The sequence below is a fragment of the Planobispora rosea genome (assembly GCF_014648175.1).
Taxonomy (GTDB): Bacteria; Actinomycetota; Actinomycetes; order Streptosporangiales; family Streptosporangiaceae; genus Planobispora; species Planobispora rosea.
Genome location: NZ_BMQP01000020.1, coordinates 56,211 through 112,774, shown reverse-complemented (window position 1 = coordinate 112,774; position 56,564 = coordinate 56,211). Strand labels below are relative to the sequence as shown.

Below are 56,564 nucleotides of genomic sequence, written 5' to 3'. Positions count from 1 at the left end.
CAGAGGGTCACGCAGGAAGCCGTGGAAAACGATCAGCAGCAGAGTGACGGCCGGGGGCGCGAGAGTCAGGACTCCCGGGAGGGAGTGCCAGATCATGTAGTCCGGCAGGAACGGCAGGAAGATCGGCAGGTCGGGGACCATGGTGCCCAGCGCCAGCGCCCAGGGGTCGAGCACGCGGCGGGCGCGCTCCGAGGAGATGAGCGGGAGCACCGCCGCGATGTGACTGGGCGTGAACGGCACCTCTGCTCCCTCCCCCGGCGGATATGCCCTCGGTGCAGCTTAGGGCCGGTGGCCGGGCATCCGGTAAGCCGGGGCGATGTGACGTATCGTGGTTACTCCGCTACCGGCCGCTCCTCGCGGCGGACTCTGGAGGGTGCCGTGACCGAGCGGACCGCTGATCACGACGTCCTGCGGCGGGCGCCCGGTGAGCGATGGCTGCGGGACGCGCGCAGGGCGCGCACGTTGTCGCTGGTCACTTTGGCCTGGCTGGGTGCCGAGAGCGCGCTCGGCATCGCCGCCGGGTTGCGGGCGCACTCGGTGGCGCTGCTCGGCTGGGGCGTGTGGTCGCTGGTGGAGGCGCTGGCCAGCCTCATCGTGGTCTGGCGGTTCACCGGGTCGCGGACCTTCTCGGTGGACGCGGAGGAGCGGGCACGCAAGGCGGTGGCGGTCAGTTTCTGGTTGCTCGCCCCCTACCTGGTGATCCACGTGGCGCACGACCTGGACGCGGGGCACCGGGCCTCGCCCAGCCTGCTCGGCATGGCGGTGACCGCGGTGAGCCTGCTGGGCATGCCCGCCCTGGGCCTGGCCAAGCGACGGCTGGGCGCGCGGCTGCGCTCGGCGGCCACCGCGGGCGAAGGGACCCAGAACCTGATGTGCGCGCTGCTGTCCGCGGGTGTGCTGGCCGGGCTGGGTCTCAACGGCGCCGGCTGGTGGTGGGCGGATCCGGCGATGGCCGTGCTCCTGGCCGCGACGGCCGTGCGGGAGGGCTGGAAGACCTGGCGCGGGCACTCCTGCTGCCACTGATCAGGTATCTTCCGGCGCCCTCTTCACCCCCTCTCCGGGGACCCAATCGTTCGTTACCGTTACGTAGTGTCATATCTGCACTAAAAGGGCTGTTTTGCCACAGTAAGCGTTCCCAGTACAGTTCCGTGAATATTGCGGCGTACCTCCAGATAAGGTGACCCGCTAGCTTCAGACATCGACACCGAAGAGGGCATCGTGGGCGGACGGCACCGGACGGATGAACTCGACGACGGCTACGGCTCCTATGGCGCGCCGTCCCGGCGGCGTCGGAGCGGGCGGAGCAAGGTCCTGGTCCCGCTCGCGGGATCCGTCGCCCTCGCCGTGCTGCTCGGCGTGGCGGCATTCGTCATCATCAACCGGGACCAGGAGGGATGCTCCGGCGACGAGGTCGCCCTCCGGGTCACCGCCTCGCCCGACATCCAGCCCGCCGTGGCCCGGATCGCCGACCGGTTCAACAAGGCCGGGCACGACGTCGACGGCAAGTGCGCGACCGTCAAGGTGACCAAGGCCGCCTCGGCGACGGTCGCCGCGGGGCTGAGCGGGAGCGGCGGCAAGGTCGGCGCGATGGACCTGTGGATCCCCGACTCGTCGCTGTGGGTGACCGGCGCCCGGGCGAAGAACCCGGACGTTCCCGCGCCGGGCGCGTCCGTCGCCCAGTCCCCCGTCGTCATGGTGGCCTCGGGCTCGATGGTCCCGAACCTGAAGAAGGCGTTCGGCGACGCCAGCTGGAGCGGCATGATCAGCGCCACGAACGCGGCCAACGTGGACGGCCCCGGCCGCAAGGTGCGCGTGCTCGCGCTGGACCCCTCGCTCAACGCCGCCGGGCTCGGCGCGCTGCTGGCCGCCTCCGGGGTGGCCACGGCCGCGGGCATCGGCCAGGAGCAGCTGGTGGGCGCGATGAAGACGCTGTCCGGCTCGACCGTCAAGGACCAGGAGGCGCTGCTGGCCAGCCTGGGCGTCAAGGGCCGCCGCACCCCGCTGGGCATCTCCTCCGAGCAGGGCGTCTGGGCGTTCAACACGGGAAAGAAGCCCGAGGTCCCGGCCGTGCCGCTCTATCCGGCCGAGGGCACCTTCAACCTCGACTACCCGGTGGTCGTCACCGCCAAGGACGCGGAGGTGCGCAAGGCCGCCGCGGAGTTCACCGAGGAACTCGGCACCGACGCCGCCCGTAAGGACCTGCAGGACCTGGGCTTCCGCACCCCGGACGGCAAGGGCGGCGCGACCATCTCCGAGGCGGACGGCTTCCAGGCCGAGGCCCCGCAGGCCCTGGACATGCCCGACGCCAAGACCGTCGCGCGGATGTCGCAGTCGTGGTCGCGGATGAACCTCGGCACCCGCCTGGTCACCCTGCTGGACGTCTCCGGCACCATGGCGCTCCCGGTGAACGCCGCCGGTATGACCCGGATGCAGGCGATCGGCAGGATCGCCATCGAGGGCATGAAGCTCTTCCCGGCCAGCAGCGAGATGGGACTGTGGGAGTTCTCCACCCACCTCGACGGCCAGGGGGTGGACTACCGCGAGGTGGTCTCCGTGGGCCCGCTGACCGAGACCGTGGACGGCATGCTCCGCCGGGACCTGCTCAACCAGAAGCTGGCGACGGTGCAGGCCAAGGCGACCGGGGACACCGGCCTCAACGACTCCCTCGCCGCCGCCTACAAGATGATGAAGGACGGCTACCAGAGCGACAAGATCAACACGATCCTCATCATGACGGACGGCGCCGGCAACGACGATCCCGACGGCGGGATGAGCAACCAGGAGATCGTCCAGTTCCTCAAGAAGGAGTTCGACCCGGAGAAGCCGGTCAGCATCATCCTCATCGCCTTCGGCCCGGAGGCGGCCAAGGGCAAGCGCCAGATGGACGCCCTGGCCAAGGCGACCAACGGCGACGCCTACATCGCCAAGGACATCCTGGAGATCCGAAAGTTCTTCCTGGACGGCATGGCGCGGCGCCTCTGCTCCCCCCACTGCTGATCTTCCGTTCCGCTGTACGGCTGGTGCCCCACGGGTACCAGCCGTTTCAGTTTTCCCAGCTCATGCCGGGTGGGCATACCAGGACAACTCCCCGCGAACAGGTGACGTCCTATCCGTGTGGGGTCTCGGGCGTGGCCCGTGAACGAACCCGTCCCGCGGGAGGAAAAGTCCGTGCCCGTATGGCCGACCGTCGGCCGAGCCGACGACCAGCGACTCGCGCAGGCGCTCCGGCGTGCCGACACCCAGGCGCCCGCGAGCCTCTTCGACGCCTACGCCGAGCGCCTCAACGACTACGCCTGCTCGCTGCTGTCCGACCGGGACGGCGCGGCGGAGGCCGTACACGACGCCCTGGTGACCGCGCAGGGTTGCGCGCACCGTTTGGGCGACCCCAGCCATCTCCGTGCCTGGTTGTACGCGCTCGTCCGGTTCCAGTGCGCCGTCAGGGCGTCCGGAAGGCCCCCGGGCGGGCAGGGCACGACGCCCCTGCCGGTCGCGGACGGCCACGACGACCCCCGGGAGCGGGAGATGGCCGCGCTGGTGCAGGAGGCGCTGGCGGAGCTGGGCGGGCAGGAACGCGAGATCCTGGAGCTGGCGCTCCGGCACGGTCTGAGCACCGGGGAGATCGGCGCGCTGCTCGGGCTGACCTCCCGGCAGGTCACGGCCCGGCTCGACCGGGCCCGCACCCATCTGGAGAACACCGCCGCCGCGGTCGTGCTCGCCAGGGTCGGCCGGGCGCACTGCCCGGACCTGTCGGCGATGGTCGACTCCTGGGAGGGGCCGCTCCCGCCGGTGTTGCGCCGGAGACTCTCGGGACACATCGCCCGGTGCGAGGTCTGCACCGAGCAGCGGGACCGGCACGTCTCAGCCGGGCGGCTGCTCGACCTGGTGCCGGTGGTCTTCCCGCCCCTCTCCCTGCGCCGCCGGGTCATCGAGACCTGCGTGAACCCCGAGCTGGACGGGACCCGTACCGCCATCGTCGAGGCGAGCGACCGCTTCGGCCGCGACGGCTTCCCCGCCGTGCCCGAGCTCCGCACCGCGCCGTCCGCGACCTCGCGCGCGTCCGCACGGCGCAGACGGCAGGGGAAGCGGAGCGCCCCGGTGGCGGTGGCGGCCGCGTGCGTGCTGGCCGCCACCGCGGGAGTGATCCTGGTCACCGGGCAGGACCTCGGCTCGGGGCCGGCCAGGCGGGCCGAGGCCGCGCCCGGATCGGAACCGGGGGTGGTCACCTTCGAGCCGGAGCCCGGCACCCCGGCGCCGGATACCGTCTCGCCCGCCGAGAGCCCGGAACCGGATCCCACCCCGCCGCCGGAGCCCACCGAGAGCGGGACACCGGCCTCCGTCTCCGATCCGGCCCGCACACCGGTGACGGCGGGGGGCCGCCGTCCGTCCACCCAGCGGCCCCGGAGCACCCGCACGCCCGCCCCCCGGCTCCCGGCCGGGCGGCTGACCGTCTCCTGCCCCCCGGACATCGACCAGGGCGCGGGCCAGATCCGGCTCACGGCACGTGACGCCGCGGTCACCTGGTCGGCGACCGCTTCCGGCGCGTTGCTCATCCACCCCCAGCGGGGACGTCTCAGGGCCGGGGCCGGCGGAGTGATTTGGGTCACTGTCGCGGATCCCTCCGAGGCGGGCTCAGGAACGGTCTCGTTCCGTTCCCCCGCAGGTGGATCCACCTGCTCATTCGCCTGGGAAGCCCCGGAACCGCCGGAATCCGAGCCGCCGACGGACCCTCCGCCGACCCCCACGGAGAGCCCCTCCGCCGACACCGAATCCGATACGGTGACGCCTTGACCTCTTGACCGCATCTTGGAAGATGTACCGACATCTCTTTGCTATCAGGTAAACCATGGACAGATGCCAAACGTCGGCGTTGACGTCCATGCGGGGCGGTTGGTCACATGAAGCGACGATCAGCCACCCCTTTGTCGTTCAGGAGCCAGGAGATGTCGATCAACAGGCGGGTGTTCGCATGGACACTCGCTCTCGCATGCGCCACGGGCGCGGTACTTGCCCTTATAGAGAGCGATACCCCGTTACGCCTGGTTTTGACTCCCCTGTTCCTTCTGGTGGCTCCCGGGGCCGCCGTCATGGGACTGTTGCGTGATCGTGATCCTCTGGCAGGACTATCGGTAGGAGTGATGGCAAGCCTCGTGGTAAATGTCCTACTTGCTACTGCGATGCTTTCCTTTGACGCATGGTCTCCGCGCGCCGGCGTGGCAACAGTTGCAGTCCTCAGTGGCTTCGTCTACGTACTACGCGTTCTGTACCGGGGGAGCGGAACCATGCAGGCCGAACAAGGGACTGGGTCAAGGTGAACATCAGCGTCGTTCGCCCGGGGGACCTCGGGGAAGTCGAGATCGCCCGCTGGCGGGAGCTTCAGGGGGCGGATCCGGCCCTCGACAACCCCTTCCTGTCAGTGGAGTTCGCGCTGGCCATGGGGCGGCTGCGCGGCTACGTCCGCGTCGCCGTCATCGAGGACGGCGGGAAGATCGTGGCGTTCTTCCCCTATGAGCGGCACAACTTCGGGATCGGCAAGCCCCTGGGCGGGTTCCTCACCACCTGCCACGGGCTGATCTCCGTCCCCGGCCTGAAGGTGAACATCCGGACCCTGCTGCGCGCCTGCAGGCTGACGGTCTTCGACTTCGATCACATGGTCGCGGGCCAGCCGACGTTCGCGCCCTACCAGACCGATGTACGTCCCGCCCCCGTGATGGACCTCAGCGCCGGGTTCGCCGCCTACGCCGAGCAGGTCCGCGCCAACTCCCCCAAGAACTACAAGACCGTCCGCTACAAGGAGCGCAAGCTCGACCGGGAGCAGGGCGGACTCCGCTTCGAGTGGGACTCCGCCGACCCCGGGGCGCTGCGCCAGCTCATGCAGTGGAAATCCGACCAGTACCGCCGTACCGGCCGGGTGGACCGCTTCGCCCAGCCGTGGATCGTCCAGCTGCTCGACGAGATGCACGCCCAGCGGTCGTCCGGCTTCGCCGGTGTCCTGACCATGGTCTACGCCGGGGACAAGCCCGTCGCCGGGCACTTCGGCCTGCGCACGGCCGACACCCTGGTCGGCTGGTTCCCCGCCTACGACGTCGAGTTCGCCCGCTACTCCCCCGGCATCGTGCACCACCTGCTCATGGCCGAATACGCCGCCGGCGCGGGCCTGCGCCAGGTCGACATGGGCAAGGGCGGACGCGAGTACAAGAGCTGGCTAAAGAGCGGCGATCTTTTCGTCGCCGAGGGGCGCGTTTCTCGCCCGTCGCCCACCGCCGCCGTTCACTGGATGGGTCGGACACCTGTCAACAAAGCACGCACCATCGTGACCGACCGCCCTGAACTGTACCGACTAGCCGACCGTGTGCTGAAAGGTTTCGGCCGGATGCGCACTTCCGTCCAGAGCCAATCGTCAAGCACCGTCGTCAAGGAACCATGGGGGGCCGGCTGACCGGCCGCCCCCCGTCGTCCCGCACCTCGCTCACCTCACAGCACCCAGCACCCACCTCACAGCACCCAGCCGCCGCCAGGACCCTTCCATGCATCCCTCACCGCATTCAGCAACCTCCCCGATCTCCGCGATCGTGTCTGGCTCCGGCTCCGTCTGGCAGTCACTCCTGACGACCGACCGCCCGGAAGGACATTCGTAACCATGAGTCCCGACAGCACCAACCCCACGGCCAAGCCTCCGCTGATGTCGATGCCACCGATCGAGCGCTTCACCCCGCTCACCCCTCATGTGGCCATATCGCCCACGGTCAGCGTGGTGGTTCCCGCCATGAACGAGGCGGAGAACCTGCCGCACGTCTTCGCCACCTTGCCGCAGTGGATCGATGAGATCATCCTCGTGGACGGCAACTCGGTGGACGACACCGTCGCCGTGGCCAAACGATTGCGCCCCAACGTCCGCGTGGTCACCCAGACGGGCAAGGGCAAGGGCGACGCCCTCGCCGCAGGCTTCGCGGCCTGCACCGGCGACATCATCGTGATGATCGACGCCGACGGTTCCACCGACGGCCGGGAGATCATCCAGTTCGTCGGCGCGCTGGTCACGGGTGCCGACTTCGTCAAGGGGTCGCGCTACGCGAGCGGGGGCGGCAGCGACGACCTCACGTTCACCCGGACGTTCGGCAACAAGGTGCTGACCCGCCTGGTGAACTGGGTCTACGGCACCCAGTACAGCGACCTGTGCTACGGGTACAACGCCTTCTGGGCCCGCCACCTCGACGCGTTGAACATCGACTGCGCGGGCTTCGAGGTCGAGACGCTGATGAACATCAGGGCCGCCAAGGCGGGGTTGAAGATCCAGGAGGTGCCCAGCCACGAGCGCTGCCGGATCCACGGGGAGAGCAATCTCCACGCGGTCCGCGACGGCCTCCGGGTGCTCAGGACGATCATCAAGGAGTGGCGCACCAAGCCCGCCACCGTGCTCCCCGAGCCGCAGGCCGCCACCCCGGCGGCCGACCAGGGCGCCGCCTAGCCATGAAGATCAGTGTCGTCATCTGCGTCTACACCGAGGAGCGCTGGGAGGACATCCGGGCGGCCGTCGCGTCGGTGGAGAGGCAGACCCGGAGACCGCACGAGATCATTCTGGTGGTCGACTACAACCCGGATCTGCACCTCATGCTCAAGCGGGAGTACCCCGGCGCGATCGTGGTGGAGAACACCCACGAGAAGGGGCTGTCCGGTGGGAAGAACACCGGTGCGGCGACCGCCTCGGGCGACATCGTGGCCTATCTGGACGACGACGCGGTGGCCGAACCCGGCTGGCTGGAGGCTTTGGAGGAGGGCTTCCAGGACCCGTCCGTCGTGGGGGTGGGCGGGCTGACCCTGCCGCTGTGGGAGACGGGCCGCCGCCCGCGCTGGTTCCCGCAGGAGTTCGACTGGACCGTGGGCTGCACCTACCGGGGCATGCCCACGGCCCGGGCGCCGATCCGCAACGTCATGGGCGGCAACGCCGCCTTCCGCAGGGAGATCGTGGGCGAGGTCGGCGGGTTCCACACCGGCATCGGCCGAAGTGTCCAGGGGCGCAAGCCGCGCCCCCTGGGCTGCGAGGAGACCGAGTTCTGCATCCGGATCTCCCAGCGCAGGCCGGGTTCGGTGATGTTGTTCGAGCCGGAGGCGGTGATCGGCCACAAGGTCTCGGCCGCGCGCTCCCGGTTCTCCTACTTCCGCTCCAGGTGCTACGCCGAGGGTCTGTCCAAGGCGCTGGTCACCCAGAGCGTCGGCACCGGCGACGGGCTGGCGAGCGAGCGGGCGCACGCCCTGAAGGCGCTCCCCCTCGGCGCGCTGCGGGGGATCGGGGAGGCGCTGCGCGGCGACCCGTCCGGCCTCGGCCGGGCCGCCGCGATCGTGGTCGGCCTCGCCTGGACCACCTGGGGTTATGTTGTCGGGTCCCTCCGCCTGAAACTGAGACGATCATGATCCGCGTGCCCATCCTGATGTACCACTCGATCTCCGACCGGCCCACCGCCGAGACGGAGCCGCTGGCGGTACGGCCCTCGGCCTTCGCCGACCAGCTCTCCTACCTGAAGGAGAACGGCTTCACGCCGCTGACGGTGGCCGACCTCGTCGCCTCGTTGCACCGCAACAACGGGCGCTCCGTCCCGGAGCGCCCGGTCGTGGTGACCTTCGACGACGGTTACGAGGACTTCCACTCCCAGGCCCTGCCCGTGCTCGAACGGCACGACTTCCCCGCCACGGTCTTCCTGACCAGCGGGTGGGTCAGCGACGCGGGCAAGGACGCGGCGGGCCGGCCGCTCGACAGGACGTTGTCGTGGAACCAGGCCCGCGAGGCCGTCTCCTGCGGAATCGAGATCGGCGGGCACAGCCACAGCCACCCGCAGCTCGACCAGCTCCCCGACGACCAGCTCCGCCAGGAGCTGCGCCGCAACAAGGGACTGCTGGAGGACAAGCTCGGCGTCCCGGTCGCGACCATGGCCTACCCGTACGGCTACTCCAGCGCGCGGGTCCGGCGCGAGGTCCGGCGGGCGGGCTACTGGGCCGCCTGCGCGGTGAACAACGCCGTCGCCGCCGACCGGCACGACGTGCTGGCGATGCCGCGGCTGACCGTCACCAACGGCACGTCGATGACGAAGTTCCGGCGGGCGGTCGAGGGCAGCCGGATTCCGCTGATCTACATGAAAGAGCGCCTGCTGACCGGGGGATACGCCGTCGTCAGGCGTACCAGGTACGGCCTGCGCAAGGTCCGTGGACTCACGTGAGTGACACGTCCGCGGACGTAGGGGGAGGCAGGGACATGAGCGAACTCGACGAGCGGACGATCGGGGACACCGCCTTCACGGGCGCCGTCCCGGGTCCGGCCGCGGGTTCGGACTCAGACACGGGTCCGGGCACGGGTTCGGGCACGGGCTCGGGCGTGCGGCCGGAGCCGGGCACACGGCCGGAGCCGGGCACACGGCCGGAGCCGGGGCCGGACGCCGCCCCGGCGCCGGTGGGCCGGGTCCGGGGACTGTGGCGCAAGCTCCTGCTGGACCTGCGCAACCCGCTGTTCCGCAACGGTTACGCGCTCATGGCCAACACCGCCATCACCGCCGTGCTCGGCATGGGCTACTGGTGGCTCGCCGCGCAGCTGTACGACCCGGCCGACTTCGGCCGGGGCCAGGCCCTGATCACCGCGATGCGGCTGTTCGCCTCGCTGACCGCGCTCGGCTTCGTCGGAGCCCTGGCCAAGTTCATCCCCCTGGCGGGACGCCGTACCCCCGAGCTCATCGTCCGGGCCTACGCGATCGCCGGGGCGACCGGCGTGACGGCGGCGGTGGGGTTCCTGGTCACGCTGCCGTGGTGGGGACCGACCTACGCCTCCCTGGGAGGTTTCGGCCCGGGTCTGTTCTTCCTGGCGTCGGTGCTGGTCTGGTCGGTGTTCACCCTCCAGGACGTGACTCTGGCCGGGCTGCGCAAGGCCACCTGGGTCCCGGTGAACAGCATCGGCTACGGCCTGGTCAAGATGGCGATGCTGATCGGGCTGGCGTACACGCTGCCCGACGACGGCATCTTCGTCTCCTGGATCATCCCCGCGGCCATGGCGCTGATCCCGATCAACATCTTCCTCTTCGGGAAGGTCATCCCCCGGCACGTCCGGAAGACCGACTCCGGCGCGCCGCCGCCCCGGCTCCCCGAGATCGGCCGCTTCCTGGCCGGGGACTATCCGGGCACGCTGTCGATCCTGGCGATCGTCTATCTGATCCCGGTGCTGATCGCCGCCCAGGTGGACGAGGTGACGTTCGGGTACTTCTCGATGGCCCACACCCTGGGCTGCCTGATCGAGCTGCTGGCGATGAACATGGCGACCTCCCTCACCGTCGAGGGCTCCTTCGACCGGGACGCGATCGCGGCGAACTCCCGCCGTGCCCTCCGCAGAGCATTCATGATCATCGTTCCGATCGTGGTCATGACGATCCTCGCCGGCCCGTTCATCCTGCGCGTCTTCGGCTCGGACTTCGCCGAGCGGGGTACGCTTCTGCTCCAGCTGATGGCTCTGGCGGTGCTGCCCCGGGTGCTCATCGAGATCTATCTGAGCGGCCTGCGGGCCCGTGGGCAGGCGCGTAGGCTGGCACTCGTCCAGGTGGGCCTGGCGGTTCTCGTGCTGGCCAGCACATTGCTGCTCTTCCCCCATCTGGGGGTGAACGCGGTAGGGTACGCCCTTCTGCTGAGCGAGCTTCTCCTCGCCGCTCTGATCTTCAACGATCTTCGCAAAATGCTCAAATATGGAAAAACTTCGCAGTCAACGATCGCACGGGGGTCCCTGTAGCCCCATGATGTCAGACGTGAGGCGACAGGCAGGTAGGACGTGACAATGGAGGCGGCGGAGACTGCCGAGGCCGAGGAGACCCCCTCCACCCCCCATCCCGTGCCCCCCGGTGAGGCTCAGGCCCTAGCGGACGGAGAGGACTCCCGCATGACCTCCTCCGAGGCGCCGGGCGAACAGGATGGGACCCCGGGGCCGCGCGACGGCGACGCCGACGCGGAACGGGCCCCCGAACGCGACGGCGCGGAGAGCGCCGGCACGGAGCAGATCCCCGACCATGACGGCGCGGAGAGCGCCGACGCGGAACGGGCCCCCGGGCACGACGGCGCGGAACGGGCCCCCGAACGCGACGGTGAGGACGATGCTCCGCCCGTCCCTGCCAGGGTGGACCGTCCCGCGGTGCCCGCCCCGGGTCCGACTCGCCTGTCGGCGCTGGTGGACAGCGCCACCGGCTGGCTCCCGCTGCTGCTGAGCGTCGAGGGCCTGATCATGTACGTGCTGGCCCTGCGCGTGTCGCCGGGGCCGCTGCGGGGTGTCGACGTCGCGGACATCGACGGGCTCGGGCTGATCTCGGCCCTGCCCAGTACCGCGTTCGTCGCCATCCTGCTGATGATCGTGGCGTTCTTCGTGACCATCGCGCAGAACACCGACCGCAAGTTCCTGCTGCTCTTCCAGATCTCGGCGATCACTTTCGCCCTGCACGGCGCGTCCGCGCTGATCCACGACGAGCCGCGGTTCCACACCGCGTACGTCCACGCGGGATTCGTGGAGTTCATCGCCCGCACCGGAGAGTCCTCCCCGCTGCTGGACGCCCGCTTCGCCTGGCCCGGGTTCTTCGCGATGATCGCGTTCATCACGCGGGCCGCGGGGATCACCGACCTCAGCACGATCATGCAGTGGACCCCGCTCCTGTCCAACCTGCTCTACCTGCTGCCGTTCGTGCTGATCCTGCGCCAGGTGGTCGCCACCACCCGGGCGCGCTGGTTCGCCGCGCTGCTCTTCGTCATCGTGCAGTGGATCGGCCAGGACTACTTCTCCGCCCAGGGCTTCACCTACGCCATCTACCTGGCGTTCGTGGCGATCCTGCTGCGCTGGTTCGGAAGGGTCGAGCCGCGTGAGGCGCCGAAGGTCGGGGGTCCCGTACGGCGGCTGCTGTCCCGGCTGCGCGGGCTGACCCCGGGCGAGCTCGTCCACGTCACCGGCGTCTACGACCGTTCGATCATGTTGATCATGCTGATCGTCCTGTTCGTGGCCGCCACCACCGCGCACCAGATCACCCCGTTCATGATGCTGGGCGCCCTGACCGGCCTGATCCTGCTGCGGCGCTGCTCGCTCAGCTGGGCCATGCCGTTCTTCCTGGGCCTGATCGTGCTCGCCTGGATCAGCTACCAGACGACCGCCTTCTGGAGCGGCCACATCGACCAGCTCTTCGGCGGCCTGGGACGGTTCTTCGAGAACCTGCGGAGCAACACCGGCGACCGGATCGAGGGCACCGACGCCAAGCACGCGCTCGTCCTGATGGCCCGGCTCGGCATCTGCGCCGTCATCCTGCTGCTGGCCGCCACCGGCCTGCTGCGCAGGTTGCGCCGGGGCGTCGGCGACCGGGCCGCGCTGCTGCTGCTGTGCGTCCCGGTGCTCGCCCTGGGCCTGCAGAGCTACGGCGGCGAGATCGGTCTGCGGATCTACATGTTCGCGTTGCCCGGCGCCTGCATCCTGGCCGCCTACGCGTTCTTCCCGAACCTGCCCGCCGGCCCGGCCGACTCGCCCGACGAGACGGTGCCGATCCGCAGGATCAACGCCCGCTTCGATCCCCGGCTCACCCGGCGGATCTCGCTGCTCCTGGCCGCCGTGTGCGCGATGGTCCTGTCCATCGCCTTCCTGGTCGCCCGCTACGGCAACGAGCAGTTCGAGCGCGTCTCCACCGGCGAGGTCGCGGCGATGCACTACGTCTACGCCAACGACGAGCCCAGCGGCCGCCTGCTGTACCTGGTGCCGCTGATCGGCCCGGAGGTCACCCCGTCCATCCCCTGGGGCGAACAGGACTTCGACAAGATCGAATACCAGCAGGTGCTCGTCGACAGGAACCCCGCCGTGATCTCCTCGGTGATCGACAAGCTCAGCGTCTCGCCGCCCAACACCTACCTCGTGGTCACCCGCGGGCAGGGCGCCTACCTGCAGCTCAACCACGGCTTCCCGGCGGACTGGGACAGGCGTTTCCGGGCCGCCCTGGACTCCTCGCGGCTGCTGAAGCGGGTCTACTCCAACGCGGACGCCGCGGTCTACACGCTGCGGTCGCAACCCGCGAACGCCGCGATCCCCTCGCCGCGCGGCCTGGGCGGTCCCGGCGACCCGACCTCACCCTGGACCCCGGTCGGGCTGGGCGCCCTCGTGGTCGCCTGGATCGCCCTGTTCGCCTACCAGCTCGTCCACCTGCGCGGGCCCGGTCGCGGCCGGAGGGCGAGGCGCCTGGTGATGGGGGTCGCCGTCCCGGCCTTCGTCGTCTCGGTCGCCGTGGTCGCCGAGCGTTTCATCGTGATCGGGTTCAGCCAGACCCCGTAGCCCGCCCCGCGGGGCGGGCTACACCCCGCCCCGCTCGCTCCACTTGATCTCGTACGGCGCCAGCTCGACCTGCTTGCCGTCCACGGTCGCGGTCACGGCGGCGCCCGTGGTGTTGACCATCACCAGCATGCGCTGCTGGGCGAGCACCCGCACCCGGGGGTCGGAGGAGGTGACCGTCTCCAGCCGGGTGCCGGCCGGGAACCACTTGGTGAACCCGCTGAGGACCCCGGCCATGGGCAGCTCGTCGCCCCTGCCCGGACGCCACAGGCAGCCGGGGCAGTCCTCGCCGGCCTTGCGCTGGGGGTTCCAGTAGAGCGCGGTGGCGGCCCCGCTGGTGGCGAACTCCATCATGGCCACCGCCTGCACGGCGGTGCGGCGCTCGGTGCTCCAGTCGACGTCCTCGGGGGCGACGTACCACTCCGCCCACCAGACGGGCAGGTCGCCGCTCTTCTGCCGGAGCCAGGTGGTGATGGCGCTGAACTTGCCGAGCGCGGTGAACTCGTCGGGGTGGATCCCGGCGTCCTTGGTCACCGAGGCGGCGTCGATGACGATGAAGTCGGCGCCCTTCTTGTTCGCGATCCAGTATTCGACGGCGTCCAGGTCACGCTGGTCGGCGATGCCCCAGGCGCCCCGGAGCTGCGAGTTCCCGACGTTCTTGTTGCTCAGGATCGGCACGTACGGCCCGCCGACCTTGATGTCCTCGTCCACGGCCTTCAGCGCGTCGTAGACCTTGTTGTAGAGCTCGGTGTAGGCCTCGGCGTCCCAGCGGTTCTGGGCGTTGTTCCAGAAGCCCTTGAACTCGTTCCAGACCATGAAGTGCTTGACCGTCGGGTAGCGCCTGGCCACGGTCGCGGCCAGCTTCGCGAAGTCCTCGAAGTGCTCGCGCCGGGGCGCGGTCTCCAGGGAGGACTGGCTCCAGTCGGTCCGGCCCTCGCTGCCGCCCTTCATCCAGTCGGGCGCGCAGCAGAGTGTGATCACCGGGACGGCCTGGGACTCCGACATGAGCTTGACGCGGGCGTCGAGGTCGCGGAAGTCGTACTTGCCCGGTGCGGGCTCGGGGTTGCCGGCGCCCCAGCCCATGATGTGCTGGTTCTGCACCATCGGGACCCGGCTGAGCAGGTGGGCGGCCCTCTCGGTGACCTTCGAGGGCTCGTCGTCCGCGCTGTACTCGGTGTGGGTGACGCCCCAGCGGGGCCACGACTCCGTGACCGGCGGCGGGGACAGCAGCGGCGCCGTCTGCGTCGGGGGGATCGTCATCAGCTGCCCGCGCGGGGTGTCCTCCTCGGTGGAGAACATGACCGCCACGATGATGAGCGCCAGCGCGACGACGCCCGCCCCCAGTGCGACCGGCCAGCTCGGGCGCCTTCTCTGGTGCCGTCCTTTGGTCGGTATCACCGGTTCGTCCTCGATCCTTCGTCCGGACTACAGCCTCGCACAGCCGTCGTCATCGTGATCGCGCGTCGGCACGCCTCACAGACAAGCGTTACCAACTGCATTGATACCGTAATCCGGAGTGCTTACGGGCCGCTTGACGCCGAACGGATGCGAGCTTGCAGGCCCTCAGCCGTCCAGGAGCCGGTGGGCACGCCGCAGCAGGGTCGGGACGGCCGCGCCGATGTGCTCGAAGCCCTCCCCCACCGTCTTGCCCTGCTTGAAGCGGGCGTGGATGCCCTCCACGATGACGGCCAGCTTGTAGGTGCCGAAGGCCACGTAGAAGTCGAGGTCGGCGATGTCGGTCCCGGAGACCTTGGCGTAGTGCGCGGCGAACTCCCGCGCGGTGAGGAAGCCCGGGGCGACGGTCACCCCGGCGGCCACCGGGACCGAGGCGCGTTCCTCGTCCTCGGGATCCTGCCAGTAGGTGAGGGTGAGGCCGAGGTCGGCGAGCGGGTCGCCGAGGGTGGACATCTCCCAGTCGACGACGGCGAGGATGTCGGGGTCGGGCGAGAGCCGTACGAGCGTGTTGTCGAGCCGGTAGTCGCCGTGGACCAGCGTCGAGGCCGAGCGGGCGGGCAGCCGCTCACGCAGGCGGGCCGCCAAGCTGTCGTGCTCGGGCAGGTCGGCGGTCTTCGAACGCTCCCACTGCTGGCCCCAGCGCTCCAGCTGCCGCGTCATGTAGCCCTCGGGGCGGCCGAAGTCGCCCAGGCCCACCGCCCGGAAGTCGACCGCGTGGACGGCCGCGAGCACCTCGGCCAGCCGCTCCGACAGCCGCCGCGTCTGCTCGGGGCCCAGGCCCGCGGCGTCCTCCCGGGTGCGCACGGCGGCGCCGTCCACGTGCCCCATGAGGTAGAACGGCGCCCCGATGACGTCCTCGTCCCCGCAGAAGGCCACCGGCTCCGGGACCGGGACCGGGGTCTCCGCGAGGGCCGAGATCACCCGCCACTCCCGCCGCATGTCGTGGGCGGTGGGCAGGACGTGGCCCAGCGGGGGCCTGCGCAGCACCAGGCGGCGGTCCCCGGTCCGCAGGGCGTAGGTGAGATTGGACCTGCCACCGGAGATCAGGGAGATCTCGACGGGCTCACCCGCGTCCGGGACGTGCGCGGCCATCCAGCCGGTCAGGCGGGTCCAGTCGATGCCAGGGACGTTCATAGCCCCTTATTAGAACCCTATTCTGGTGAGCCACGCCAGTCCGGCGTCTCGGCAGGAGCAAGGATCCCGGGCGTTTTGACAGCCTGCTACCAGGTAAATCATTTACCGTTACATTACGCGCCACCCAGCATCCTGGTCAGTGCACACGTCCGCTGGAGAGTCCATGCTGGATGGCGTAGGGGAACCCGCACACCCCAAAACCAGTAGGAGCCCATGCGCGTCTCTATCATTCACCCACGCGAGCTCGGAGCGTCCGACATCGATCGCTGGAGGGACCTCCAGACCGCGTCCCCGGCCTTCGACAGTCCCTTCCTGTCGCCGGAGTTCACGATCACAGTCGGATCCCTGCGCGACCACGTCCGGGTGGCCGTCATGCACGACGGTCCCGACGTGGTGGGATTCTTCCCGTTCGAACGGCACCCGCTGGGCATCGGCAAGCCGGTGGCCGCCGGGCTGACCGACGCGCAGGGGATGGTGCACGCCAAGGACGTGGAGTTCGACCCGGCCCGGCTGATCAAGTCCTGCGGCCTGGCCGTCTTCGAGTTCGACCACCTGGTCGCGGGCCAGCCGCTGCTGCCCCTGCGGCACTCGCGCCATCCTTCCCCCGTCATCGACATGCGGGCCGGCTACGACTCCTACATCGAGACGATCAAGGCGACCTCCGGCAAGACCTACCGCACGACGGCCTACAAGAGCCGCAAGCTCCAGAGGGACGTCGGGCCCCTCCGCTACGACCACGCCACCACCGACACGGCGGCCCTGCGCACGCTGCTCGGCTGGAAGACGGACCAGTACCGCCGGACCGGCCGGACCGACCGCTTCGCCCGTCCGTGGATCGTGGAGCTCGTCGAGCGTCTGCACGCCACCGACAGCGAGCACTTCGCCGGGGCCATGGACATGCTCTACGTGGACGGTCTCCCGGTCGCGGGCCACTTCGGGCTGCGGACCGCGACCACCCTCGCCGGCTGGTTCCCCGCCTACGACCCCGCCTACGCCAAGTACTCCCCCGGCCTGATCCAGCACCTGAGCATGGCGGAGAAGGCCGCCGAGCGCGGAATCCAGATCATCGACATGGGCCGCGGCGAGAAGGAGTACAAGGAGAAGCTCAAGAACGGCGAGTACCACGTGGCGGAGGGCCGGATCGCCCGCCCGTCCGCCGGCGCCGGGGTGCACTGGATGCTCCGGGTACCGGTCCGCAAGGCACGGGGGACGGTCCTGGCCAACCCGGCGCTGCGCAACACCGCCGACCGGGCGCTCAAGACCTTCGGCCGGATTCGCGCCTCCGTACAGTCCTAGGAGATCATCCGGACATGCAGACCTCCGGCCCACCCGCATCCGGTCCACTCGGATGAGACCCGAAGCCCTGGTGGCCGGCAGGACCGGCCGCCGCTGCCTCGCCCTGCCGTCCAACCGGTTCGGCCTCTATCTCGCCCTGCGCCACTGGTGCTCGCCGGGAGAGCGGCTGCTGATGTCACCGATCTCCGCCGACGAGATCCTGTTCCTGGTGCTCGCGGCGGGCCTGCGGCCGGTGATCGCGCCGCTCTCCCCCGCCGACGGCAACATCGATCCCGGCGCGGTCGACCTCGACGCGGTGGACGCGGTCCTGACCACCAACCTGTACGGCCTGCCCGACCGGGTCTCGGCCTTCGCGGGCAAGGTCCTGATCGAGGACGTCGCGCACGCCATCGAGACCACCGTCGGCGGCCGGCCGCTCGGCACGTTCGGCGCCGCCGGGGTCTACAGCCTCTCCAAACACCCGGGCGCGGGCTCCGGCGGGGTGCTCGCGGTCGAGCACGAGTCGGACCTGCGGGCGCTGGAGCGTGAGCGGGACCGGCTGATGCTGCCGAGGGCGTTCGCCGGGGAGATCTGCTCCGTGCTGACCTCGATGGCCAGGCACGCGGCGCTCCGCCTCGGCATGGTCCGGCCCGCGCTTAGGCTCTCGCGCGGCCTGGGCCTGGAGGAGGAGCGGGAGGGCTACCGCATCGCCCCGCGCCCCGACGACGTGCGGCTGGCGCTGAAGCAGGCCCCCGACCTGCCGGCCTTCGACTCCTGGGTCCGGGCCGACCTGCACGACTACCGGACCCGGCGGGGCCACCTGTCGCGCTGGTACCAGTCGAGGCGGCTGCGGACCCTGGACCGGCAGCGTGAACGGCGGATCGCCGGGGTGCGGCTCCTGGCCGAGCTGCCGACGGCCGCGGCGGCCGTACGGGATCATCTTGAGCAGCCGCTGTTCCGGGTGCCGCTGCTGGTCTCCGACCGGGACGCGGCCATCGCCGACCTGGAACGGCGCGGCGTGGCGACGGGTTACCTCTACGACCCTCCCTACGACGACTACCTGCCGGAGTTCACCGAGGCCTCGCCCGCTCCCGCGGTCGCGCGCTGGTGGGGGCGGCACGTGCTCCCGGTCGACCCGCTGTACGCCCGGCGCGCGATGCCCGTGCTCCGCGCCCTCGCTCCGGCCCCGCCCGTCAGCCCGTGACCTCCACCTGGCCCAGCAGCTCCGCCAGGATCACGATCCCCCGCCTGACCTGGGAGAGGGAGGCCGAGCCGTACCCGAGGACGAGACCGTGCCGGCGCGGCGGCCCGTGATGGTGGCGGGCCGTCGTGTCGAGCAGCACGCCGCGTGCGCGGGCGGCCTCGACCACGGCCGGGACCGCGTGCTCGGGCAGCTCCACCATGACGTGCAGCCCCGCGGTGTCGCCCATCACCCGGGAGCCGAGAACCTCCACGATCGCGGCCCTGCGCCGGGCGTACTCCAGCCGCATGCGGCGCAGGTGCCGGTCCAGGTCGCCGCGCTCGATGAGGACGGACACCGCCTGCTGGGCCGGGCCCGAGGTCCGGTCGGCCAGGATGTGGCGGGTCCGGGCGACGGCGTCGAGCAGATCGGGGGCGGCGACCAGCCAGCCGACGCCGACGTCCGGGGAGAGGCTCTTGGACAGGGTGCCCACCAGGATCACCCGGCCCGGATCGAGGCCGTACAGGGCGGGCAGCGGGGCGACGTCGTAGCGGAACTCGGCGTCGTAGTCGTCCTCCACGACGAGCGCGCCGGCACGGCGGGCCCAGGCGAGCAGGCGTTCGCGGCGCGGGATGGGCAGGCGCCCGCCGAGGGGGTACTGGTGGGCGGGCGTGGTGTACAGCACGCGTAGATCATCGGGGAGGTCGTCCACCAGGACGCCGTCCCCGTCGACCGGGCAGGGGACGATCTCGGCGCCCCGGGCCGCGAAGACGTTCCTGGCCACCCGGTAGCCGGGCTCCTCGACACCCGCCCGGTCGCCGGGACGCAGGACGGTGGCGGCGACCAGGTCGAGGCCGTTGCCGGTACCCCGAGTGATCATGATGTTCTCCGGGCCGACCAGGACGCCCCTGCTCCTGCGCAGGTGCCCGGCCAGCGCCTCCCGGAGCCGGGGCAGCCCGTACGGATCCGGGTCCTCCCCCGGCGGCAGCTCCGCCGCCTGCCGCCACGCCCTGCGCCATGCGGCCTCGTCGTAGTCCTTCACCCACGGCTGCCCCGGCCGCAGGTTGATGATCTCCTCACCGTACGGCGGCGCCGCGCCTCGCCCGTCCGCCCGCCACGGGACATCCCGCTCACACCGCGCCGCGCCGTTCTCCTCCGGCGCCGCGCCGCCGTACCCGCGCTCCCGCCCCGGGCCGTGTCCGCTCCCCGGCCGGGGAACGCGGGGCCCGGAGCCGGGGGTGACGGCGCCGGGCGGTGCGGGGACGGTCAGGTCGGCCACGTACGTGCCGGAGCCGTGGCGCCCCTCGATCCACCCCTCGGCGTAGAGCTGCTGGTACGCCTCGGTGACGACGGTACGGCTGACCGCGAGCTGGCGGGCGAGCGCCCGGGTGGAGGGCAGGCGCTCGCCGGACTTCAGGGTGCCGTCCCGCATGGCGGCCCGGAGATGATCACCGAGCTGGGTGGAGAGCGGGACCGGGAGTTCCCGGTCCACGTGGACCGGGAGGTCGACCAGCCGGGCGGAGACCGGTGGATCGGCAGGTGAGACGGACGGCAAAGTGGTCTCCTGTAAGCGACAAGAAGTGGATATGTTTCCTATGTCCACTTCTTCCTAGATTAGGGTCATGCTCTCGACGACCTCCCGTACCACCCTTCTCCGCGGCAAGAACCGGGCCCGCACGGACCGCGACGACCTCTACGCCGTGCTGGACGCCGGACTGATCTGCCATCTCGGCGTCGTGGTCGACGGCTTCCCCATGGTCGTCCCCACCGGGTACGGCCGCATCGGCGACACCCTCTACCTGCACGGTTCCACCGGGTCCCGCTCCCTGCGCACGGGCGGTTCCGGCGGCGAGGTCTGCGTCACCGTCACGCATCTGGACGGCGTCGTGCTGGCCCGCTCGGCCTTCCACCACTCGGTCAACTACCGCTCCGCCATGGTCTACGGCCGCCCGCGCCTCGTGGAGGACCCCGAGGAGCACCTGGCGGGTCTGCGCGCGATCACCGAACAGCTCGCCCCCGGTCAGTGGGACGCCGTCCGCCCGCCGACCCGCAAGGAGCTCGCCGCCACGGCGGTGCTCGCCCTCTCCCTCGAGGAGGCCTCGGTGAAGGTGCGTCAGGGCCCGCCGGTCGACGACGGGGAGGACTACGCGCTGCCGATCTGGGCCGGCGTCCTGCCGCTCCGCACGAGCTGGGGCGTCCCCGAACCGGACCCGGTGATGACCGTGGACCTGACCGTGCCCGAGCACATCTCGTCCCGAACCATAGCCATCCGGTAAGGCTTCCCACGCCAACCAGTCGGTGGAAACGTACGTCTCAGTAGGAGGACGCACCCGAACCGGTGGAGGGCGCGATGACCGCCAGCGCATGGAGCCTGCCCGGATACACCGAGCTGCGCGAGCTCGGCGTGGGGGGCGGCGGCCGGGTGGTGCTCGCCCGGCACGACGTCTCCGGCGTCGAGGTCGCGATCAAATACCTGGCGGAGGATCTCAGGGGTGACCCGGACTTCCTCTCCCGGTTCCGGGACGAGGCCAGGCTCCTGGTGGAGCTCGCCGACCCGAACGTGGCCCGGCTCTACGAGTATGTAGAGGAGGCCGGGAACGCCGCGATCGTGATGGAGCTCGTCCACGCCGTCTCCCTGCGCGAGCTGATCCGCGAACACGGCTCCACCGGGCCGGAGGCGGCTCTCGTCGTGCTCAAGGGCTCGCTCATGGGCCTGGCCGCGGCGCACACGATGGGCCTGGTGCACCGCGACTACAAGCCGGAGAACGTGCTCGTCCAGGGGGACGGCGCGAGCAAGCTGGTCGACTTCGGCATCGCCGTACGCGCCGGTGAGACGGACCGGCCCGCGGGCACCCCGCCCTACATGGCGCCCGAGCAGTGGACGGGCTCCCCGGCCTCCCCCGCCACGGACGTGTACGCCGCCACGGTGGTCTTCTTCGAGTGCCTCACCGGGCACCGGCCGTACCGGGCGACCGAACGTGCCGTGCTGCTGTACCAGCACATGAACATCCCCGTCCCGGTCGAGGAGGTGCCGGAACCGGTCCGGGTGCTGGTCGCCCGGGGCCTGGCCAAGGACCCGCTGGACCGGCCGGCCACCGCCGCCGGCTTCGTGGCCGAGCTGGAGGCGGCGGCGGTGGCCGGCTACGGCGAGGACTGGGAGGAGCGGGGACGCCGCCGTCTGGCCGCGCTGGCGTCGCTGCTCCCGCTGCTCTTCCGGGGCGGTCCCCCGCAGCCTTCGGGCGGAACCACCCTGTTCCGCACCGTGCTGGACGCGGCCCGAGGCAAGTCGGCGGGCATACTCACCGGCGCCGGGCTGGCGCTCGTCGCGATCGGCGTCAGCGCCTACGTGCTGGCCTCCGGCCGCCCCCCGCAGGCCCAGGTCATCGACATCGCCGCCGCCACCGCGCCGCCCTCGTCCGCGCCGCCGGGATTCCCGGCCCCGGAGGTCTCACCCCCGGTGTCGTCCCCGCCGCCGGCGTCTCCGCCGTCCCCGGACTCCTCCGGTCCCTCGGCCGGCACCGGATCACCCCCGGGCGAGGCGTCCGGGCCCGGCGGTCCTCCCGGCGGGGCACCCGACGCTCCCGGCCCGTCCGCCACCACGACGACGGACGTCTCCGGCGGGACACCGGCGGCCTCGCCGACCGCCACCCCCTCGGAGAACCCACCGGCCTCCCCGACCCCGACCCCGACTCCCACACCGACCCCGACTCCCACACCGAGCCCCACACCCACACCGATCCCCACATCCCCATCGCCCCCCGCTCCGGAGGTCCGGCGGGTGGACGTGGTGCGGGCCACGCTCAACGCCAGGGGCACGGCCGTCGTATCGGTCTCCGTGAAGGCCGCGAACACCCGGCCGGTGCGCCTGCGCGTCGTCTTCCGGGCGGGCCGGGCCGTCCAGCGGACGGTCGTGCCGCTGTCCGGGGCGTCGGCCTACGCCCCGACGGTCAGATTCACCTTCCCGAAGGTGGCCTGCGGCTCAAGCTGGAGCGCGGTGGCGACCGGACTCCCCTCGGGCCGGACCGACCAGGTACGGGGCCGGACCCCCGCATGCCCGAGCCCGAAGCCCACGCCTACGCCCGAGCCCCAGACCACCCGTGACCCCGGGAAGAAGCCGTCCCCTCAGGACTCCGGCAAGCCGACGGCCGCTCCGCCGCCGAAGAAGACCCCCGCGCCGGAGAGGACCCCGGTGGTGAAGAAGACCCCGGTGCCGAAGAAGACCCCGGTGCCGAAGAAGACCCCGACGCCCGGTCAAATCAGATAATTCCTGGTCATAGCCCCGCCATCGATACCAAGTATCGATTAATCAGCGGAATCCGTGATCTTATGGCTAAACTACGGTCCGTCTGTTACGGGTGGGGGCCCAGGCAATTGAGGAGACCGTTATGTACGGCACGTCATCGGCCTGGCGAGTCCCCGGTTACACGGAGATTCGCGAGCTGGGAGCCGGCGCCGGTGGGCGCGTGGTGATGGCCCGGCACGATGCCGAAGGCGTTCTGGTCGCGATCAAGTATCTGTCCGACGACCTTCGCGGCGACGTCAGCTTCGTGGCCCGCTTCCGGCACGAGGCCCGGCTGCTGCACAGCCTGCGGGACCAGCACACCGTACGGCTGTACGACTACGTGGAGAGCGGCCAGGGCGCGGCCATCGTGATGGAACTGGTGGACGGCGTCTCCCTGCGCGCCATCCTCCGCTCGGAGGGACCGACCGGCCCCGAGGCCGCGCTGCTGGTGCTCAAGGGCTCGCTCCTGGGCCTGTCCTCCGCGCACAGGGCCGGGGTCGTGCACCGCGACTTCAAGCCGGAGAACGTCCTGGTCGAGGCCGACGGCACCAGCCGGCTCGTCGACTTCGGCATCGCGGTCCGCTCCGGCGACGGGGAGGCCCCCGCGGGCACCCCGCCCTACATGGCGCCCGAGCAGTGGACGGGCTCCCCCGCCGGACCGGCCACCGACGTCTACGCGGCCACCGTCGTGTTCTTCGAGTGCCTGACGGGCGCCCGGCCCTTCCGGGCGAAGAGCATTCCCGCGCTGGCCCGGCAGCACCAGGCCATGCCGCCCCCCGTCGACGAAGTCCCGGCCGGGCTCCGCGGCCTGGTCGAGCGCGGCCTGGCCAAGGACCCGTCCGACCGTCCGCCGACCGCCGCGGCCTTCCTCACCGAGCTGGAGGCCGTGGCCGCCGACGCCTACGGCCCGGACTGGCAGGAACGCGGACGCCGCCGGCTCGCCGGACTGGCCGGACTGCTGGCGGCGCTGTTCCCCCGTGAGGAGAAGGCTCCGGAGGCCGACACCTCGATCGCGGAGACCGAGCTGGATGACGCCGACTCCGCGTCGCTGCTGAGCAGGATGGGCGCCAAGATCGCGATCGGCGCCGGAGCCGTCGCGGTGATCGCCGTGGTGGCCGCCCTGCTGTCCGGTTCCGGCAGCACCGAACTCGACCCCCAGAGCTCGGTCACCACTCCGACCGCGGCGGCGTCGCTCCCGGTGGAGACGGCCCTCCCCGACGAGGAGACCGAGGCGCCCGCGGACGAGCCCACGGACGAGCCCGTGGAGGAGAGCCCCGAGCCGACTCCTGACACGACCGCGAGCGGAGTCGCCGACCCTCCGCCGGCGGCGCCCACCGCCGCCGCCACCGCCCCGACGCCCAAACCGTCGGCGACGCCCAGCCGGAAGCCGACCAAGAGTCCGACGAAGAGGCCGACGAAGAAGCCGACGCCCACCCCGACGGAGGAGGACGGCGGGCCCACCGTCCTTCCGGAAGGGCCGTCCACTCCCCCCACCCGCACACCGACGCCTACTCCGACGCCGCCCCAGACCACGCGTCCGACCACGCCGCCGGCCTCGACGCCGGTCTCGACACCGACCACGACGCCGGTCACGACACCGACCAGCGGCGAGACCCCCGACCTCGAAACGCCGCGGCGCGAGGGAGCCCCTCTCGAACCGGCCATGGTCCCCTCGGCCCTCCTGCTCCTGGGGCTGGTGACGAGCGGCGCGGTTCCGTTCACACTGACGGTGAGGCAGAGGATGGCGGGACGGCATCGGAGGCGGCGTTAGATGGTGAGACGGGCACGACCATGAACACCCATCGGGGGGACATCGCCGGATTCCGGCTGGCCGGGCGGACATGGATCAGCGAACTGGGCACGTGGTCCTCGGCGGTCTCGGCCGAGGGCAGACCGGTGAGCGCGCTCAGGTTCGACTCCCGGCTGATCGCCCGGCCCGGAGCGCGTGACCGGGTGGTCGGAGCCGTGGTCGCCGACCGCCGCCTGATCCAGGGCGGGCTGGCGGGGCTGGTCCCCGTCGCCGACCTGATCGGCGCACAGGACGAGGTGTGGTTGCTCACCGCGGATCCGGTCAGCCCGACGGTGACCGATCTGCTGGCCGAGGCGCCCGGCGCGCCGCGGCCCGACGCGGGCAGCGCGGCCACCGTCCTGGCGGAGACCGCTCAGACCCTGCTCGCCGTGCACTCCGCCGGGCTCGCCCACGGAGCGCTGCACCCGGGCGCCGTGGTGATCGCCCCGGGCGGGACGGCCCTGCTCGCCGAGCGCGGGCTGGTCGACGCCCTGCACGGGCGGCCTCCCGCCCCGGAACGGGACGTGGCGTCCTGGGCATCGCTCGCCCGGGGACTGGCCGCGACCTGGGCGGCGTCCTCCCCTCGGGCCGCCGACCTGTTCGAACGGACCGCGGCGATCGCCTCCACCCGGGGCCTCGCCGCGGCCCGCGACGCCCTGCTGACCGGGCGTGACCTCCTGCCGCCGGGGTTCCCCTCCCGCGACCGGCTGGTGGAGACCGTGCACTGGTGGACGACCCGGGAGACCTCTCCCCCGGCCGGGCCCTCGGTCCCGGCCCAGGCCGCCCCGGCGCGGGTGGACGAGGGGGAGATCGTCACCCTGCTGCACGTGCCGGAGGCGACGCGTGCGCCGGAGACAGGCGGCGGCCGTACCGAGGACGTCGTCATGCGGTTCGGTCCGGGAGTGCCGACGGAGACGACCGCGGAGCGGATCTGGCGCGCCGGGCGGGATCAGCAGCCCACCGTCCTGCCCGGGGAACGGCTGCGGACGGTCCGGCCACCGGCCGTGCGCCGCCGCCGTACGGTGCTCTCCTCGGTGATCCTCGCGCTGATGGTGGTGGCGGGCCTGATCGCCTGGCTGCTGCGCGGGGCGGCGGCGCCGCTGGCCGTGTCGGAGGTCGAGGTGATCACCCCCAAGAAGGTCCAGGGCTGCGACACGACGGTCAAGATCCGCGGGGTCCTCACCACCAACGGGGAGGCCGGAGAGATCCACTACCAGTGGAAGCGCAGCGACCGGAGAGCGCCGATCGAGCAGACCGACACGGTGGCCGCCGGGGAGACCTCACACGAGGTGAGCCTCGAGTGGACCGTCAAGGGCGAGGGGACCTTCAAGGGAACGGCCACCTTGCGGCTGCTCTCCCCGGTGCCCGAGGGCGCGAAGATCGAGGACAGAGCGAGCTTCACCTACAAATGTTCATGAACGTACTCGCCGTCCCGGAATGCAGCACATTCCGGTTCTTACTACTCTGACGGCCATGACCACGCAGACCCCCGCAGGCTGGTATCCCGATCCCTACGGCTCCCCGCAGTTGCGGTGGTGGGACGGGAACCAGTGGACCGACGCCACCCACCCGATGGAAGCGGCGGCCGGGCAGGCACCGGGACCGCAGCCGGACCGGTCGTTCCCGCCGCAGGGCACGGGTCCCCACCCGTCCTCCGCGCCGCCCCAGGCGCAGGGCACGGGTCCCCACCCGTCCTCCGTACCTCCTCAGGCGGGCATGCCGCCCAGGGCGGAGCAGCCCCGATGGGACGGCGCACCCGGCGACACCGCGCGGCTGCCGGTCTCGGAGTACGCCCCGCCGGGCGGCGGCTTCACCGGCCCGAACACGCCTCAGCAGGGTGGACCTCATCTGGGCGGTCCCCAGGCGGGTGGACCTCATCCGGGCGGTCCCCAGGGCCCCCACCACGGCCCCGCCGGGCACTTCACCGGCCCTGGCGGGCCCTACCCCGGTCCGGGCGGGCCCTACCCCGGTCCGGGCGGTCCTCAGCCCGGGAACAAGAGCCCGCTGCCCTGGATCCTGGGCGGTGTCGGGGCGGTCATCCTGGTCGTCGCGATCGTGGTCGCGGCCGTGTTCCTGATCAACCCGGATCGCACGTCGACCGCGAGCCGTTCCGTTCCCACGTCGGCCCCGACGACCCAGCAGCCCACCCCGGAGCCGACCCCGACCCCCACGCCCACCCCCACCGCGGCCCCGCCGTCCGCGGGCCCGCTCCCCCAGCCGTCGGACGGCCGCATCGAGGACCCCGTCACCGGCCTGTCCTACGCCTATCCGGGTGACGACTGGATCGTCCCCACCGACACCGGCACCAACCCGCTCGGGATCGTGTGGACCACCGGAATCCTGAAGATGTCCCACGAGAACTACGACGGCCGGGGGAGTAACTGGCTCGGCAACGTCTTCACCGCGGAACTGCCCGAGCAGGCCGGGTACACCGGGCCCGAGAGCGCGAAGGTCGCGGCGGAGGCGCTGCTGAACGCGATCGAACCGACTTTCTACCAGCCCCAGCACACGAAGAAGACCCTTGAGAGCAAGGCCATCAAGGTCAGCGGCAAGGACGCCTGGCAGCTCTCGGTCGAGCTGGACTTCTCCAAGATCTCGAAGGTCAGCGGCTGGAAGTGGAAGAAGGAGGAGGTCACCTTCGTGATCGTGGACCGGGGAGCCGGCAAGCGCCCGGCGGTGATGTACATCTCCGTTCCGGACAACCTCGACCGTGCGGTGACCGACCGTGTGCTCACGTCGCTCGAACTGTCGTAAGCGGAGGGCATTACTCTGAAGGCTATGAGTGACCTGCTGGTCTGGATCGACTGTGAGATGACCGGGCTCGATCTCGGCCGTGACGCCCTCGTCGAGGTGGCCTGCGTGGTCACCGACGGCGAGCTCAACCAGTTGGACGAGGGGGTTGACATCGTCATCAAGCCCCCGTCCGAGGCGCTGGAACAGATGTCGGAGGTGGTGCGGGAGATGCACACCGCCTCCGGGCTGCTCGCCTCGCTGGGCACCGGTGTCACGCTGGCCGAGGCCGAGACCCTCGTCCTGGAATACATCAAGAAGCACGTGCCGGAACCGAAGAAGGCCCCGCTGTGCGGGAACTCCATCGCCACGGACCGGTCGTTCATCGCGCGCGACATGCCGAGCGTGGACGCCTTCCTGCACTATCGGATGATCGATGTCTCCTCGGTGAAGGAGCTGGCCCGGCGCTGGTACCCCCGGGTCTACTTCGCCTCCCCGGAGAAGCAGGGCGGCCACCGGGCCCTGGCCGACATCGTCGAGAGCATCCGCGAGCTGCGCTACTACCGCGCGGCCGTCTTCGTGCCCCAGCCGGGCCCCGACTCCGCCACGGCCCGCGAGCTCGCCGAAGAGGTCTCCGCCGCCAAACCCTGACCCGCGACGCGCAGTCCCCATAAAGGGGGTGCGTAAGGACTCCCAAAGACCGCTACACTTTTTCTGTGCCGCTGCGGCGGACATGGTGGGCGTAGCTCAGTTGGCAGAGCGCCAGGTTGTGGTCCTGGATGTCGGGGGTTCAAGTCCCCTCGCTCACCCCTAGGGGAAAGGCCTGGTCGGTAATATGACCAGGCCTTCCGTATTTCCGGGTTCCGCCTCGTCCGCCCCGGTGCCGGGCCGTCCGCGGGCGTGGGAGGCGGGTGCCCGGCCCTTCACGACCGACCGTCGTATTTCTTCCTACTTTCGGCTTATCCACCAAAGAAGGATGTTGCGGGTTATGCTCGCTCCTATCGCTACGCCGTAAGACCGGGGGCCTCGGCGACCTGATCGTGTTGCTGCGACGGAGGCCGGATGAGAGTCGACGATGCCGGGTTCAGCGCCGAACCCAGAGTCGTTACGGGCTTGAGCAGGCGCGAGACCGAGGTCATGGAGTTGATCGCGAACGGTCACTCCAACGGGGAGATCGCCCGGCACCTGTTCCTGAGTGAGAAGACCGTCAAGAACCACGTGAACCGGATCTACGCGAAACTCGGCGTGGACTCGCGGGTCACCGCGATCGACGTCTGGCTGGAGCAGGTCTCCCGAGACACTCCCCATTGACCGAGGCGCCGCGGGGACCGCACGCCGCGGCGCCGGACGGCAGCGCCCCGGCGTGGGCCGGACCCCTTCCGCCGTGACGCCGGGGCGCGCTGCCGGCCCCGTCAGGCCGACAGCCCGAGGTCCTGGAACGCCGTCAGGGCGCGGGTGACGGCGGCGGTTCCCTCCTGGATCTCGGCCGCCGTGACCGACAGCGCCGGGCGGAGCCGTACCGACCGCTCACCGCAGGGCAGGACCAGTACGCCCTCGTCCTCTCTGAGCGCGGCCACCAGCCGGTCGCGCTCCACCGGGTCCGGCAGGTCGAACGCGCACATCAGGCCGCGGCCCCGGGCGTTCTCCACCAGGTCGGGGAAGGTCTCCTGGAGCTTCAGCAGCCCGGCGAGGAGTTCCCCGCCCAGCTCGCCGGCGCGCCGGATCAGGTCGTCGCGCTCGACGATCTCCAGGATCCGGCGGGAACGGACCATGTCCACCAGTCCGCCGCCCCAGGTGGAGTTGATCCTGCCGCTCACCCGGAACACGTTCTCCGGCACCAGGTCCACCCTGCGGCCCGCCATGACCCCGCCCACCTGGACCTTCTTGGCGAAGGCGACCACGTCGGGGTGGAGGCCGAGCTGCTGGTAGGCCCAGGGGGTGCCGGTGATGCCGGCCCCCGTCTGAACCTCGTCCATGACGAACAGCGCGTCGTGCTCGTGGCAGAGGCGCTCCATCGCCTGGAGGAACTCGGGACGCATGTGGTTGTCGCCGCCCTCTCCCTGGATGGGTTCGGCGACGAAGCAGGCGATGTCGTGCGGGTACCGCTCGAAGGCCGCCCTCGCCTGGGCGAGGGCCCGTTCCTCGGCTGCCTCGACGTCCCCGAAGTGGATGGCCGGCACCTCGATGCGGGGCCAGTCGAACTTCGGGAACCGGTCGGTCTTGACCGGGTCGGTGTTGGTCAGCGAGAGGGTGTAGCCGCTGCGGCCGTGGAAGGCCCGGGTGAGGTGGAGCACCCTGGTGCCGAGCTCCGGGGACCGGCCGTGGGCGGCGTTGTGGCGGCTCTTCCAGTCGAAGGCGCATTTGAGCGCGTTCTCCACGGCCAGCGCGCCGCCTTCCACGAAGAACAGGTGGGGCAGCTCCGGGTCACCCAGAACGCGTGTGAAGGTCTCGACGAAGTCGGCGAGGTGGGTGGTGTACAGGTCGGAGTTGGCGGGCTTGTTCGCGGCGACCTCTCCGAGCAGGGCGAGGAAGTCCGGATCGTCGGCGAACGGGTTCACGCCGAGCGGCGCGGAGGCGAAGAAGGTGTAGAAGTCCAGATAACTCCGGCCGGTCCGGGCGTCGACGAGCCGGGAGCCCCGGCTCCGTTCGAGGTCGAGAACCAGCCGGTAGCCGTCGACGAGCAGATGGCGAGCGAGGCGGCCGTGCACGTCCATGTCCCCTCCGCGATGAGTCGGACAGATGATTCTCCGTCAATGACACATCTACCCGGAGACGTTACGCGTGAATAGCTGTTCTCGTGAAGATTCTTCGCCATCGCAAGGAACGGCGCTCTCCGCGGGCGGCGGTCCCGAGCGGGGCCGCATCGGGGGATTCCGCTCCGCTTCCCCGGGAGATCGCCACCGGGAGGTCACAAACGGGTCCGGTCCGGTTATCGTCCCCTCAGTGCCGAAAGCCGAATAAAGCCTGCAAACCCCATATCAGGGTCCACAAACCCGCAAACCTGGAGGAGCGCCCCGTGTCTCTCCGTGAATCCGCCGCCGACATGCGCGAGGAACTGGTCCGCCTCCGCCACGCCCTGCACCGTGAGCCCGAACTCGGTCTCGACTTGCCCCGCACCCAGGAGAAGGTGCTGGCCGCCCTCTCGGGGCTTCCCCTGGAGGTACGGATCGGCGAGCGGCTGAGCTCGGTCACCGCGGTGCTCCGGGGGGCGCGGCCCGGCCCGACTGTGCTGCTCCGCGGTGACATGGACGCCCTGCCCGTCTCCGAGCGCGGCGGCGCGGAGGTCACCTCCCTGCTGGACGGCCGGATGCACGCGTGCGGCCACGACCTGCACACCACCATGCTCGCCGGGGCGGCCCACCTGCTGGCGGCCCGGCGCGACCAGCTCGCCGGGAACGTCGTCTTCATGTTCCAGCCCGGCGAGGAGGGTCACCTCGGCGCGAAGTTCATGATCGAGGAGGGCGTGCTGGACGCGGCGGGCGAGCGCCCGGTCGCGGCCTACGCCCTGCACGTCATCAGCTCGGTGCTCCCGCAGGGCGTGTTCATCACGAGAAGCGGGCCGATCATGGCCGCCGCCGACAGCCTCGTCGTCACGGTGCGCGGCGCGGGAGGGCACGGCTCGGCCCCGCACCGCGCCAAGGACCCCATCCCGGCCGCGTGCGAGATGGTCCTCGCGCTGCAGACCATGGTGACGCGCGGCTTCGACGTGTTCGATCCGGTGGTCGTCACCGTCGGCAGTTTCCACGCCGGGACGACCGACAACGTGATCCCGGAGCAGGCCCGGTTCGAGGTGACGATCCGGTCGTTCTCCGCCGCCTCCCACGAGCGCGTCCGGGAGCGGGCGGTCACCGTGGTCGAGGGCATCGCGGCGGCCCACGGGCTCGACGTGGAGACCGCCTTCACGATGAGCTACCCGGTCACCGTCAACAACGGGGCCGAGGCCGACTTCGTCGGGGCCACCGTCCGCGAGGTCTACGGCGAGGAGCGGTTCGTCACGGCGCCGCAGCCGTTCACCGGCGCGGAGGACTTCTCCCTGGTGTGCAATGAGATCCCCTCGGCGTTCGTGGCACTCGGCGCGTGCCCGTCGGACCTGGACCCGGCCGAGGCCGCCTACAACCACGCCCCGGAGGCGCGCTTCGACGACGCCGTCCTCCCGGACGGCGCCGCCCTGTACGCCGAACTCGCCGCCCGCCGTCTCGGCCTGGCCGCGGGGTAGCCGGGGTCCCGCGGGCGGCCCCGGACCTCAGCCGGCGGGAGTGATCCGGATGGCGACGGTCCCCCGGCTGCCCCTGCGGAGCTTGCTGCCGAGGATGACCAGCCGCCCCTGCAGGCCGTACTTCCTGCTCAGGAGGCCGCGCACCCGCTCGGTCTCCTCGGCGGAGAGGATCTCCGCCCGGCCGGCGACCTCCTCGCCGCGCGCGTTGCCCCGCAGGTCGCACGCTCTGACCGTGACCTCCGGGTTGTTGCGGATCCGCTTGACCTTGCCCGCGGAGACGGGGGTCCAGATCACCAGGGACTCTCCGTCCGGGGCCGCCCAGACGGGGGTGGGGACCGCCGTGCCGTTCCTGCGGAAGGTCGTCACGGAGACGTACGGCTCGGCGGCCAGTTCCGGGATGCTCGTCATGGGCGGCACCCTACGCCGCCGCGTAGACCACCAGGGACACCGCCACGTACTGCACCAGGTAGGCGGCGAGGGTGAAGGCGTGGAAGACCTCGTGGAAACCGAACCAGCGGGGCGAGGGGTCCGGCCGGCGCAGGCCGTACACCACGCCGCCCGCCGTGTAGAGCACGCCGCCCACGATGACCAGGACCACCGCCGCCACCCCGGCGCCCTCCATGAGCTGGGGCAGGACGAACACGGCCGTCCAGCCGAGGGCGATGTAGAGGGCGGTGGACAACCAGCGGGGCGCGCCGAGCCAGAACACCCGGAACAGCAGCCCGGCGATCGCGCCGGTCCAGATCACCGACAGGACCACCACACGGGCCGCGCCGTCCAGCGCGAGCAGCGCGAACGGGGTGTAGGTGCCCGCGATGATCAGGTAGATGTTGGCGTGGTCGAGGCGGCGCAGCACGCCCTCCAGCCGCGGGGAGAGCGTACCGCGGTGGTAGGTGGCCGAGATGCCGAAGAGCAGGCCCGATGTGATCGCGTAGATCGCGGCGGCGAGCCGCGCCTGGAGCGTGGGCCCCAGGGCGACGAGGACGAATCCGCCGATGAGCGTGACGGGCAGCGCCCCTGCGTGCAGCCAGCCGCGCAGGCGCGGCTTGATGGACATCGGGAGCGGCACCCTCTCCGCAGCTGTGGTGGTCATGAACCTACGGTAACGTAACTTACGGCTGCGTAGGTTGTGATTTTTCCTACATTGTCCTCCGGTGCGGGACGGAGGAGCACTCGGGCGGGACCCGGCGGACGGGACCACGGCGAGCGGGATCCGGACGGGTGGTCAGAGGGAGTTCAGGAACCGTGCCGCGATGGGCAGGGCGGTGGCGGCGCCGCTGCCTCCCCTCTCCACCAGTACGGCGAAGGCCGTACCCTCGCGGTACCCGATGAACCAGGCGTGCTCGGCGATCCCCGCCCCGGTCTCGATCTCGGCGGTGCCCGTCTTGCCCGCCGTACCCTCGGGGAGGGGTACGGCGGAGGCCGAGCCCTCGGTGACCACGGCCCGCATCATCGTGCGCAGCCCCTCGGCCACGCCCGGCGGGAGCGGGACCTCCCCGCCCCGCCGCTCCCGGTCTCTCATCATGCTCGGCTGGCGCCAGGTACCGCTCTCCGCCGCGGCGGCGACCAGGGCCATGCAGAGCGGGCTGGCCAGCACCGAGTTCTGGCCGATGGCGTCGGAGGCCAGCTGGTCGTTGTTCGCGTGGGGCTTGATCGTGCAGGTCTCCGCCGGGGCCGCGAGCTCCTTGTTGAAGCCGAGCAGCTCGGCGGCCCGGACCAGGCCGCCGTCCTGCAGCGTACGGGTCGACTGGTCGACGAAGGTGGTGTTGCAGGAGACCGCGAAGGCCCGGACCAGGGTGGTCGCGCCCAGTACCGGGACGGAGGAGGCGTTGGGGATCGAGGCTCCGCCCGGGGGGGCGTAGCTGGCCGGGCAGGAGACCGGGGAGTCGGGGGTGAGCCCCGCCGACAGCAGCGCCGCGGCGGTGACCACCTTGAACGTCGAACCCGGCGGGTACAGGCCGAGGAAGGCGTTGCGGCCGCCCAGCCGGTCGGCGACCGCGAGGACCTCGCCGGTGCCGGACTCCACGGCGACGATCGCGGCGGGGCGCTCCACCCCGTCCAGCGCCCTGGCCGCCGCCGCCTGGACCGTGCGGGAGAAGGTGGTGACGATCTTCCTCCCCGGCTTCGACGGCTTCTCCAGGAGCCGCTGGACCTCGCCCGCGGACGTGACGGCCTCCAGGGCGAGCCCGTCGACGCCCTCGGCGTCCTGCCCGGACAGGTCGGGCGCGAGCACCTTCAGGTAGTTCTCGGCGCCGCTGTCGTGCGGGAACCGGTCCTTCGAACGGGTGACCAGCTCGGCCGGCTCGGCGGGGAGGTCCCGGAGCCGGAGCCGCCCGCCGTCCTTGAGCGCGGGGTGGAGCGTCTCCGGGGCCCAGTCCACCCACCACCGGCCCTCCCGGGCCACCAGCCGCAACGTCGAGGAGAACGACCACGCCCCGAGTTCCCTGACCTGCCTGACGCCCTGGAACGGCATCTCGGCCGCCTGCTCGCCCCGGAAGGTGATCGTCCCCGGCGAGAGCGCCAGTGACTCGATGCCCAGTTCCTGACTGAAGGCGTGGTGCCGCTCGATGAAGTCGCCGGGGGAGTCGATCACGAGCCGGTCCATGGTGGCCAGGTCGGCGCCTTCCCAGGCCGTCAGGTAGGTCCGCGCCACGTCCTCGGCGCCGGCCTGCGGGCGGGCGGGTCGGGCGGCCTCATCGGCCCCGCCCACCCCGCCGGAGACGACCGGAGCGTCCCGGTTCCCGGTTCTGGGCTCGGTGGGACGCGTCAGGGCGTAGACGCTGCCTCCGACGATGGCGAGAAACACGATGACGAGCACGAGAACCGGTCGGGTGCGCATACGGTTTCTCCCAACGATGTCCCCTCGGATATACCAGAGAAAAGAGGATCAAAGGGATGGCCAGGCGGGAACCGCAGGAGCCGATGCCGGGCCGTTATCCGGTCACCTTCGGCGAAGTCGATCTGCTGAGGGACCTGGACCGCCCCTCCGGCTGGGTGATCTCCAAGGACGGCGTGCCGCAGTCCTACGTCGACCTGGACGATCCCACCTATCTGGACTTCGAGTACGTCCGGCTGATGGCCGACGTGATCGACCTGCTGGACGGGGGCCCCCTGGACGTGGCGCACATCGGCGGTTGCGCCTGCACCCTGCCCCGCTACGTCGCGGCGACCCGCCCCGGCTCCCGGCAGATCGTCGCCGAACCCGACGGCGCGCTGGTCCAGCTCGTCCGCGACCAGCTCCGGCTGAAGTCCGTACCCCGGCTCAAGGTCAGGATCCTCGACGGCCGCGCCGCCACCGCCGGGCTCCACGACGCCTCGGCCGACCTGCTCGTGCTGGACGCCTTCAGCGGAGCGACGATGCCCCTCGACCTGGCCACCCGGGAGTACATGGGGGATGTGGCCCGCGTCCTGCGCCCGGCCGGGACCCTGCTGGTCAACATCGCCGACGGCAAGGGGCTGGTCTTCGCCCGGCGGGTGCTCGCCACGGTCGGCACCACCTTCCGCCACGTGGCGCTGCTCGCCGAGCCCGGGGTGCTGCGCGGCCGCAGGTTCGGCAACCTCATCGTCGCCGCCTCCCGCACCGAGCTCCCCCTCGACGGCATGGTCCGCACCGCGGCGGGCGGCCTCACCCAGGCCCGTTGCGTGCACGGCGACGACCTGAGCAAGTTCGTCGCCGGGGCCCCTCCGCTGAACGACGGCGACCCGGTCGTCATCCCGGTCCCGCCGCCCGCCGTGTTCGGCTGACCGGCGGCACGGGGTCAGGCGGGGGCCGGGATCCAGGCCCGCACCCGGGTGCCCTCCCCGGGCGCGCTCGACAGCTCCAGGGCGCCGCCGAGCGCGCTCAGCCGGTCGGCCAGCGGCCCGAGCCCCCGGCGGCCGGTGGTCGCCAGGTCGAAGCCCTTCCCGTCGTCCGAGACCATGACCTGCAGCCGCCCGCCGGCGTGTGTCAGCCGTACCTCGATCCGGGAGGCCGAGGCGTGCTTGAGCGCGTTGGTGAGCGCCTCGCTCGTGGTGAAGTAGAGCGCGCCCTCGACCTGGTCGGGGAAGCGCCGCGCGCGCAGCGCGGCGTCGGCGGTCACCGTGGTCGTCACCGGCAGCCGCGAGCAGCGCTCCTCGACCGCCTCGACCAGCCCGCCCTGGCTGAGCACGGACGGGTGGATGCCCGCCGCGAGCTCTCTCAGGTCGGTCAGCGTCTGCCGGGCCTGATCGCGCAGGAGGGTCAGGGTCTCCGGCCCGCCACCGGTCGCCCTGGCCAGCTCCAGGCCCGCGATGAGCGCGACGAGCTGCTGCTGCACGCCGTCGTGGATGTCACGCTCGATCCGCCGCCGTCCAGCCTCCTCGGCGTCGACCAGCCGGGCGGCCAGCGCGGCGCTCTGGACGGCCAGTCCGACCGGGACGGCCAGCGCGCCGAGCTGCCGCCGGTCCTCGGCGGTGAGGCGCCCGGCGAGCTTGGGCCCGCAGGCGATGTGCCCCAGCCCCGCCGGGACCGTGAGCACCGCCTCGCCGCTCTCCTCCCCCGCCACCAGCCGCGTGCCGTCGGGAAGCACGACGGCGGCCCACCGGGTCTCCAGCCCGGCCCGTACGGCGCCCGCCAGCCGTCCGAGCTGCTCGACCGGCTCCGCCTCCTCCAGGTCCGGGCCGAGCTCGGTCAGCAGCTCGTCCACCGTGGGCCGCAGGTCGAAGACCAGGAAGAACCTCGATCCCCTGATCCCCACCCGGATGTCGAGGAGGTTGTGCCGGAACACCGACGCGGCGATCACCGCGGGCAGCGCGGTCATGACGGCCATGACCCCGATCGTGCGGCCCACGGCGTGTTGCGCCTCGTCGGAGACCACCATCAGGACGAAGCTGCCCAGCGCGACCGCCTGGCCGGCGGTCATCAGGCCCAGCAGGCGGCGCTCGGCGGCGGGAGCCCGCCACAGGCGCAGGACGAGGGAGACCAGCACCGCCACGCCCATCAGGTAGGCCGCCCCCTGCCCCAGGCCACCGGCCACCGCGGCGACCAGCCCGGCCGGCCCGCCGAGGGAGAACGGATTGTCGACCCCCATGGGCGCGTAGACCGCGTCCGGGCTCAGCAGGAGGCCCAGCCAGTAGACGGCGATCACCGCCCCCGCTAGCCGGGCGCCCGCCCGCCAGCGCCGTGAGGGCAGGCGGCCGTCAGGGAAGAGCAGCGCGATGAAGATCCAGCTCAGGCCGTAGAAGACCGGGAAGAGGGAGAGCAGGAGCATCCCGGCGACGGCCGCGGGACCGTGGTCGCCGAGGCGGAGCAGGATCCCGAAGCCGAGGGCTCCGAGTCCCAGGCAGCCCGCGGTGGCCAGCAGCAGCCAGCCGTAGGCGTTGTCGGGCCTCCGGCTCGCGACGAGCCAGCCGACGGCCGGCAGGAAGAGGCAGACCGCGGCGAACAGCCACTGGCTCGCGGGGACGGGGAAGCCGGTCTCCATGATCGCGCCGGTGACCATTCCGGCCGCGGCCACTCCCGCCATCGACGCGGCGAGCGGACGGGCCGGAGCCGAGGATGCCATAGCAGGCAGGGTGCCTCGCCACAGGGCCCACCGTCCATGAGGTTGTCCGCACATTCGGTGCAGTTTGCCGCACCCCTCAAGACGGGGGTTCGCCGGGTACCCCGCCGCATCGGCGATTCCTAGATTCGGAGAAGGGCAGAGGTCCGGAACCGCTCGCCCCGCAGACCCCGCAGGCCCCTCGGAACCTGCGGCATCCGAGACGACGACATCGAACCCGTCGACCGAAACCACAGGGAGCCTCATATGCGACCGACGTCCCGACCGACGCCCCGACCGACCCGCCTGCTGGCCCTCGCCCTCGCCCTCGCGACCGTCCCCGTGGCGACCCTCGCGACCGCGGGCCACGCGTCCGCCGCGTCCGCCGCTCCGGCGGTCGTCGCCGCTCCCGAGATCCCCGACAGCCCGGTGGGCAGGCAGCTGCGCTGGTTCCTCGGCGCGCCGGACCGGGCGCCGCTCGCGGAGAGCGAGCTGGCCGAGCACGTCAACGCCGCCTACCTCAAGGACCTGACCGTCAAGGGCTTCAACGACTTCCTCACGCAGGCCAAGGGGCTGACGCTGGAGAAGCTGACCGAGGTCACGGACACCGCCCTGAGCGGCACCGGGACGATCGGCGGGCAGGAGTTCCTGATCCGGATCGCCGTGGACGGGGAAGGGAAGATCAACCTGATCGGGGTGCTCCCCCCCGAGCCGCCCGCCCCCCGGAGCTGGAAGGAGCTCGACGCCCGCCTGCGCAAGGTCGCCCCCGCGACCGCCTTCGCCGCCGCCCGGATCGACTCCCGGGGACGGTGCGAGATCGTCCACGGCGTCTCCGCCGACAAGGTCATGCCACTCGGCTCGATCTTCAAGGTCTACGTGCTGGGCGCGGTGGCCGAGAAGATCCGTGACGGGAAGCTGAGCTGGGACAGCAAGCTCACGATCAAGCCCGAGTGGAAGAGCCCCAGCGAGGGCGGCCTGTACGAGCGCCCGGACAACAGCACCGTCACGGTCCGCGAGGCCGCCAAGCTGATGATCTCGATCAGCGACAACACCGCCACGGACATCCTCATCCACACCGTCGGCCGCAAGGCCGTCGAGGCCAAGGTCCGTCAGTGGTCGGGGCACGCCGAGCGGAACATCCCCTTCCTCACCACGCGGGAGTGGGCGCTGCTCAAGGCGAAGAACTATCCGGAGCAGGCGAAGAAGTACCTCTCGCTCGACGTCGCGGGCAAGCGCGCCTATCTGAAGAACACGGTCGCCAAGCAGTCCTTCGAGGGCCTCCAGGCGTGGAAGGAGCCCAGGGAGATCCACACGATCGAGTGGTTCGGCTCTCCGCGCGACGTCTGCCGCGCCTTCGCCGGGATCCTGTCGCTGAAGAGCAAGCCGCTGCACGAGGCCATGTCCGCCAACGACCTCAGCATCGGGCTCGACCGGAAGAAGTGGCCGCTCGTCTGGGCCAAGGGCGGCTCCGAGTCGGGAGTCCTGGGCCTGGCCTACCTCGCCCGCTCGGCGAAGGGCCGGACCTACCTGGTCGCCCCGCTGACGAACAACCCGGACGCGCCCCTCGACGAGTCGAAGGTCGCCCCCGAGCTGATCTCCCTCAGCAGGGGCGCGTTCAGCCTGGCCGCGAAGAAGTAACCCGGCCCGTCCGTCCCACGGCCGCGGCGCCCACGGCGTCGCGGCCGTGGGCCTGCCCGCGGCCCCCGTCCGCCTGCCCGCCCGCAGCTCGTCACCGGCCTCCCCGGCTTCGGCCGCGCCGCCCGCTGCTCCTGTCGCCGCCGTGTGACTACCGTCACCGTTACCGCGTCTTCCCGCACCGTCCCGAACCTCTGCCTATTGTGATCCGGTGAGCTTTCTGGCGATTCGCACCGCACGGGTATTCGACGGAGAGCGGCTGCGCGACGAGGTCACCGTGGTGCTGGTGAAGGACGGCCGCATCGCCGGCGTGGAAGCAGGACCGGCCGTACCCGACGGATGGCCGGTCCAGGACCTGCCCGGCGGCACACTGCTGCCCGGTCTGATCGACGCGCACGTGCACCTGTGCGCCGACAGCGGCCCGAGCGCGCTCGACCGGCTCAGCGGGCTCACGGAAGAACAGCTGGAGGCCTCCATCGAGACCTCGCTGGAGGCCCACCTGGCCGCGGGCGTCACCACCGTGCGCGACCTGGGTGACTACCACGACGCCGTGTTGGCCTGGCGAGCCAAGGCCGGGCCGGACCTGCCGGCCGTGGTGGCGGCCGGTGCGCCGATCACCAGCGTGGGCGGGCACTGCTGGTCGATGGGGGGCGAGGCGCAGGGCGTGAAGGGGCTGCGCGAGGCCGTCCGGCGACGGGCCGAGCGGGGCGCCGACATCATAAAGATCATGGCGAGCGGCGGTGTGCTGACCCCCGGCACCGACACGATGCGCCCGCAGTTCACCGACGAGGAGCTGAAGGCGGCGGTCGACGAGGCGCACGCCCTCGGCCTGCCGATCACCGCGCACGCCCACGCGCTGGCGGCGGTACGGCAGGCGCTGGCCGCGGGCGTCGACGGCATCGAGCACTGCACCTGCCTGACTCCCGCCGGCGTCCGGCTCGACGACGCGCTGCTCGCCGCGCTGGCCGGGTCCGGGGTCGCCGTCTGCGCGACGCTGGGGTCCGATCCGGATGTCGTGGTGCCGCCCCAGGTCGTGATGATGGCCGCGCGCGCGGGCATCACCGAGGCCGTCCTGCAGGAGGCCGTCGCCCGCCTGCACCGGGGCGGCGTGCGCCTGGTGGCCGGCTCGGACGCGGGCATCGGTCCCGCCAAGCCGCACGGACTGCTGCCGGCCACCCTCGACGAGTACGTCAGGTCCGGCCTGCCGCCGGCCTCGGCCCTGGCCGCGGCGACCTCGGTCGCCGCCGGTGCCTGCGGCGTGGGGGGACGCAAGGGCCGCATACGGCCCGGCTACGACGCCGACCTGGTGGTGGTCGGCGGCGACCCGACCCGTGACATCACCGCGGTGGCCCGCCCCCTGGCCGTTTACCTCGCCGGTCGGCCGGTGACCGGCTGACGCCCGCGCGATGCTGCCGCCGGCCGAGATCGGCGCGCTGCTCGGCGGAGCGGCCACGCTGGCGTTCCTCTGGCCCGAGCTCGCCCGGACCCTGGCAGGGGAGCGGCGGTAGAGGCCGTTGCGGCCGGGCCCCACCCGGTGTGCCGCCGGTTCGTGCCCTCCCCCGAGGAAGGCGCGAACCGGCGGATCCGCCCGGGGTCACCCCCGGGTCACTGCGGCCCGAGGGTGACGCAGGCGACCCGGGGACCGGCCGTACCGGCCCTGGCCCCGGCGGCCTTGGTGCGCTTGGCGTGGATCACCAGGGAGCGGGGCGCTCTCTCGGGGACGAACGCCCAGCCCTGCCTGGCCGTGACCGTGGCCGCGCCCTGCGGGTCGGTGGTGAAGTCGAGCCAGACCTCGTTGTCCGCGCTGGCGTGCGCGTGGGCGTGCTGGTAGTGCGGCCCGGCGGCCTCCGGGTCGGGGCCGCACGGGTTCACGTGCAGGTGCACGCCGTAGGCCCGGTCGGGCAGGAAGCCCTCGACGGTGACCGTGGAGGTGGCCATCACCGCGCCCGATTCGGCCGTCACCCGTGCCGTCGCCCCGGCGGGGACCAGCTTGGGGTCGTAGGCGATCGCGGAGGTCCCGGACGCCGGGACGCCGAACCTGCCGCCCCCGACGAGCTTGACGGCGCTCGCGGGCTCGGCGGGCCCGGCGGGCACCGCGCCCCTGGTGTCGTGTGCCGCCGGGTGCGGTGCTCCCTGGCCTGCGCAGGCCGCAGCGAGCAGGGCGGCGGCGGCGAGAACCACGGGAAGGCGCATCGGAATCTCCTCAACCAGCCGGGCGGGACGACGCCCCACTCTAGCGAGTAGTCATCCGGTCACGATGGGTGTTTCGCCGAGGACGGTCGTCATCCGCCGTGGGAGGCGGCGATCTCGTCGATCCGGGCGGCCAGGGTGAAGTCCATCTCCGTCAGGCCGCCCGCGTCGTGGGTGGACAGCGTCAGGTGCAGGGTGCGCCAGCGGATGTCGATGTCGGGGTGGTGGTTGAGCTTCTCGGCCTCGACCGCGATCTCGTCGACGATGCGGATCGCGGTCGGGAAGTCGGGCGCGGTCACGGTCCGGCGGATCTCGTCACCCTCGCGCCGCCACTGGGGCGTCTCGCCCAGCCGTCGCCGTACTTCGGAGTCGTCAAGCAGGTCCATCCCCCCAGCAGATCACGCTCGCGGCCGGAAGCCAAAGCGACCGAGCCGCGAGCCGGCCCCGCGGGTCCGTCCTACTTGACGGCGCCCGTGGTGAGACCCGACTGGATCTGGCGCTGGAAGACGATGTAGATGATCATCACGGGGATGATCGCCATGCTCAGCGCGGCGAACAGGCCCGGCCAGTCGGCCTCGTAGCCCGCGCTGGTGGAGATGTTCGCGACGCCCTGGGTGATCAGCCACTTGTCCTCGACGTTGCCGGACAGCAGCACGATCGGCAGGAGGTACTGGTTCCACTGACCCAGGATGTTGAAGATCGTGATGCTGATCAGGCCCGGCTTGGCCATCGGCATCATGATCTGGAAGAACGTCCGGGTGTGGGAGCAGCCGTCCATCATCGCCGCCTCGGCCACCGAGGTGGGCAGTGTCTTGAAGAACGCCGAGAGGAAGAAGACGGTGAACGGCAGCGAATAGGCGATGTAGACCAGGATGACGCCCAGGTGGGTGTCGATCAGGCCGAGGTTCTTCACCACGAAGAACAGCGGGACCAGCGCGAGGAAGACCGGGAAGGTCATGCCCGAGACGAACAGGAAGTAGATCGCCCGGTTGCCGGGGAAGCTGTAGCGCGCCAGCACGTAGGCGGCCATCGAGCCCAGCAGCATGGTCCCGGCCGTGCTGCACGCGACCACGAAGACCGTGTTCAGCATGTACTGGCCGATGTGGGCCTTCTCCCACGCCCGGCCCCAGGCGTCCCAGCCGTAGGAGGCCGGGAGGGCGAGGGCGTCGCCGAAGATCTCGGTGTTGGTCTTGAACGAGGCCAGGAACGTCCAGAGGATCGGGCCGATGATCAGGATCGCCCAGATCGCCAGCGCGATGTGGGACAGGGCGCCGAAGACGCCGAGGGGGTTCCTGCGCCGCCTCGCACGGGCGTGCGAGGCGGCCGTACGGGAGGACGGCTTGGTCACCGTGCCTGCGGCCATCAGAACTCGATCCTCTCGCGCCGGGTCACGCGCAGGGTGAGTGCCGCGAACGTGATGGTCATGAAGAACAGCGCCACGCCCATCGCGGAGGCGTAGCCGAACTTGGAGAAGTTGAACGCGGTGCGCCAGATCTCCAGCGGCAGGACGGTCGTGGCGTTGTCGGGCCCGCCGCGGTCCACCGAGAGCACCTGGACCAGGGCGAAGGCGTCGAAGGCGGCGATGCCGAGGTAGACCCAGGCCACCTGCATGGTGTCCCAGAGCAGCGGCAGGGTGATGCGGAAGAAGAGGGTGAGGCGGCCCGCGCCGTCCAGCGCCGCGGCCTCGAAGACGTCCTTGGGGATGGAGGACATGCCCGCGGAGAACAGGACCACGTAGAAGCCGACGGCCTGCCAGACCATCACGCCCATGATCGCCCAGAGGGCGAGGTCCGGGTCGATGAGCCAGCCGATCGGCTCGACGCCGACCCTGGCGAGCAGGCTGTTGATCACGCCGGTCTCGTCCGGGCGGTAGATCGCCTGGAAGAGCACGCCGACGATGGCCACCGCGAGCACCTGGGGCAGGAAGAAGATCACGCGGTAGAACTTCGAGCCCCAGATGCCGGTCATCCCCGCGCCCTTCTGCCCGCCGCTCAGGTTGAGCAGGAAGGAGAAGAAGAGCGCGATGGCGATGGTGGCCAGCGGCACGACAAGCAGCAGGACGCCGTGGTGGCGCACCGCGGCCCAGAAGACCTCGTCCTCGAACAGCCTGGTGAAGTTCTCCAGGCCGATGTACTGAGGAGTGGCCGAGATTCCCTTCCAGTTGGTCAGCGCGATCTGGAACGCCTGGATGTACGGGCTGATCACGAAGACCGCGTAGAGGGCCACCGGAACGATGAGGAACCCGACGATGAACGGGTACTTGCTGTTCCGCACCCGGGCCAGGAGCGGGTGCCCGCCGCCCGGCGCCCCGGCCGCGAGCGGACGCCTGCCGCCCGGCGTCCCCGCCTTGAGCGGGTGCTTGTCGTGCCGCATGGAGGACTACACCGTCCGGTTCTGCTTGGTGATGGACGAGTCAGCCTTGGTCTTGTCGGCGGCCTTCTGCATCTTCTCGCAGAACTCCTCGGCCGAGATGCGGCCGAACATGAGCGCGTTGGTCTGCCTGCGCAGCTCGGTCTCCAGCTCCTTGTACCAGCCCTCGAAGCTGTTGTAGGTGACGATGTTGGAGCCCGCGGCGGTCTGCGCGGCGCTGAGGCTGGCGTTGCCGGGCGAGAGCTGCAGGCCGTCGGCGGCGCCGGTCACGACGGTGATGTTGCCGGACTTCTCGGTGAAGCCGCGCGCGCCCTCCTTGGAGAGCATGATGCGCAGGTACTCCAGGCCGCCCTTGGGGTTCTTGGCCTTGGCCGGGACGATGTAGCCCTCACCGGCGGCGGCGCGGATGGCCTCGAAGGGCATCTTGTCGGCGGCGGTGACGCTGGGGGTGGGCGTCAGGGCGTACTTGAAGCCGTCGGGGGTCTGGTCCTTCTGCTCGTTCTCCAGCCAGGAGCCCGACGGGTAAAGGGCGATCTTGCCCTGGTTCTGCCGGGTCTGCACCTCGGTGTGGATCAGGCCCTCGAAGGACTTGTCCATGTACTTGCCGATCTCGGCCCAGGCGGCGGCGGACTGCTTGACCGAGTCGCGCTGCCAGGCCCCGTCGACGAGGTTGTCGATGTCGATGAGGAGCTGGTTGCCCTCGATCTTCGCGGCGGAGATGAGGATCATCCAGTACGCGTAGTACGAGGCGTTCTTGCCGGCGAACGCGAACGGGACGATGCCCTTGGCCTTGATCTTCTCGCAGAGGGCCTTGAACTCGTCCATGGTCTTCGGCGGGGTCCAGCCCTCCTTCTCGAAGAGCGCGGCGTCGTACCAGAGGCCGTAGGCCGAGAAGACGTAGTTCATCACGTACGGCTTGCCGGTGATGAGGCCCGACTCGACGGTGCCCGGCGCGACCATGTCGCGCACCTTCTTGGCCGGGTCGTCGATGGAGGGGGCGTCCCACAGCTCGGTCAGCTCCAGGAGCTGGCCCTCCTGCTGCAGGGCGGCGTTGTCGATCAGGTCGGTGCCCGAGTTGGCGATCATGTCCGGGACGTCGCCGCTGGCGAACCGCGGCTGCAGGGTCTGCGCGATCTGCTGGGTGGCGACGTGCTTGATCTCCGCCTGCGGGAACTTCTTCTTGTACAGCGGCTCGTGAACCTCGGTGGCGTAGCTGTCGCCCAGGCCGCCCTTGAAGATGACGACTTCGAGGGGGGCGTTGGCGGCCACGCCGAACGGGTTGGCGGCGGAGGTGGCGGCGCCCGCGGCGGTCGGTGCGGCGGAGCCGGTGGCGGCGGGGGATCCGGCGGTGGCGCAGGCGCTGAGCAGCCCGGCGCCGGGACCGGCGACGAGAGCGGTCAGGCCGATCCGGCGGAGCATCTGCCGCCGGGTGATCTCTCCGGGCGTACCGGCCGATTTGGACATGGACCCTCCTGGGCGGGGCGTCAATTAGGAAAGTTTCCTAAACGTTCGCCCGAACGTACGTAGCACGAGAGGTCACCGTCAAGAGTGCGTATCCGGTCTAGACCGAGCCGTGACGTCATCGCGACATTTCCGCTAGAAAGCAGCAGATCATAGGGGATGATATGCGACATCTATTGACATACCACCCAATAATTCCCGCGAGTCTGCCGCCTTCTGCCGCCACGCTTCATCAGGTACGGCACCGCCGAAGATAGCGGACGACACCCGGTCTAGACCAGTGGGACGAGAATTTGCCGCTGGACCTCGCAAAGCCCTACTTTTAGGACATGTTGCTGGCCGAGCAGCGCCGCCTGCTCTGTGATTACGGCCGCAGGGCCGCCGCGACCGGCCTGGTCGTCGGCGCCGCGGGGAACCTGAGCGTACGGGTCGGCGACCTCATCGCGGTGACACCCGGCGGCGTCCCGCTCGACCGGCTGGAGCCCGGCGCCTGCCCGGTGATCGACATCGAGGGACACCTGGTCGAGGGCGAGCTGCAGCCGTCCTCCGAGACGCCGATGCACCTGGCGGTCTACACGACCACCGGCGCCCGGGCCGTCGTGCACACCCACTCCGTGTTCGGCACCGTGGTCGCCACCACCATGACCGAACTGCCGCCGATCCACTACAACACGCTGCTGCTCGGCGGCACCGTCAGGGTCGCCGAATACGCCACCTACGGAACCCCCGAACTGGCGGCCAACGTGCGGGCCGCGCTCGAGGGCAGGCAGGCCGCGCTCCTGGCCAACCACGGCGGGGTCACCGTCGGCGACGACCTGGACAAGGCCTTCGAGGCGACGCGGCTGCTGGAGTGGCTCTGCGAGGTGTACGTCCGGGCCAGATCCGTCGGCGAGCCGCGTGTGCTCACCGAGGAGCAGCTCGCCGCCGTCGTCGAACGCGCCGTCAACCCTCCCAGGTTCCCGACGCGCACGAACTGACCCCGGCGACCGGCTCCCGAACGCCGCGCCGCCCCCGTCCGGCGGCCGGCTCCCGGGAACCGCGCCGTCCCGTCCGGCAGCCAGCCCCGACCCGCGAGGATCCGTCATGCCCCTGCAGATCACCGGCACCCCGAGCGACCCCGGCCTGCTCCAGCTGCCCTGGGAGACCCCCCTGGAGCGGTGGCCGGAGCACCGCCTGGTCTCACTCCCCCGCGGCATCTCCCGGCACGTGGTGCGCTTCGTGCGCCTCTCCGGCAAGGTCTACGCGATCAAGGAGATCAGCGAGCACTTCGCCAAGCGCGAGTACCGGCTCCTGTGGGACCTGAACCGGCTGGACACCCCGGCGGTGGAGCCGGTGGCGGTGGTCACCGGCCGGACCGGGAAGGACGGGGAGCCGCTGGAGGCCGCCCTGATCACCCAGCACCTGCAGTTCTCCCTCCCCTACCGGGCGGTCATGTCGGGGACCGTACGGCCGGACACGCTGAACCGGCTCCTCGACGCCCTGGCCGTCCTGCTCGTCCGGCTCCACCTGACCGGCTTCTACTGGGGCGACTGCTCCCTGTCGAACATCCTGTTCCGCAGGGACGCGGGCTCCTTCGCCGCCTACCTGGTCGACGCCGAGACGGGTGAGCTCCACCCGATGATCAGCGAGGGTCAGCGGATGCACGACATCGACGTCGCGCACACCAACATCTACGGCGAGATGCTCGATCTGGAGGCCGGGGAACTGCTCCACCCCTCCATCGACCCCGAGGAGATCGCCGACTCGATCTGCGCGCGCTACCACCGGCTCTGGGGTGAGCTCACCTCCGACGAGATCATCGACGAGGTCGACTGGCACATGATCGACCAGCGGATCCGGCGGCTGAACCGGCTCGGCTTCGACGTGGCCGAGATGATGGTCCGCCGCAAGGCGGGCACCGGCCGCCTGATCGTCCGGCCCAAGGTCGTGGACGCGGGCCACCACCAGCGCCGCCTGCTCCGCCTCACCGGTCTGGACGTGGAGGAGAACCAGGCCCGGCGGCTCCTCAACGACCTCGACTCCTTCCGGGTCTCGTACGGCCTGCGCCACGAGGACGAGGCGATCGTGGCCCACCGCTGGCTGGCCGAGGTCTTCCAGCCGACGATCGAGGCCGTCCCGCAGGAGCTGCGGCGCAAGCTGGAACCGGCCCAGCTCTTCCACGAGGTGCTCGACCACCGCTGGTACCTCTCCCAGGAGGCGGGTAACGACGTCGGATTGCCGACCGCCGTACAGTCTTATGTGAAGAATGTTCTCGTTTTCAAGCCGGACGAGAAGGCGCTTATCTCCGAGGGCCTCTAGCGGACCTCCCACTTAGGGTATATATCCTTCTACCCAGGAGTTGAATTCTCCATCTCCTCATATATCCGGTATAACAGGATCACTTAGGACCCTCCGGCACATCCCTACGCTGACCCGGTGATGCTTTTTCGTTGGCCGTCGGCGAGGGGGCCCGAGTGCTCGGAATCGAAGAGTGCCTCACCGAGGTGATGGGGATCCCCGGCGCGCTGGACGCGATCCTGATCGACCAGACCAGCGGGATGGCCGTGGCGGTGGGCGGCGGCAGCCGTCACGTCGACACGGAGAAGTCCGCCGCGGGACTCAGCGAGGCGCTGCGCGCGACGTTGGACGGACTCGCCGTGACATCCGCCGCGGGAACGGCCCGAATCCGCGAAATGATCGTGACGGCGGACGACGGGCATCATTTGCTGAGGCCACTGGAAACCGTTTTCGATGGCCCTTTAGTGATATATGTCAAACTTGACCTGGAACGCGCAAATCTAGCCCTCGCGCTCCACCGGCTCCATTCGCTTTCCGGCCGGCTCATAACGACGTAAGCCCATGCCGAGCGTCGAGAGCATCCTCAGCGGACTCGCCGGTGACCGGGCGACCGGTGCCCTGCGGATGGGCAGAGCCGGGACGTTCTACCTCACCGAGGGCCGCGTGACCTATGCCGAGACCTCGGTGTGCCCCCGCGTGGAGGACCTGCTGACCGCCAGCGGGCGCATCTCCGCCTATGCCGTACGGCAGGCGAGGCAGGGGGCGGGCGAGGAGTGCCGGGGCGGTGACCGGCTGGTGGAAAGAGGTGTGCTCACCCGGGGCGAGCTGGAGTTCTGCGTGCTGGGCGCGGTACTCGACGCCGTGTTCTTCCTGTTCCGGGCCTCGGCCCGGCCCCGCTTCCGCCCCGGGGAACGGCACTGGCTCGGGCCCCAGTGGTATTTCGACGTGACCGGCCTGCTCCGGGAGTGCAAACGAAGGAGAGCGCAGTTGGACCAGGCGTGGCCCTCCCCCGAACTGGACACGCTCCCGGTCGTCCCGATGGGGCGCATCCACGCCCAGCGGGTCCTGCTGACCGCGCTCCAGTGGGAGGTACTGGTCGGCGCCGACTGCACGGCCACCCCCGCCGAGCTGGCCCGCAAACTGGGCCGACCGGCCTACTCGGTGCTGCTGGCCGTACGGCAGCTCGCCGCGGCGGGGCTGCTCCGCGTCCCGGAGCGCGAGCACCGGACCGTACCCGCGCCGCCGGCCCCCGCTCCGCTGCCGCGGCGGGACGACGGTGCCCGGGAGAAGCTCCCGGGCCGCGACCCCGGCGCCGCCCCGGCCCCGGGGTGGATTCCCCGGACCACGGGTGATCCCGCCGACGTAAGCCTGCTCATCCGGCTCAAGAACGCGCTGGAGGCACTCACATGAGGCCGGCCCCATGCCGCTGAGGCTGCGCACGCTGAAGCGGACCGGAAGGAGGATGCCAGTGGAACTGCGGGACGAGGTGCACCGGGAGATGGTCCTGCTGCGCCAGCGCATGCCCGACGTGAGCGGGAGTATCGCGTGCAGCGTGGACGGCCTGACCATCGCCAGCGACATGGCGGGCGACACCGAGCAGGCCGTCGAGCAGACCGGGGCGCTCTCCTCCGCGCTGCTGGCCCTCAGCCGCCGGATGACGAGCATGGTCGGCAAAGGAGCGCTGGAGGAGACCCTGATCTCCGGCAGCAACGGCTACGCGGCCTTCTACGCCGCCGGCCCCAAGATCGTCCTCACAGTCCTGGCGCGCCCCGGCACCAACCTCGGGCTGCTGCGACTGGAGGGCCGCAAGACGGCGGCCAGCCTGGCCGCCATCACCACCCGCATGTCAATCCCCCAGTGAACCGGAGGAAGCAATGGCCAGCATGGACGTCTCCCTCAAAGAGATGATGGCGATCGACGGCGCCGTCGGAGCGGTGGTCGTGGACTACAACAGCGGAATGGCGCTGGGTTCCCTCGGCGGCTCCAAGGACCTGGACCTCCAGATCGCCGCGGCGGGGAACACCGAGGTCGTCAAGGCGAAGCTCCGCACGATGGAGTCCCTGGGCCTCAAGGACACCATCGAGGACATCCTCATCACGCTCAACACCCAGTACCACATCATCCGGCCGCTCACCGGCCGCAGCGGCAAGGGGCTCTTCCTCTACCTCGCGCTCGACCGCGCCCGGGGCAACCTGGCCCTGGCGCGGCACAACATGCGGATCATCGAGGAGAAGCTCGAAGTCTGACTCTCCGGTACGGCTTGCGCCCGGCGGGCGCAAGCCGTACCGGAGAGCGGGGCGCAGGCCGTACGGGCCGGGCCCTACAGCTCCGCGACCGGGGCGAGGTCGCCGGCCGCGTCCGCGTCGGCGGCCGAGGTGAGATCGCCGATCGCGCCGATGATGTCGGGCCAGAGGGCGCGCGGCAGGTCGTGGCCCATGCCCGGGAAGGTCAGCAGCCTGGCCCCGGGAATCGCCTCCGCCGTGGCGATCCCGCCCGACAGCGGCACCAGCTGGTCCTCCTCGCCGTGCACCACCAGGGCGGGCAGCGACAGCTCCCTGAGCAGGGGCGCCCGGTCGCCCGAGGCGATGATCGCGGCGAGCTGCCGGGCCACCCCGCGGGGATCGTAGGCGCGGTCGTAGCTCAGCCCGGCGACCCTGGCGATCCGGTCGCCGTCGAAGGGGTAACCCGGCGAACCGATGACCTTCCAGGTCTCCAGGGCCCGCGCGACCGCCGTCTCCCGGTCCGGTGAGGGCGGCGACATGAGCGCCGCCATGGCCGCCTCGGTGGGCGGGGCGGCCTGGGGACTCGGCGTGGACATGATCGAGGTGAGGCTGCGCACCCGCTCCGGGTGACGGATGGCCATCGTCTGGGCGATCATGCCGCCCATCGAGACGCCGACCACGTGCGCCGAGGCCAGACCGAGCGCGTCGAGCAGCCCCGCGGCGTCGTCGGCCATGTCGGAGAGCAGGTACGGCGCCTCGCCGAAGCCGGGCGAACCGGCGTCGTGGAAGTGGGTGGACTCCCCCACGTCCCGGTTGTCGAACCGCACGACGTAGTGGCCCAGGCCGGCGAGGAGCCGGCAGAACTCCTCGTCCCAGTGGATCAGCTGGGAGGCGAGCCCCATGATCAGAAGGAGCGGGCGGTCCTCGGCGGAGCCGAAGGTGTCATAGGCGATCTCGATGCCGTTCGCCGGGGCGCGCAGAGTCATGGCACTCCTACCGTGCTTGTCCGTCGGAACAGAATGTCATTCGGTAGACATGCGGGCAAGAGTCCGGTTCACCGGGGTTCAGGCGCGAGGGGACGCCCCCGGGGTCAGTCCCACCAGAACGACCAGGCGTTCCGGCCCACGATCTGCTCGGCGTAGTCGATCAGCGTCCCGGCCCCGTACACGACGCTGTCGGGGCAGAACGTCCAGTGCTCGGCGGCCACGTGCAGGGCGTGCTCCATGGTGAGCGGAGGCGCGGCGACACTCAGGTCGAGGGTGTTGAAACCCATGCCGACCAGGCGCGCGCCGAACCGCTCCTCCCAGCTGCGCACCACCGCCGCCAGCGGGACCATCCACTCGTTGTGGTTCAGCGCGCCCTGCCATCCCATGACCGCCAGCGCGTCGGCCCCCCGCTCCACGGCCACCAGCCCCAGCGGGGTCCGGCGCTCGGCCACGAGCCCGGCGTACCAGTCGGCGACCATTCCGGGGTCGGCCCCCGGCTGTCCGGGCGCCGCCGGTCCCGGGCAGCGGGCGCCGAACGGTTCCAGGATCTCCAGCTGGTCGGCGTGGGCCTTCGAGACCCAGTCCGACCACACCTCGGCCATGAACGGGGCGACGTGGTAGTTGTCGATCTCGTCCGCGGCGTCGGGTGCGATCTGCCCGGCCGACCACGGTTGCACGGAGTCCTCCAGCAGCACCGGCCAGAGGCCGGAACGGGGGTGCTCGGCCCGGAGCGCGGCCCACAGTTCCCCGGAGACCACCTCGTCGCTGAGCCAGAACGCGGGCCGGGTGTAGGTCAGAATCCGCGCGTAGCCGGGGTCGGGCCAGACCACGTCCCCGGGCGGCAGCTCAACCCCGAGAGCCCGCCCGGCACCGCCGTCGGTGAACAACTGACCCAGCACCGGCGAGAGCCGCCCACGCTCGCAATCGTCCATCTCTACCGTTCCGATCCTGACCACGCCCTAATTCTGCCTTCCCGGGCGCCCGGCACACGGGAAGGCACCGGTGTCCCGCCGACCACGGGCACATCCGTCAGCCGCGGGCCTCCGCGCGCAGCTCGGCGAGGAGCTCGCCCTGCCCGGCCAGCACCTCGGTCAGAATCCGGCGGGCCGAGATCAGCAGGTCCGTCACGTCGGGAGTGGACAGGGCGTACACGACGGTGGCACCCTCACGGGTGGCGGTCACGATGCCCGCCCTGCGCAGCACCGCCAGTTGCTGGGACAGACTGGACGCCTCGGCGTCCACGGCGGCCAGCAGGTCGCGGACCGGCAGGGGGCCGTCCTGCAGCAGTTCCAGGACCCGGATGCGGAGGGGATGCCCGAGCGTGCGGAAGAACTCGGCTTTGGCCTGGTACAACGGTACCGGCATGGTCAGGCCGTTCCGGTGACGGGCGTGCGGGCCTCGTCGACGGGCGCCGGTGACGCCGGTGCCTCTGCCGCGAACTCGCTCATGCTTCCTGCCTCCCGTCGATCGCATCAGTCCCTTGCCGTCGAGCCGTGAGCTCGGACTCCTTATAAAGTAGCAAATTGCGTAATTCTTCAAGTTGTAGAGCTCTTGGGTAAGATGCGGGCGATGCTATAGCGACGAGAGGCCCAGTGCGGCCTACATGAGGGAGTGCGGTCAATGGGACGGGGTCGAGCCAAGGCGAAGCAGACGAAGGTCGCCCGTGAGCTGAAGTACGGCACCCACAGCATCGATCTCGATCGGCTGCGCAGGGAGCTCAGCACCACCGGCGGCCACCCGGCGGCCGACGAGGCGGACGACCCCGCCGTCGAGCCCGCCGACAGGTAGCACCGGAGCGCCAGACCCCCGGAACGCCCTCGCGCCGGGCCTTCATCCTCCCGCGCGGCGTTCCCAGCCGGGCGACGGCCTCGTCCTCGGGCGAGCACCGGCCTCGTGGCCCGGCCGGTGACGCGACCCGGGCTCCACGCGCGTGAAGCCCGGGTCCGGCTCACCCCAGCGTGGCCAGTTCCTCCTCGCTCAGCGTCAGCTCAGCGGCGGCCACCGAGTCGATGATCGTCTCCGGTCGGCTGGCGCCGGGGATGGGGATCACGACAGGACTCCTGGCGAGCTCCCAGGCGAGGCAGACCTGCTGCGGTGAGACTCCGCGCTCGGCCGCCACCCTGGCGAACGGGCCCGCGAGGCCGCCCGCCGCCCCCATGCCGCCCAGCGGCGACCAGGGCAGGAAGGCCACGCCGAGCTCGGCGCACACGTCGATCTCCGGCTCACTGCTCCTGAACCGCGGCGAGTACTCGTTCTGCACGCTCGCCAGCCGTCCGCCGAGGATCTCGTGGGCCGTCCTGATCTGGGACGGGTCGGCGTTGGAGATGCCCGCCATCCGAATCTTCCCCTCGTCGAGCAGGTCGCGGATCGCTCCGACGGTCTCCTCGTACGGCACCGCCGGGTCGGGCCTGTGGTGCTGGTAGAGCCCGATCGCCTCGACGCCGAGCGCCTTGAGTGAGCGCTCACACGCCTGACGCAGGTAGACGGGGCGCCCGTCCACGTCCCAGCCGTCTCCCGGGGTCCGGGTGTGCCCGCCCTTGGTCGCGACCAGGACCGCGTCCCGGTCACCGGACCACAGTGCCAGCGCCTTGGCCACCAGCCGCTCGTTGTGCCCGATGTCGTCGGCGGAGGGCGTGTAGGCGTCGGCGGTGTCGATCAGGGTGACCCCGGCGTCGAGCGCGGCGTGGATGGTCCTGATCGACTGGGTCTCGTCGGGCATGTGCCCGGCCACCGACATCGGCATGGCGCCGAGCCCGATCGCGCCGACGTTGACGTTTCCGATCACACGTGTTCTCATACCGCCCATCCTCCGGCCTGGAGCTCACTCCAGGTCAAGGACCGCCACTCCGCCGCCCGCCACCCCCGGCCGTATGCGACCGGCACCGATCGAAGGCCCGGGCCGACCACGGCGACCCGGGTCTTCGATCGGTGCGCCGTCAGGGCTGCGAGCCCCGCACCGGCTGGTCAAGGGTCAGATCCGTGCTCCGACGTCCGCGCCGTTGGCGGGACGCAGGAAGGCGGAGGACGGGATCGAGCCGTCCGCCTTCCGAGGGCCGGTGATCGCGCGCGGGTCGGTGCTCGTGAACGTCCACGTGCCGCCGATGTTCCAGGAGTTGCCCGAGCCGGAGGACGACGAGCCGAGCGACACCTGCGTCCTGTTGGCCACCGACAGGTTCTTGGTGAGGGTGGAGCCGGAATCGGCGAAGTCGAAGCCGGTGCCGCCGTTGCGCCACGCGGTGCTGCGGTCGATCGACAGCCGGCCGGGGTTGCCGTTGTCGATGAAGCCGCCGACCGCGTTGTCGAAGGCGACGGAGTTGCGGACGACGTGGTCGGCCGCCGGGTCGGGGTCGCCGCCGCCGAGCTTGAAGCCGTTGCCGTCGCCGGTGTAGCCGGGCAGGTTCCACCGGTTGAACCCGTTGCCCCACGCCACCGAGGACTCCACGGTGACGGGGGAGGTGAACATCCACAAGTCCAGGCCGTCGTCGGAGTTGTTCCACAGCCGGGCTCCGCGGATCACGTTCCCGCCGCCCGAGCCCTCCTTGATCGCGATGCCGTCGGCGCTCTCGCCGTTCTTGCGCGGGTCGCGGTTGCCGTAGGCGTCCAGGTTGATGATCTGGTTGCCGCCGGAGGCGCCCTGGAGGTGCAGGCCCGACTCGTAGTTGTCCCTGGTGACCAGGCGGTCGAAGACGTTGTCGCTGGTGTCCAGGCCGAAGATTCCGTAGGGGCCGTGGATGATCTCCAGTCCGACCAGCCGCCAGTGCTCGCCCTCGATGTGGATGGCGCCCCGCTCGGCGCGCGGGATGCTGGAACCGACCGCACCGGGCGTGTGCGGCATGTTCTCACCGTCGATGATCACACGCTCGCCGTCGTGGTTGCGGATCGTGATCGGCTGGCTCGCCGTACCGCTCTTGACCAGCTGGATGTTCGTGCTCGGCGCGTACGTGCCGCCGCGGATGAGGATCGTGTGCCCCGGCCGCGCCAGGTCGACCGCCCGCTGGATGGTGCGCAACGGCGACACCGCCGTCCCCGGGTTGCCGTCGTCGCCGTCGGTCGCCACGTACAGCACGTTCACGGGCGGCTGGCCGCCGGTCTCGACGTCGAGGTAGTCGATGTTGGGCAGGCCGCCCGAGGCGGTGGGGTTCAGCCTGATGGTGTTGGCCCCGGCCCTCACCGGCACGGTCAGGGTCTCGGTGACCCAGGTCGACCAGGCGCCGGTGCCCTCGAACGACGTGGTCCCCACGGTGGACCCGTTGACGATCAGGCTGGTGGGCCGGACCGCGGTGGTCCCGTTGGCGAAGCGGATCCCCAGCGTCGCGGTGCCGGAGGCGGCGGCGTCCACGGTGAACTGGGCGTAGGCGCCGGCGGCGTTGGTGCCGTTGCAGAAGCCTCCGCCGGAGTAGCCGGGCCAGTTGGCCTCGACGGCGCCGGTGCAGACCGCCGGCGCGTTCTCCGCCTCGTATCGGGTGGGAGCCGCGTGCGCGGGCGATGACAGTACGGCAAGCGCGCCGGCCACCAGGCCGGTGCACGCGATGACAGCTTTCAGGCGCATCGTTGGTCTCCGTGGGGGGCTCGTCGCCTTCGGTAAGCGCTTTCCAACAACGGTGAGCAGAGTTAAGCACGTGCCGCGGAGCGGGGGAAGCCCCATGGGGCCGATACACACCGGGACCGGATGGAGCATCGAACGACGAAACCCCGGCCCACCGTGGTGGACCGGGGTTCGCGCCGGGTGCGCCGCCAGGGACTCGAACCCCGGACCCGCTGATTAAGAGTCAGCTGCTCTGACCAACTGAGCTAGCGGCGCGTGAAGCCCCTGAAGGATAGCGTACTTCCCGACGTGCTTCGAAATCGGCGGATTCGACCCGGTAAGCTAGAACAACATTCGGTTCTGTCTGGGAGCACACATGTGGTTCGCCTCGCCCGCCGACGTCCGTGAGCGTCTCACCGCCGTGGACTACCTCGCCGACGACGCCATCGCGACCTCGGTCTTCCTCGCCTCCGCGCTCGGCAAGCCGCTGCTCGCCGAGGGCCCGGCGGGCGTGGGCAAGACCCAGCTCGCCAAGGCCGTCGCGGCGGCCACCGGGGCGCGGCTCATCCGGCTGCAGTGCTACGAAGGGCTGGACGAGGCCCGCGCGCTGTACGAGTGGAACTACAAGAAGCAGCTCCTGCGCATCCAGGCCGGCAACGTCCAGGGCGACGGATCCGGCGGGGGCCAGGACTGGAACAGCACCCACGACGACATCTTCACCGAGGAGTTCCTCCTCGAACGGCCGTTGCTGGCCGCGATCCGCGCCGAGACACCCACGGTCCTGCTGATCGACGAGACCGACAAGGCCGACGTCGAGGTGGAGGGGCTGCTGCTGGAGATCCTCTCCGACTACCAGGTCACGATCCCGGAGCTGGGCACGATCACCGCCGTGAGCAGGCCGTACGTCGTCCTGACCTCCAACGCGGCCCGCGAGCTGTCGGAGGCGCTCAAGCGGCGCTGCCTCTACCTGTACCTGGAGTACCCGACGCCGGAACGGGAGCGGGACATCGTGCTGGCGCAGGTGCCCGGCATCGAGGCGGACCTGGCCGAGCAGCTCGCCCGGACCGTCGCCACGCTGCGCGCCCTGGAGCTGAAGAAGGCGCCCTCGATCGCCGAGACCATCGACTGGGCCAACACCCTGCTCGCGCTGGGCCGGACCGAGCTGGACGAGGAGACCGCGGGGGCCACCCTGGGCGTGGTGCTCAAGCACGCCTCCGACCAGGCGCGGGCCCGCAAGGAACTCGGGCTGTGAGCGAGTACGGCGGCACGGCCGGAGCCGCCGGCGGGCACGGTGGTGCGGAAGGGCGCGGTGGTACGGAAGGGCGCGGCGGGCTGCTGGACCGGCACGTCGGGTTCGTGCACGCACTGCGGGAGACGGGATTGCCCGTATCGCTGGCCGAGGGGCTGGACGCGGCGCGGGCGCTGACGGTGATCGACCTGACCGAGCGGGAGTCGCTGCGCGCCGCGTACGCGGCCACGCTGGTCAAGCGGCCCTCGCACCGGCCGGGCTTCGACACCCTCTTCGACCTGTGGTTCCCGCCCGCCACCACCGGCCTGTACGGCCCCCGCCCCGGCTCCGGCGACGGCACCGGCACCGGCACCGGCACCGGCACCGGCACCGGCACCGGCACCGGCGACAGCAGCGATCTGGACACCGCCGAGCTTCCCGAGCTCCGCGACCGGCTGGCCGGGCTGCTCGCCGCCGAGGGCGGCGGGACGGACGGCGGCGACGGCATGAACGCGTTCGCCCGTGCGATGGTGGAGCGCTTCGGACGCCAGCCCGCGAGCCCGGGGCGGCAGAACTGGTTCTCCTACCCGGTGCTGCGGGCCCTGTCGCCCGAGACGCTCATGGCCCGCCTGCTGGCCGAGGTCCTCGCCGGGCAGGAGCGGGGCGGTCTGGCGGAGAAGGTCGCCCGGCAGCGGATCGAGCGCAACATCGAGCGGTTCAAGCAGGCTGTCTCCACCGACGTCCGCCGCCGGATCGCCGAGGACTCCGGGATCGAGCGGATCGCGCGCTCGGCCGTACGGCC

The 56,564-nt window shown here is 71.0% G+C and carries 50 protein-coding genes and 2 tRNA genes (2 of these 52 cut by a window edge); 32 read left to right on the top strand and 20 right to left on the bottom strand.

The features are described 5' to 3' along the window. On the bottom strand, positions 1–240 hold the start of the coding sequence (locus IEZ08_RS20865) for a DUF4184 family protein (protein ID WP_189242726.1). Its footprint begins 534 nt before the window's first position; the window shows 240 of its 774 coding nt (coding positions 1–240); it begins with the start codon at positions 238–240; its stop codon lies off the left edge, out of view. 138 nt (positions 241–378) lie between these two features. Here IEZ08_RS20865 and IEZ08_RS20860 point away from each other — a divergent pair, with 138 nt between their 5' ends. The 9 genes from IEZ08_RS20860 to IEZ08_RS20820 all read left to right on the top strand — a co-directional run bounded on the left by IEZ08_RS20860 (position 379) and on the right by IEZ08_RS20820 (position 13,312). Next, a complete protein-coding gene (locus tag IEZ08_RS20860) occupies positions 379–1,023 on the top strand; it encodes a cation efflux transmembrane domain-containing protein (RefSeq protein WP_229803351.1) in 645 nt (214 codons plus the stop codon). Between the two features lie 195 nt (positions 1,024–1,218). Further along, positions 1,219–2,997: a substrate-binding domain-containing protein gene (locus IEZ08_RS20855; RefSeq protein WP_189242725.1), complete on the top strand. Its 1,779-nt coding sequence runs from the start codon at positions 1,219–1,221 to the stop codon at positions 2,995–2,997. Positions 2,998–3,168: 171 nt separating this feature from the next. Then, positions 3,169–4,788 (top strand): RNA polymerase sigma factor, encoded by a 1,620-nt coding sequence (locus IEZ08_RS20850; RefSeq protein ID WP_189242724.1) that lies wholly within the window; start codon positions 3,169–3,171, stop codon positions 4,786–4,788. A gap of 520 nt (positions 4,789–5,308) precedes the next feature. Next, on the top strand, positions 5,309–6,436 hold the full coding sequence (locus IEZ08_RS20845; protein ID WP_068926093.1) for a GNAT family N-acetyltransferase: 1,128 nt from the start codon (positions 5,309–5,311) through the stop codon (positions 6,434–6,436). A gap of 201 nt (positions 6,437–6,637) precedes the next feature. Further along, positions 6,638–7,465, top strand: a complete 828-nt coding sequence (locus IEZ08_RS20840) for a glycosyltransferase family 2 protein (protein WP_189242723.1) — start codon at positions 6,638–6,640, stop codon at positions 7,463–7,465. A 2-nt stretch (positions 7,466–7,467) separates the two neighbouring features. Then, positions 7,468–8,409, top strand: a complete 942-nt coding sequence (locus IEZ08_RS20835) for a glycosyltransferase family 2 protein (RefSeq protein ID WP_068926096.1) — start codon at positions 7,468–7,470, stop codon at positions 8,407–8,409. Beyond that, entirely contained in the window at positions 8,406–9,209 is an 804-nt protein-coding gene (locus IEZ08_RS20830; protein ID WP_068926097.1) for a polysaccharide deacetylase family protein, read from the top strand. Before IEZ08_RS20835 ends, IEZ08_RS20830 begins: the two co-directional genes overlap by 4 nt. Before the next feature lie 35 nt (positions 9,210–9,244). Continuing rightward, the gene (locus IEZ08_RS20825) at positions 9,245–10,756 is read left to right on the top strand and encodes a polysaccharide biosynthesis C-terminal domain-containing protein (RefSeq protein WP_189242722.1); all 1,512 of its coding nucleotides are present in this window, start codon (positions 9,245–9,247) and stop codon (positions 10,754–10,756) included. Positions 10,757–10,903: 147 nt separating this feature from the next. Then, a complete protein-coding gene (locus IEZ08_RS20820) occupies positions 10,904–13,312 on the top strand; it encodes a hypothetical protein (RefSeq protein ID WP_189242721.1) in 2,409 nt (802 codons plus the stop codon). 18 nt (positions 13,313–13,330) lie between these two features. Here the strand turns inward: IEZ08_RS20820 and IEZ08_RS20815 are convergent, their stop codons facing one another. Beyond that, a complete protein-coding gene (locus IEZ08_RS20815; RefSeq protein ID WP_229803349.1) occupies positions 13,331–14,707 on the bottom strand; it encodes a GH39 family glycosyl hydrolase in 1,377 nt (458 codons plus the stop codon). Between the two features lie 165 nt (positions 14,708–14,872). Next, positions 14,873–15,898, bottom strand: coding sequence for a phosphotransferase family protein (locus tag IEZ08_RS20810; RefSeq protein WP_189242720.1), 1,026 nt, complete (start codon positions 15,896–15,898; stop codon positions 14,873–14,875). A 213-nt stretch (positions 15,899–16,111) separates the two neighbouring features. On the opposite strand from IEZ08_RS20810, the gene IEZ08_RS20805 reads away from it, so the two are divergent. Continuing rightward, a complete protein-coding gene (locus IEZ08_RS20805; RefSeq protein WP_189242719.1) occupies positions 16,112–17,194 on the top strand; it encodes a GNAT family N-acetyltransferase in 1,083 nt (360 codons plus the stop codon). A 52-nt stretch (positions 17,195–17,246) separates the two neighbouring features. Then, positions 17,247–18,377, top strand: a complete 1,131-nt coding sequence (locus IEZ08_RS20800; protein ID WP_203863429.1) for a DegT/DnrJ/EryC1/StrS family aminotransferase — start codon at positions 17,247–17,249, stop codon at positions 18,375–18,377. On the opposite strand, the gene pdxR is transcribed toward IEZ08_RS20800, so the two are convergent. After that, positions 18,367–19,908 carry a MocR-like pyridoxine biosynthesis transcription factor PdxR gene (gene pdxR, locus IEZ08_RS20795; RefSeq protein WP_189242718.1) on the bottom strand — a complete coding sequence of 514 codons (1,542 nt, stop codon included), beginning with the start codon at positions 19,906–19,908 and terminating at the stop codon, positions 18,367–18,369. The genes IEZ08_RS20800 and pdxR overlap by 11 nt on opposite strands. Positions 19,909–19,975: 67 nt before the next feature. Between pdxR and IEZ08_RS20790 the strand changes: the two genes are divergently transcribed. From IEZ08_RS20790 to IEZ08_RS20755, 8 genes are all read left to right on the top strand, one after another. Further along, a complete protein-coding gene (locus tag IEZ08_RS20790; RefSeq protein WP_189242717.1) occupies positions 19,976–20,629 on the top strand; it encodes a pyridoxamine 5'-phosphate oxidase family protein in 654 nt (217 codons plus the stop codon). 74 nt (positions 20,630–20,703) lie between these two features. Then, a complete protein-coding gene (locus IEZ08_RS40295; RefSeq protein WP_189242716.1) occupies positions 20,704–22,617 on the top strand; it encodes a protein kinase domain-containing protein in 1,914 nt (637 codons plus the stop codon). 121 nt (positions 22,618–22,738) lie between these two features. Then, positions 22,739–24,406 (top strand): serine/threonine-protein kinase, encoded by a 1,668-nt coding sequence (locus IEZ08_RS20780; RefSeq protein ID WP_189242715.1) that lies wholly within the window; start codon positions 22,739–22,741, stop codon positions 24,404–24,406. Positions 24,407–24,426: 20 nt separating this feature from the next. After that, complete coding sequence (locus IEZ08_RS20775; protein WP_189242714.1) at positions 24,427–25,842, top strand: protein kinase family protein; 1,416 nt, start codon at positions 24,427–24,429, stop codon at positions 25,840–25,842. A 55-nt stretch (positions 25,843–25,897) separates the two neighbouring features. Then, the gene (locus IEZ08_RS39675) at positions 25,898–27,178 is read left to right on the top strand and encodes a DUF2510 domain-containing protein (RefSeq protein WP_203863428.1); all 1,281 of its coding nucleotides are present in this window, start codon (positions 25,898–25,900) and stop codon (positions 27,176–27,178) included. A 24-nt stretch (positions 27,179–27,202) separates the two neighbouring features. Further along, the gene (orn, locus tag IEZ08_RS20765; RefSeq protein ID WP_068926114.1) at positions 27,203–27,805 is read left to right on the top strand and encodes an oligoribonuclease; all 603 of its coding nucleotides are present in this window, start codon (positions 27,203–27,205) and stop codon (positions 27,803–27,805) included. 85 nt (positions 27,806–27,890) lie between these two features. Beyond that, positions 27,891–27,963: transfer RNA gene (locus IEZ08_RS20760), tRNA-His, on the top strand. Between the two features lie 253 nt (positions 27,964–28,216). Then, entirely contained in the window at positions 28,217–28,465 is a 249-nt protein-coding gene (locus IEZ08_RS20755) for a helix-turn-helix domain-containing protein (protein ID WP_068926116.1), read from the top strand. Between the two features lie 101 nt (positions 28,466–28,566). On the opposite strand, the gene lat is transcribed toward IEZ08_RS20755, so the two are convergent. Continuing rightward, positions 28,567–29,868, bottom strand: coding sequence for an L-lysine 6-transaminase (gene lat / locus IEZ08_RS20750; RefSeq protein WP_189242713.1), 1,302 nt, complete (start codon positions 29,866–29,868; stop codon positions 28,567–28,569). A 302-nt stretch (positions 29,869–30,170) separates the two neighbouring features. On the opposite strand from lat, the gene IEZ08_RS20745 reads away from it, so the two are divergent. Next, a complete protein-coding gene (locus IEZ08_RS20745) occupies positions 30,171–31,370 on the top strand; it encodes a M20 metallopeptidase family protein (RefSeq protein ID WP_068926119.1) in 1,200 nt (399 codons plus the stop codon). A 27-nt stretch (positions 31,371–31,397) separates the two neighbouring features. On the opposite strand, the gene IEZ08_RS20740 is transcribed toward IEZ08_RS20745, so the two are convergent. From IEZ08_RS20740 to IEZ08_RS20730, 3 genes are all read right to left on the bottom strand, one after another. Next, positions 31,398–31,778, bottom strand: coding sequence for a PPOX class F420-dependent oxidoreductase (locus IEZ08_RS20740; protein ID WP_189242712.1), 381 nt, complete (start codon positions 31,776–31,778; stop codon positions 31,398–31,400). 10 nt (positions 31,779–31,788) lie between these two features. Then, entirely contained in the window at positions 31,789–32,463 is a 675-nt protein-coding gene (trhA, locus tag IEZ08_RS20735; RefSeq protein ID WP_068926122.1) for a PAQR family membrane homeostasis protein TrhA, read from the bottom strand. Between the two features lie 132 nt (positions 32,464–32,595). Beyond that, complete coding sequence (locus IEZ08_RS20730) at positions 32,596–34,209, bottom strand: penicillin-binding transpeptidase domain-containing protein (protein WP_189242711.1); 1,614 nt, start codon at positions 34,207–34,209, stop codon at positions 32,596–32,598. Positions 34,210–34,265: 56 nt separating this feature from the next. On the opposite strand from IEZ08_RS20730, the gene IEZ08_RS20725 reads away from it, so the two are divergent. Beyond that, complete coding sequence (locus IEZ08_RS20725) at positions 34,266–35,114, top strand: spermidine synthase (protein WP_229803347.1); 849 nt, start codon at positions 34,266–34,268, stop codon at positions 35,112–35,114. Between the two features lie 14 nt (positions 35,115–35,128). On the opposite strand, the gene IEZ08_RS20720 is transcribed toward IEZ08_RS20725, so the two are convergent. Continuing rightward, positions 35,129–36,892, bottom strand: a complete 1,764-nt coding sequence (locus IEZ08_RS20720; RefSeq protein WP_068926127.1) for a sensor histidine kinase — start codon at positions 36,890–36,892, stop codon at positions 35,129–35,131. Positions 36,893–37,135: 243 nt separating this feature from the next. Here IEZ08_RS20720 and IEZ08_RS20715 point away from each other — a divergent pair, with 243 nt between their 5' ends. Further along, the gene (locus tag IEZ08_RS20715; protein ID WP_068926129.1) at positions 37,136–38,506 is read left to right on the top strand and encodes a serine hydrolase; all 1,371 of its coding nucleotides are present in this window, start codon (positions 37,136–37,138) and stop codon (positions 38,504–38,506) included. A gap of 208 nt (positions 38,507–38,714) precedes the next feature. Next, entirely contained in the window at positions 38,715–39,899 is a 1,185-nt protein-coding gene (locus tag IEZ08_RS20710) for an amidohydrolase family protein (protein ID WP_068926132.1), read from the top strand. A 209-nt stretch (positions 39,900–40,108) separates the two neighbouring features. Here IEZ08_RS20710 and IEZ08_RS20705 read toward each other — a convergent pair whose 3' ends face one another. The 5 genes from IEZ08_RS20705 to ngcE form a co-directional block, all read right to left on the bottom strand. Then, a complete protein-coding gene (locus tag IEZ08_RS20705) occupies positions 40,109–40,696 on the bottom strand; it encodes a superoxide dismutase family protein (protein ID WP_084780621.1) in 588 nt (195 codons plus the stop codon). An 89-nt stretch (positions 40,697–40,785) separates the two neighbouring features. Then, the gene (locus IEZ08_RS20700) at positions 40,786–41,079 is read right to left on the bottom strand and encodes a 4a-hydroxytetrahydrobiopterin dehydratase (protein WP_068926134.1); all 294 of its coding nucleotides are present in this window, start codon (positions 41,077–41,079) and stop codon (positions 40,786–40,788) included. 71 nt (positions 41,080–41,150) lie between these two features. Beyond that, entirely contained in the window at positions 41,151–42,056 is a 906-nt protein-coding gene (locus IEZ08_RS20695; RefSeq protein ID WP_068926137.1) for a carbohydrate ABC transporter permease, read from the bottom strand. After that, the gene (locus IEZ08_RS20690; protein ID WP_218061759.1) at positions 42,056–43,066 is read right to left on the bottom strand and encodes a carbohydrate ABC transporter permease; all 1,011 of its coding nucleotides are present in this window, start codon (positions 43,064–43,066) and stop codon (positions 42,056–42,058) included. Before IEZ08_RS20690 ends, IEZ08_RS20695 begins: the two co-directional genes overlap by 1 nt. 6 nt (positions 43,067–43,072) lie before the next feature. Next, positions 43,073–44,527 (bottom strand): N-acetylglucosamine/diacetylchitobiose ABC transporter substrate-binding protein, encoded by a 1,455-nt coding sequence (gene ngcE, locus IEZ08_RS20685; protein ID WP_068926139.1) that lies wholly within the window; start codon positions 44,525–44,527, stop codon positions 43,073–43,075. Positions 44,528–44,853: 326 nt separating this feature from the next. On the opposite strand from ngcE, the gene IEZ08_RS20680 reads away from it, so the two are divergent. The 6 genes from IEZ08_RS20680 (at position 44,854) to IEZ08_RS20655 (ending at position 49,047) form a co-directional block, all read left to right on the top strand. Further along, a complete protein-coding gene (locus IEZ08_RS20680; protein WP_068926142.1) occupies positions 44,854–45,501 on the top strand; it encodes a class II aldolase/adducin family protein in 648 nt (215 codons plus the stop codon). A gap of 106 nt (positions 45,502–45,607) precedes the next feature. Beyond that, a complete protein-coding gene (locus tag IEZ08_RS20675) occupies positions 45,608–46,822 on the top strand; it encodes a DUF4032 domain-containing protein (RefSeq protein ID WP_084780622.1) in 1,215 nt (404 codons plus the stop codon). A 155-nt stretch (positions 46,823–46,977) separates the two neighbouring features. Next, complete coding sequence (locus tag IEZ08_RS20670; protein ID WP_068926144.1) at positions 46,978–47,358, top strand: hypothetical protein; 381 nt, start codon at positions 46,978–46,980, stop codon at positions 47,356–47,358. Between the two features lie 4 nt (positions 47,359–47,362). Further along, on the top strand, positions 47,363–48,211 hold the full coding sequence (locus tag IEZ08_RS20665) for a DUF4388 domain-containing protein (RefSeq protein WP_189242710.1): 849 nt from the start codon (positions 47,363–47,365) through the stop codon (positions 48,209–48,211). Positions 48,212–48,269: 58 nt separating this feature from the next. After that, a complete protein-coding gene (locus IEZ08_RS20660; protein WP_189242709.1) occupies positions 48,270–48,662 on the top strand; it encodes a roadblock/LC7 domain-containing protein in 393 nt (130 codons plus the stop codon). A 13-nt stretch (positions 48,663–48,675) separates the two neighbouring features. Continuing rightward, a complete protein-coding gene (locus IEZ08_RS20655) occupies positions 48,676–49,047 on the top strand; it encodes a hypothetical protein (protein WP_068926151.1) in 372 nt (123 codons plus the stop codon). Positions 49,048–49,121: 74 nt separating this feature from the next. Here IEZ08_RS20655 and IEZ08_RS20650 read toward each other — a convergent pair whose 3' ends face one another. The 3 genes from IEZ08_RS20650 to IEZ08_RS20640 form a co-directional block, all read right to left on the bottom strand. Then, complete coding sequence (locus IEZ08_RS20650; protein WP_068926153.1) at positions 49,122–50,009, bottom strand: alpha/beta fold hydrolase; 888 nt, start codon at positions 50,007–50,009, stop codon at positions 49,122–49,124. Positions 50,010–50,113: 104 nt separating this feature from the next. Further along, positions 50,114–50,965: a DUF4253 domain-containing protein gene (locus IEZ08_RS20645; protein ID WP_229803345.1), complete on the bottom strand. Its 852-nt coding sequence runs from the start codon at positions 50,963–50,965 to the stop codon at positions 50,114–50,116. Between the two features lie 73 nt (positions 50,966–51,038). Then, a complete protein-coding gene (locus IEZ08_RS20640) occupies positions 51,039–51,374 on the bottom strand; it encodes an ArsR/SmtB family transcription factor (protein WP_068926157.1) in 336 nt (111 codons plus the stop codon). A gap of 255 nt (positions 51,375–51,629) precedes the next feature. Between IEZ08_RS20640 and IEZ08_RS40290 the strand changes: the two genes are divergently transcribed. Continuing rightward, positions 51,630–51,797 carry a DUF3073 domain-containing protein gene (locus tag IEZ08_RS40290; RefSeq protein WP_084780623.1) on the top strand — a complete coding sequence of 56 codons (168 nt, stop codon included), beginning with the start codon at positions 51,630–51,632 and terminating at the stop codon, positions 51,795–51,797. Between the two features lie 160 nt (positions 51,798–51,957). Here the strand turns inward: IEZ08_RS40290 and IEZ08_RS20630 are convergent, their stop codons facing one another. From IEZ08_RS20630 to IEZ08_RS20620, 3 genes are all read right to left on the bottom strand, one after another. After that, complete coding sequence (locus IEZ08_RS20630) at positions 51,958–52,806, bottom strand: aldo/keto reductase (protein WP_189242708.1); 849 nt, start codon at positions 52,804–52,806, stop codon at positions 51,958–51,960. A 174-nt stretch (positions 52,807–52,980) separates the two neighbouring features. Continuing rightward, the gene (locus IEZ08_RS20625; protein ID WP_189242707.1) at positions 52,981–54,558 is read right to left on the bottom strand and encodes a right-handed parallel beta-helix repeat-containing protein; all 1,578 of its coding nucleotides are present in this window, start codon (positions 54,556–54,558) and stop codon (positions 52,981–52,983) included. A 178-nt stretch (positions 54,559–54,736) separates the two neighbouring features. Beyond that, positions 54,737–54,810 (bottom strand) — tRNA-Lys (locus IEZ08_RS20620). 100 nt (positions 54,811–54,910) lie between these two features. Between IEZ08_RS20620 and IEZ08_RS20615 the strand changes: the two genes are divergently transcribed. Then, the gene (locus IEZ08_RS20615; RefSeq protein ID WP_189242706.1) at positions 54,911–55,786 is read left to right on the top strand and encodes an AAA family ATPase; all 876 of its coding nucleotides are present in this window, start codon (positions 54,911–54,913) and stop codon (positions 55,784–55,786) included. Positions 55,787–55,866: 80 nt separating this feature from the next. Continuing rightward, positions 55,867–56,564 carry the 5' end (the start) of a vWA domain-containing protein gene (locus tag IEZ08_RS20610; RefSeq protein ID WP_189242747.1) on the top strand. Its footprint extends 733 nt past the window's final position, so only the first 698 of its 1,431 coding nucleotides appear in the window; it begins with the start codon at positions 55,867–55,869; its stop codon lies off the right edge, out of view.

What these genes read in the sequence shown, in the direction of transcription:
- IEZ08_RS20840 (WP_189242723.1), top strand. Translation starts at nt 6,638, where the DNA reads ATGAGTCCCGACAGCACCAACCCCACGGCCAAGCCTCCGCTGATGTCG.
- IEZ08_RS20835 (WP_068926096.1), top strand. Translation starts at nt 7,468, where the DNA reads ATGAAGATCAGTGTCGTCATCTGCGTCTACACCGAGGAGCGCTGGGAG.
- IEZ08_RS20830 (WP_068926097.1), top strand. Translation starts at nt 8,406, where the DNA reads ATGATCCGCGTGCCCATCCTGATGTACCACTCGATCTCCGACCGGCCC.
- IEZ08_RS20825 (WP_189242722.1), top strand. Translation starts at nt 9,245, where the DNA reads ATGAGCGAACTCGACGAGCGGACGATCGGGGACACCGCCTTCACGGGC.
- IEZ08_RS20820 (WP_189242721.1), top strand. Translation starts at nt 10,904, where the DNA reads ATGACCTCCTCCGAGGCGCCGGGCGAACAGGATGGGACCCCGGGGCCG.
- IEZ08_RS20810 (WP_189242720.1), bottom strand. Translation starts at nt 15,898, where the DNA reads ATGAACGTCCCTGGCATCGACTGGACCCGCCTGACCGGCTGGATGGCC.
- IEZ08_RS20805 (WP_189242719.1), top strand. Translation starts at nt 16,112, where the DNA reads ATGCGCGTCTCTATCATTCACCCACGCGAGCTCGGAGCGTCCGACATC.
- IEZ08_RS20800 (WP_203863429.1), top strand. Translation starts at nt 17,247, where the DNA reads ATGAGACCCGAAGCCCTGGTGGCCGGCAGGACCGGCCGCCGCTGCCTC.
- IEZ08_RS20790 (WP_189242717.1), top strand. Translation starts at nt 19,976, where the DNA reads ATGCTCTCGACGACCTCCCGTACCACCCTTCTCCGCGGCAAGAACCGG.
- IEZ08_RS40295 (WP_189242716.1), top strand. Translation starts at nt 20,704, where the DNA reads ATGACCGCCAGCGCATGGAGCCTGCCCGGATACACCGAGCTGCGCGAG.
- IEZ08_RS20780 (WP_189242715.1), top strand. Translation starts at nt 22,739, where the DNA reads ATGTACGGCACGTCATCGGCCTGGCGAGTCCCCGGTTACACGGAGATT.
- IEZ08_RS20775 (WP_189242714.1), top strand. Translation starts at nt 24,427, where the DNA reads ATGAACACCCATCGGGGGGACATCGCCGGATTCCGGCTGGCCGGGCGG.
- IEZ08_RS39675 (WP_203863428.1), top strand. Translation starts at nt 25,898, where the DNA reads ATGACCACGCAGACCCCCGCAGGCTGGTATCCCGATCCCTACGGCTCC.
- orn (WP_068926114.1), top strand. Translation starts at nt 27,203, where the DNA reads ATGAGTGACCTGCTGGTCTGGATCGACTGTGAGATGACCGGGCTCGAT.
- IEZ08_RS20755 (WP_068926116.1), top strand. Translation starts at nt 28,217, where the DNA reads ATGAGAGTCGACGATGCCGGGTTCAGCGCCGAACCCAGAGTCGTTACG.
- lat (WP_189242713.1), bottom strand. Translation starts at nt 29,868, where the DNA reads ATGGACGTGCACGGCCGCCTCGCTCGCCATCTGCTCGTCGACGGCTAC.
- IEZ08_RS20740 (WP_189242712.1), bottom strand. Translation starts at nt 31,778, where the DNA reads ATGACGAGCATCCCGGAACTGGCCGCCGAGCCGTACGTCTCCGTGACG.
- trhA (WP_068926122.1), bottom strand. Translation starts at nt 32,463, where the DNA reads ATGACCACCACAGCTGCGGAGAGGGTGCCGCTCCCGATGTCCATCAAG.
- IEZ08_RS20730 (WP_189242711.1), bottom strand. Translation starts at nt 34,209, where the DNA reads ATGCGCACCCGACCGGTTCTCGTGCTCGTCATCGTGTTTCTCGCCATC.
- IEZ08_RS20725 (WP_229803347.1), top strand. Translation starts at nt 34,266, where the DNA reads ATGGCCAGGCGGGAACCGCAGGAGCCGATGCCGGGCCGTTATCCGGTC.
- IEZ08_RS20720 (WP_068926127.1), bottom strand. Translation starts at nt 36,892, where the DNA reads ATGGCATCCTCGGCTCCGGCCCGTCCGCTCGCCGCGTCGATGGCGGGA.
- IEZ08_RS20715 (WP_068926129.1), top strand. Translation starts at nt 37,136, where the DNA reads ATGCGACCGACGTCCCGACCGACGCCCCGACCGACCCGCCTGCTGGCC.
- IEZ08_RS20705 (WP_084780621.1), bottom strand. Translation starts at nt 40,696, where the DNA reads ATGCGCCTTCCCGTGGTTCTCGCCGCCGCCGCCCTGCTCGCTGCGGCC.
- IEZ08_RS20700 (WP_068926134.1), bottom strand. Translation starts at nt 41,079, where the DNA reads ATGGACCTGCTTGACGACTCCGAAGTACGGCGACGGCTGGGCGAGACG.
- IEZ08_RS20695 (WP_068926137.1), bottom strand. Translation starts at nt 42,056, where the DNA reads ATGGCCGCAGGCACGGTGACCAAGCCGTCCTCCCGTACGGCCGCCTCG.
- IEZ08_RS20690 (WP_218061759.1), bottom strand. Translation starts at nt 43,066, where the DNA reads ATGCGGCACGACAAGCACCCGCTCAAGGCGGGGACGCCGGGCGGCAGG.
- ngcE (WP_068926139.1), bottom strand. Translation starts at nt 44,527, where the DNA reads ATGTCCAAATCGGCCGGTACGCCCGGAGAGATCACCCGGCGGCAGATG.
- IEZ08_RS20680 (WP_068926142.1), top strand. Translation starts at nt 44,854, where the DNA reads ATGTTGCTGGCCGAGCAGCGCCGCCTGCTCTGTGATTACGGCCGCAGG.
- IEZ08_RS20675 (WP_084780622.1), top strand. Translation starts at nt 45,608, where the DNA reads ATGCCCCTGCAGATCACCGGCACCCCGAGCGACCCCGGCCTGCTCCAG.
- IEZ08_RS20665 (WP_189242710.1), top strand. Translation starts at nt 47,363, where the DNA reads ATGCCGAGCGTCGAGAGCATCCTCAGCGGACTCGCCGGTGACCGGGCG.
- IEZ08_RS20655 (WP_068926151.1), top strand. Translation starts at nt 48,676, where the DNA reads ATGGCCAGCATGGACGTCTCCCTCAAAGAGATGATGGCGATCGACGGC.
- IEZ08_RS20650 (WP_068926153.1), bottom strand. Translation starts at nt 50,009, where the DNA reads ATGACTCTGCGCGCCCCGGCGAACGGCATCGAGATCGCCTATGACACC.
- IEZ08_RS20640 (WP_068926157.1), bottom strand. Translation starts at nt 51,374, where the DNA reads ATGCCGGTACCGTTGTACCAGGCCAAAGCCGAGTTCTTCCGCACGCTC.
- IEZ08_RS40290 (WP_084780623.1), top strand. Translation starts at nt 51,630, where the DNA reads ATGGGACGGGGTCGAGCCAAGGCGAAGCAGACGAAGGTCGCCCGTGAG.
- IEZ08_RS20630 (WP_189242708.1), bottom strand. Translation starts at nt 52,806, where the DNA reads ATGAGAACACGTGTGATCGGAAACGTCAACGTCGGCGCGATCGGGCTC.
- IEZ08_RS20625 (WP_189242707.1), bottom strand. Translation starts at nt 54,558, where the DNA reads ATGCGCCTGAAAGCTGTCATCGCGTGCACCGGCCTGGTGGCCGGCGCG.
- IEZ08_RS20615 (WP_189242706.1), top strand. Translation starts at nt 54,911, where the DNA reads ATGTGGTTCGCCTCGCCCGCCGACGTCCGTGAGCGTCTCACCGCCGTG.